General features: G+C 71.5%; 60 protein-coding genes (2 of these 60 running past the window's edge). 31 read left to right on the top strand and 29 right to left on the bottom strand.

The window, feature by feature from the left end:
• The 5 genes from OHA21_RS11550 to OHA21_RS11530 all read right to left on the bottom strand — a co-directional run.
• Positions 1-909, bottom strand: partial view of a tetratricopeptide repeat protein gene (locus OHA21_RS11550; protein WP_328473077.1) — the 5' portion only. The gene continues 2,040 nt to the left of window position 1, outside the view; the window shows 909 of its 2,949 coding nt (coding positions 1-909); the start codon lies at positions 907-909; the stop codon falls past the left edge of the window.
• Positions 906-2,078 (bottom strand): VWA domain-containing protein, encoded by a 1,173-nt coding sequence (locus OHA21_RS11545; RefSeq protein WP_328473075.1) that lies wholly within the window; start codon positions 2,076-2,078, stop codon positions 906-908. Before OHA21_RS11545 ends, OHA21_RS11550 begins: the two co-directional genes overlap by 4 nt.
• The gene (locus OHA21_RS11540) at positions 2,060-3,007 is read right to left on the bottom strand and encodes an AAA family ATPase (RefSeq protein WP_328473073.1); all 948 of its coding nucleotides are present in this window, start codon (positions 3,005-3,007) and stop codon (positions 2,060-2,062) included. Before OHA21_RS11540 ends, OHA21_RS11545 begins: the two co-directional genes overlap by 19 nt.
• Positions 3,001-4,260 (bottom strand): S1 family peptidase, encoded by a 1,260-nt coding sequence (locus OHA21_RS11535; protein ID WP_328473071.1) that lies wholly within the window; start codon positions 4,258-4,260, stop codon positions 3,001-3,003. Before OHA21_RS11535 ends, OHA21_RS11540 begins: the two co-directional genes overlap by 7 nt.
• Positions 4,261-4,359: 99 nt before the next feature.
• Complete coding sequence (locus tag OHA21_RS11530) at positions 4,360-4,953, bottom strand: TetR/AcrR family transcriptional regulator (protein ID WP_328473069.1); 594 nt, start codon at positions 4,951-4,953, stop codon at positions 4,360-4,362.
• 58 nt (positions 4,954-5,011) lie between these two features.
• Here OHA21_RS11530 and OHA21_RS11525 point away from each other — a divergent pair, with 58 nt between their 5' ends.
• From OHA21_RS11525 to OHA21_RS11510, 4 genes are read left to right on the top strand one after another with little or no spacing between them, the layout of a single operon-like run.
• On the top strand, positions 5,012-6,391 hold the full coding sequence (locus OHA21_RS11525) for an MFS transporter (protein ID WP_328473067.1): 1,380 nt from the start codon (positions 5,012-5,014) through the stop codon (positions 6,389-6,391).
• A gap of 4 nt (positions 6,392-6,395) precedes the next feature.
• Positions 6,396-7,847, top strand: a complete 1,452-nt coding sequence (locus tag OHA21_RS11520; protein WP_328473065.1) for a DUF6461 domain-containing protein — start codon at positions 6,396-6,398, stop codon at positions 7,845-7,847.
• Positions 7,835-8,989 carry an alcohol dehydrogenase catalytic domain-containing protein gene (locus OHA21_RS11515; RefSeq protein ID WP_328473063.1) on the top strand — a complete coding sequence of 385 codons (1,155 nt, stop codon included), beginning with the start codon at positions 7,835-7,837 and terminating at the stop codon, positions 8,987-8,989. Before OHA21_RS11520 ends, OHA21_RS11515 begins: the two co-directional genes overlap by 13 nt.
• A 39-nt stretch (positions 8,990-9,028) precedes the next feature.
• The gene (locus tag OHA21_RS11510) at positions 9,029-9,691 is read left to right on the top strand and encodes a uridylate kinase (protein ID WP_328473061.1); all 663 of its coding nucleotides are present in this window, start codon (positions 9,029-9,031) and stop codon (positions 9,689-9,691) included.
• A 206-nt stretch (positions 9,692-9,897) separates the two neighbouring features.
• Here the strand turns inward: OHA21_RS11510 and OHA21_RS11505 are convergent, their stop codons facing one another.
• On the bottom strand, positions 9,898-10,167 hold the full coding sequence (locus tag OHA21_RS11505) for a hypothetical protein (protein ID WP_328473060.1): 270 nt from the start codon (positions 10,165-10,167) through the stop codon (positions 9,898-9,900).
• A 45-nt stretch (positions 10,168-10,212) separates the two neighbouring features.
• Between OHA21_RS11505 and OHA21_RS11500 the strand changes: the two genes are divergently transcribed.
• Positions 10,213-10,692, top strand: coding sequence for a hypothetical protein (locus tag OHA21_RS11500; protein ID WP_328473059.1), 480 nt, complete (start codon positions 10,213-10,215; stop codon positions 10,690-10,692).
• A 3-nt stretch (positions 10,693-10,695) separates the two neighbouring features.
• Here the strand turns inward: OHA21_RS11500 and OHA21_RS11495 are convergent, their stop codons facing one another.
• Positions 10,696-11,655, bottom strand: coding sequence for a DUF1152 domain-containing protein (locus OHA21_RS11495; protein WP_328473057.1), 960 nt, complete (start codon positions 11,653-11,655; stop codon positions 10,696-10,698).
• Positions 11,656-11,672: 17 nt separating this feature from the next.
• Positions 11,673-13,016, bottom strand: a complete 1,344-nt coding sequence (locus OHA21_RS11490; RefSeq protein ID WP_328473055.1) for an AI-2E family transporter — start codon at positions 13,014-13,016, stop codon at positions 11,673-11,675.
• 147 nt (positions 13,017-13,163) lie between these two features.
• Here OHA21_RS11490 and OHA21_RS11485 point away from each other — a divergent pair, with 147 nt between their 5' ends.
• From OHA21_RS11485 to OHA21_RS11465, 5 genes are all read left to right on the top strand, one after another.
• Positions 13,164-13,571 carry a hypothetical protein gene (locus OHA21_RS11485; RefSeq protein WP_328473053.1) on the top strand — a complete coding sequence of 136 codons (408 nt, stop codon included), beginning with the start codon at positions 13,164-13,166 and terminating at the stop codon, positions 13,569-13,571.
• A 77-nt stretch (positions 13,572-13,648) separates the two neighbouring features.
• Positions 13,649-14,146 carry an SgcJ/EcaC family oxidoreductase gene (locus OHA21_RS11480; protein WP_328473051.1) on the top strand — a complete coding sequence of 166 codons (498 nt, stop codon included), beginning with the start codon at positions 13,649-13,651 and terminating at the stop codon, positions 14,144-14,146.
• A 50-nt stretch (positions 14,147-14,196) separates the two neighbouring features.
• On the top strand, positions 14,197-14,916 hold the full coding sequence (locus OHA21_RS11475) for a sulfotransferase family protein (RefSeq protein ID WP_328473049.1): 720 nt from the start codon (positions 14,197-14,199) through the stop codon (positions 14,914-14,916).
• A gap of 340 nt (positions 14,917-15,256) precedes the next feature.
• Complete coding sequence (locus OHA21_RS11470; RefSeq protein ID WP_328473047.1) at positions 15,257-15,451, top strand: hypothetical protein; 195 nt, start codon at positions 15,257-15,259, stop codon at positions 15,449-15,451.
• The gene (locus OHA21_RS11465; protein ID WP_328473045.1) at positions 15,418-18,156 is read left to right on the top strand and encodes an ATP-binding protein; all 2,739 of its coding nucleotides are present in this window, start codon (positions 15,418-15,420) and stop codon (positions 18,154-18,156) included. Before OHA21_RS11470 ends, OHA21_RS11465 begins: the two co-directional genes overlap by 34 nt.
• Positions 18,157-18,159: 3 nt before the next feature.
• Here the strand turns inward: OHA21_RS11465 and OHA21_RS11460 are convergent, their stop codons facing one another.
• The 9 genes from OHA21_RS11460 to OHA21_RS11420 all read right to left on the bottom strand — a co-directional run bounded on the left by OHA21_RS11460 (position 18,160) and on the right by OHA21_RS11420 (position 24,335).
• Positions 18,160-18,360: a hypothetical protein gene (locus tag OHA21_RS11460; RefSeq protein ID WP_328473042.1), complete on the bottom strand. Its 201-nt coding sequence runs from the start codon at positions 18,358-18,360 to the stop codon at positions 18,160-18,162.
• Between the two features lie 31 nt (positions 18,361-18,391).
• The gene (locus OHA21_RS11455) at positions 18,392-18,940 is read right to left on the bottom strand and encodes a YciI family protein (protein WP_328473040.1); all 549 of its coding nucleotides are present in this window, start codon (positions 18,938-18,940) and stop codon (positions 18,392-18,394) included.
• Positions 18,941-19,148: 208 nt separating this feature from the next.
• A complete protein-coding gene (locus OHA21_RS11450; protein ID WP_328473038.1) occupies positions 19,149-19,670 on the bottom strand; it encodes a PepSY domain-containing protein in 522 nt (173 codons plus the stop codon).
• A gap of 90 nt (positions 19,671-19,760) precedes the next feature.
• Entirely contained in the window at positions 19,761-20,375 is a 615-nt protein-coding gene (locus tag OHA21_RS11445) for a hypothetical protein (RefSeq protein WP_328473036.1), read from the bottom strand.
• Positions 20,376-20,397: 22 nt separating this feature from the next.
• A complete protein-coding gene (locus tag OHA21_RS11440; protein WP_328473034.1) occupies positions 20,398-21,663 on the bottom strand; it encodes a sensor histidine kinase in 1,266 nt (421 codons plus the stop codon).
• Positions 21,656-22,333, bottom strand: coding sequence for a response regulator transcription factor (locus OHA21_RS11435; protein WP_328473032.1), 678 nt, complete (start codon positions 22,331-22,333; stop codon positions 21,656-21,658). The genes OHA21_RS11440 and OHA21_RS11435 overlap by 8 nt, the downstream gene beginning before the upstream one ends.
• Before the next feature lie 51 nt (positions 22,334-22,384).
• Positions 22,385-22,852 carry a hypothetical protein gene (locus tag OHA21_RS11430; protein WP_328473030.1) on the bottom strand — a complete coding sequence of 156 codons (468 nt, stop codon included), beginning with the start codon at positions 22,850-22,852 and terminating at the stop codon, positions 22,385-22,387.
• 11 nt (positions 22,853-22,863) lie between these two features.
• Positions 22,864-23,184, bottom strand: coding sequence for a hypothetical protein (locus OHA21_RS11425; protein ID WP_328473028.1), 321 nt, complete (start codon positions 23,182-23,184; stop codon positions 22,864-22,866).
• Positions 23,181-24,335: an FAD-dependent oxidoreductase gene (locus OHA21_RS11420; RefSeq protein WP_328473027.1), complete on the bottom strand. Its 1,155-nt coding sequence runs from the start codon at positions 24,333-24,335 to the stop codon at positions 23,181-23,183. Before OHA21_RS11420 ends, OHA21_RS11425 begins: the two co-directional genes overlap by 4 nt.
• A 34-nt stretch (positions 24,336-24,369) precedes the next feature.
• On the opposite strand from OHA21_RS11420, the gene sigJ reads away from it, so the two are divergent.
• Positions 24,370-25,233, top strand: coding sequence for an RNA polymerase sigma factor SigJ (gene sigJ / locus OHA21_RS11415; RefSeq protein WP_328473025.1), 864 nt, complete (start codon positions 24,370-24,372; stop codon positions 25,231-25,233).
• Here sigJ and OHA21_RS11410 read toward each other — a convergent pair.
• Entirely contained in the window at positions 25,206-25,871 is a 666-nt protein-coding gene (locus OHA21_RS11410) for an alpha/beta fold hydrolase (RefSeq protein ID WP_328473023.1), read from the bottom strand. The genes sigJ and OHA21_RS11410 overlap by 28 nt on opposite strands.
• A 75-nt stretch (positions 25,872-25,946) precedes the next feature.
• Here OHA21_RS11410 and OHA21_RS11405 point away from each other — a divergent pair, with 75 nt between their 5' ends.
• From OHA21_RS11405 to OHA21_RS11395, 3 genes are all read left to right on the top strand, one after another.
• Positions 25,947-26,687: an LLM class flavin-dependent oxidoreductase gene (locus tag OHA21_RS11405; protein WP_328473021.1), complete on the top strand. Its 741-nt coding sequence runs from the start codon at positions 25,947-25,949 to the stop codon at positions 26,685-26,687.
• On the top strand, positions 26,684-27,550 hold the full coding sequence (locus OHA21_RS11400; RefSeq protein ID WP_328473019.1) for a class I SAM-dependent methyltransferase: 867 nt from the start codon (positions 26,684-26,686) through the stop codon (positions 27,548-27,550). Before OHA21_RS11405 ends, OHA21_RS11400 begins: the two co-directional genes overlap by 4 nt.
• A 771-nt stretch (positions 27,551-28,321) precedes the next feature.
• The gene (locus tag OHA21_RS11395; protein WP_328473017.1) at positions 28,322-29,029 is read left to right on the top strand and encodes a helix-turn-helix domain-containing protein; all 708 of its coding nucleotides are present in this window, start codon (positions 28,322-28,324) and stop codon (positions 29,027-29,029) included.
• Here OHA21_RS11395 and OHA21_RS11390 read toward each other — a convergent pair.
• Positions 29,014-29,589, bottom strand: coding sequence for a dihydrofolate reductase family protein (locus tag OHA21_RS11390; protein WP_328473015.1), 576 nt, complete (start codon positions 29,587-29,589; stop codon positions 29,014-29,016). The genes OHA21_RS11395 and OHA21_RS11390 overlap by 16 nt on opposite strands.
• Positions 29,590-29,727: 138 nt before the next feature.
• On the opposite strand from OHA21_RS11390, the gene OHA21_RS11385 reads away from it, so the two are divergent.
• Both OHA21_RS11385 and OHA21_RS11380 read left to right on the top strand, forming a co-directional pair.
• Positions 29,728-30,600, top strand: coding sequence for a bile acid:sodium symporter family protein (locus tag OHA21_RS11385; RefSeq protein ID WP_328473013.1), 873 nt, complete (start codon positions 29,728-29,730; stop codon positions 30,598-30,600).
• A 121-nt stretch (positions 30,601-30,721) separates the two neighbouring features.
• Complete coding sequence (locus OHA21_RS11380; RefSeq protein WP_328473011.1) at positions 30,722-31,204, top strand: GNAT family N-acetyltransferase; 483 nt, start codon at positions 30,722-30,724, stop codon at positions 31,202-31,204.
• 9 nt (positions 31,205-31,213) lie between these two features.
• Here OHA21_RS11380 and OHA21_RS11375 read toward each other — a convergent pair whose 3' ends face one another.
• Entirely contained in the window at positions 31,214-32,434 is a 1,221-nt protein-coding gene (locus OHA21_RS11375; RefSeq protein WP_328473009.1) for a serine hydrolase domain-containing protein, read from the bottom strand.
• 27 nt (positions 32,435-32,461) lie between these two features.
• Positions 32,462-33,127, bottom strand: a complete 666-nt coding sequence (locus tag OHA21_RS11370) for a DUF4097 family beta strand repeat-containing protein (protein ID WP_328473007.1) — start codon at positions 33,125-33,127, stop codon at positions 32,462-32,464.
• 476 nt (positions 33,128-33,603) lie between these two features.
• Between OHA21_RS11370 and OHA21_RS11365 the strand changes: the two genes are divergently transcribed.
• Together OHA21_RS11365 and OHA21_RS11360 are read left to right on the top strand one after the other, a co-directional pair.
• Positions 33,604-33,933: a TraR/DksA family transcriptional regulator gene (locus tag OHA21_RS11365; protein WP_328473005.1), complete on the top strand. Its 330-nt coding sequence runs from the start codon at positions 33,604-33,606 to the stop codon at positions 33,931-33,933.
• Between the two features lie 57 nt (positions 33,934-33,990).
• Positions 33,991-34,701 carry a rod shape-determining protein gene (locus OHA21_RS11360; RefSeq protein WP_328473003.1) on the top strand — a complete coding sequence of 237 codons (711 nt, stop codon included), beginning with the start codon at positions 33,991-33,993 and terminating at the stop codon, positions 34,699-34,701.
• A gap of 326 nt (positions 34,702-35,027) precedes the next feature.
• On the opposite strand, the gene OHA21_RS11355 is transcribed toward OHA21_RS11360, so the two are convergent.
• Positions 35,028-36,053 (bottom strand): DUF418 domain-containing protein, encoded by a 1,026-nt coding sequence (locus OHA21_RS11355; protein ID WP_328473001.1) that lies wholly within the window; start codon positions 36,051-36,053, stop codon positions 35,028-35,030.
• Positions 36,054-36,199: 146 nt separating this feature from the next.
• On the opposite strand from OHA21_RS11355, the gene OHA21_RS11350 reads away from it, so the two are divergent.
• The 8 genes from OHA21_RS11350 (at position 36,200) to OHA21_RS11315 (ending at position 44,566) form a co-directional block, all read left to right on the top strand.
• The gene (locus OHA21_RS11350; RefSeq protein WP_328472999.1) at positions 36,200-37,345 is read left to right on the top strand and encodes a sensor histidine kinase; all 1,146 of its coding nucleotides are present in this window, start codon (positions 36,200-36,202) and stop codon (positions 37,343-37,345) included.
• A complete protein-coding gene (locus tag OHA21_RS11345) occupies positions 37,342-37,983 on the top strand; it encodes a response regulator transcription factor (RefSeq protein ID WP_328472997.1) in 642 nt (213 codons plus the stop codon). The genes OHA21_RS11350 and OHA21_RS11345 overlap by 4 nt, the downstream gene beginning before the upstream one ends.
• Positions 37,984-38,733: 750 nt before the next feature.
• Entirely contained in the window at positions 38,734-38,985 is a 252-nt protein-coding gene (locus OHA21_RS11340) for a hypothetical protein (protein WP_328472995.1), read from the top strand.
• 32 nt (positions 38,986-39,017) lie between these two features.
• Positions 39,018-39,713 carry a hypothetical protein gene (locus OHA21_RS11335; RefSeq protein WP_328472993.1) on the top strand — a complete coding sequence of 232 codons (696 nt, stop codon included), beginning with the start codon at positions 39,018-39,020 and terminating at the stop codon, positions 39,711-39,713.
• 131 nt (positions 39,714-39,844) lie between these two features.
• Positions 39,845-41,329 carry a glycosyl hydrolase gene (locus OHA21_RS11330; RefSeq protein ID WP_328472991.1) on the top strand — a complete coding sequence of 495 codons (1,485 nt, stop codon included), beginning with the start codon at positions 39,845-39,847 and terminating at the stop codon, positions 41,327-41,329.
• 31 nt (positions 41,330-41,360) lie between these two features.
• A complete protein-coding gene (locus OHA21_RS11325) occupies positions 41,361-42,908 on the top strand; it encodes a sensor histidine kinase (protein WP_328472989.1) in 1,548 nt (515 codons plus the stop codon).
• 75 nt (positions 42,909-42,983) lie between these two features.
• The gene (locus OHA21_RS11320; protein WP_328472987.1) at positions 42,984-44,243 is read left to right on the top strand and encodes a prolyl oligopeptidase family serine peptidase; all 1,260 of its coding nucleotides are present in this window, start codon (positions 42,984-42,986) and stop codon (positions 44,241-44,243) included.
• A gap of 44 nt (positions 44,244-44,287) precedes the next feature.
• Positions 44,288-44,566 carry a hypothetical protein gene (locus OHA21_RS11315; RefSeq protein WP_328472985.1) on the top strand — a complete coding sequence of 93 codons (279 nt, stop codon included), beginning with the start codon at positions 44,288-44,290 and terminating at the stop codon, positions 44,564-44,566.
• 107 nt (positions 44,567-44,673) lie between these two features.
• On the opposite strand, the gene OHA21_RS11310 is transcribed toward OHA21_RS11315, so the two are convergent.
• Genes OHA21_RS11310 through OHA21_RS11300 form a run of 3 tightly spaced genes read right to left on the bottom strand, consistent with a single transcriptional unit; the run spans position 44,674 to position 46,954 of the window.
• Positions 44,674-45,690, bottom strand: coding sequence for a hypothetical protein (locus tag OHA21_RS11310; protein WP_328472983.1), 1,017 nt, complete (start codon positions 45,688-45,690; stop codon positions 44,674-44,676).
• Positions 45,687-46,568, bottom strand: a complete 882-nt coding sequence (locus OHA21_RS11305; RefSeq protein ID WP_328472981.1) for an ABC transporter ATP-binding protein — start codon at positions 46,566-46,568, stop codon at positions 45,687-45,689. Before OHA21_RS11305 ends, OHA21_RS11310 begins: the two co-directional genes overlap by 4 nt.
• Positions 46,565-46,954 (bottom strand): GntR family transcriptional regulator, encoded by a 390-nt coding sequence (locus tag OHA21_RS11300; protein ID WP_328472978.1) that lies wholly within the window; start codon positions 46,952-46,954, stop codon positions 46,565-46,567. The genes OHA21_RS11305 and OHA21_RS11300 overlap by 4 nt, the downstream gene beginning before the upstream one ends.
• Positions 46,955-47,163: 209 nt before the next feature.
• On the opposite strand from OHA21_RS11300, the gene OHA21_RS11295 reads away from it, so the two are divergent.
• The 4 genes from OHA21_RS11295 to OHA21_RS11280 all read left to right on the top strand — a co-directional run bounded on the left by OHA21_RS11295 (position 47,164) and on the right by OHA21_RS11280 (position 50,314).
• Positions 47,164-48,204 (top strand): hypothetical protein, encoded by a 1,041-nt coding sequence (locus OHA21_RS11295; protein WP_328472976.1) that lies wholly within the window; start codon positions 47,164-47,166, stop codon positions 48,202-48,204.
• 133 nt (positions 48,205-48,337) lie between these two features.
• Positions 48,338-48,742, top strand: a complete 405-nt coding sequence (locus OHA21_RS11290) for a DUF6313 family protein (protein ID WP_328472974.1) — start codon at positions 48,338-48,340, stop codon at positions 48,740-48,742.
• Between the two features lie 16 nt (positions 48,743-48,758).
• Positions 48,759-49,061, top strand: coding sequence for a DUF6313 family protein (locus OHA21_RS11285; protein ID WP_328472972.1), 303 nt, complete (start codon positions 48,759-48,761; stop codon positions 49,059-49,061).
• Between the two features lie 5 nt (positions 49,062-49,066).
• Positions 49,067-50,314, top strand: coding sequence for an alpha/beta fold hydrolase (locus OHA21_RS11280; protein WP_328472970.1), 1,248 nt, complete (start codon positions 49,067-49,069; stop codon positions 50,312-50,314).
• Position 50,315: 1 nt separating this feature from the next.
• On the opposite strand, the gene OHA21_RS11275 is transcribed toward OHA21_RS11280, so the two are convergent.
• Complete coding sequence (locus tag OHA21_RS11275; protein WP_328472968.1) at positions 50,316-50,837, bottom strand: hypothetical protein; 522 nt, start codon at positions 50,835-50,837, stop codon at positions 50,316-50,318.
• 33 nt (positions 50,838-50,870) lie between these two features.
• Between OHA21_RS11275 and OHA21_RS11270 the strand changes: the two genes are divergently transcribed.
• Positions 50,871-51,833: a LacI family DNA-binding transcriptional regulator gene (locus tag OHA21_RS11270; protein WP_328472966.1), complete on the top strand. Its 963-nt coding sequence runs from the start codon at positions 50,871-50,873 to the stop codon at positions 51,831-51,833.
• Positions 51,834-52,624: 791 nt separating this feature from the next.
• Here the strand turns inward: OHA21_RS11270 and OHA21_RS11265 are convergent.
• The 3 genes in view from OHA21_RS11265 to OHA21_RS11255 are tightly spaced (at most 9 nt apart) and all read right to left on the bottom strand, a layout consistent with a single transcriptional unit that may run on beyond the window.
• Positions 52,625-54,292 (bottom strand): multicopper oxidase family protein, encoded by a 1,668-nt coding sequence (locus OHA21_RS11265; protein ID WP_328472964.1) that lies wholly within the window; start codon positions 54,290-54,292, stop codon positions 52,625-52,627.
• Entirely contained in the window at positions 54,289-54,717 is a 429-nt protein-coding gene (locus OHA21_RS11260) for a DUF6220 domain-containing protein (RefSeq protein ID WP_328472962.1), read from the bottom strand. The genes OHA21_RS11265 and OHA21_RS11260 overlap by 4 nt, the downstream gene beginning before the upstream one ends.
• A 9-nt stretch (positions 54,718-54,726) precedes the next feature.
• Positions 54,727-54,945, bottom strand: partial view of a carboxymuconolactone decarboxylase family protein gene (locus OHA21_RS11255; protein ID WP_328472960.1) — the final stretch only. Its footprint extends 771 nt past the window's final position; 219 of the gene's 990 nt are visible here — the last part of the coding sequence; its start codon lies beyond the right edge, outside the window; the stop codon is at positions 54,727-54,729.

Here is a 54,945-nt window from a genome sequence, read left to right as displayed (position 1 = left end):
CAGGTCAAGCAATTGCGGCATGAATACGTCGTAGAGTTCGGACCCGGTGATGATGAGGGTCGGCCAGGTCGGCGGAGAGGGCAGTGGACCGGCCAGTAGCCGAAGGGTGTTGAGGGTCGTCCGGAACACGGAGTTGGCCGGAAACAACCGGTACACGGCCTCGGCCAGGTCCACCAGTCCTCGCCCGGGCACCCGCCCCTGTTCCAGATCGGAGACGACCTCAATCCAGAAAACCCTGGGAATGGCCCCTGCGGCCCCTGGTCTGGCCCAGGGAGCAGGCGAGTAGAGGTCGTCGAGCAGGACACCGAAAGTGGATGGTTCGCGGAATACCGCTATCAATTCATCGAGGAACCGGTCGCGGTCGTGTTCCGACCAGGCTGCGCCGGCGGATTCGAGGACGGCCTGGTGTTCGCGGACCCGCTTTTCCATCGCTACGAACCAGACCGAAGGCAGCGGCGTGCCGACGCTCGTCGCCTCGGCCATCTCGCGCTCCAACCACTCCTTGGCGCGCGGCGGATCCAGCAGGCTCAGCGCGGTCAGCCGCTGCGCGTTCTCCAGTTCCGGCAGCGCGTGCCAGGCGACAGCGTGGTCGGTGTACTGCTCCAGCAACCCCGCCACCCGGCCCAGGCGGTCGGTGCCGTACTGGGCGACCAGCTCGGTGAGCAGCGTGTTCCGCCACTCCGGGTCGATCTCGTACAAGCCCTCCCCGACCTCGCGGAACAGCGGCGACAGCAGCAGCTCGGCCTCCACCTCATACGGAAGCGCCGCCGGCGGATCGACGAAGAAATTCACGCGCAGCAGGTTGAGGAATCCGGCATCGACCACGACCGGCACGGCTGCGTGCCGGGCCAGGTCGGCCGCTCCGGGCGGCAGATCACGCAGCTCCGCAAGATACGACGAGGCGGTCACAGCGGCCGGTCCAGCAGCAGAGGGCGGCCGCGCAGCACGTTGACCGCGCGGTACATGCCCTGGCGGGTGAGCGGGAACATCGGCACGTGCCGGGCGATCTGCCCGGCGGTCGTCCGCCTCCAGCGTTCCCGGCGCAGCGGGTTGAGCCAGACCAGACCGCCGGTGGCGGCCAGCAGCGCTTTGGCCAGCGCGACCGTGTCCACCAACCGCGGCGTGTGAAGGCCGCCCCGGGCAGCACCGGCATCGCTGACGATGACCGTGCTGGTCGTCCTGGTCACCGAGGCGAGGACGTCGTCGAGATCGAGCGGGCTGCTGAGCGAAGGGTCGGAGTAGACCAGGCCGCCGACGAGGGGTTCGATCCGGCCGAGGACCGGGTCGAGGGCAGGACTGAACGGATCAGGCAGGTCGGCCAGAACGCTGTGGCTGTGGCTGTGCCCGGCGGTGTTGTGGAAGTAGCCGACCGTGAACGTGTCGAACCGCCCGGCCCGTTCCATCGCCTGCCGGATGTGCTCGACGTAATCATGGAACGGCGTCATCGAGCCTTGCCGGTCCACCAGCAGCAACAGCCGGGTCGAGTTGCGCCGCGCCGCGACCATCACCGGCGGCGTGCGTAAGCCGGTTCCGGCGCGCCGGGCCAGGGTGGCGTCGACGTCCATCTCGACCGGCGGCCCCTGCCGGACCGGACGGCGCAACGCCCGCCACACCTGGATGATCTCGCGGTCGCTGGTCGGGTACTGCGGGGCGAGAATCAGGCTGTTGTCGCGGCGCCCGGTCCGCGGCGGCGGATGCACGAGCCCGGACATCCGCCGGGTGGCCGGTGCTTCGAGATCAGGTTCCGCGGCGCTCGGCGTGACCGCCTCAACCGGGTCAGGCGAGGCACGATCGCCCGCATCCTGCGGGTCGCCGCCGGGCCTCGGAGAAGACCATTCCGGTACGTCCACCCGCGCGAAAGCCGCGTTGACGATCTCCGCCTCGGCCGTCGACTTCGCCCACAACGCCACGCAGACCTGCCGCAACGCCGTGTCAGAACCGAGGCCGAATCCCGCACCGAGGGCGCGCCGCAGATCGAGCAGGTCGTCCACGCCGATCTGCAGGCCCCGCCGCCGCAGTTGCCCGACCAGGTCGTGCAGGAACCCCGGCAGCGGTGGCGTCATCGGCGGGTCAGCCACTCGCTCACCCGTACCTGATCGGAATGTTGTTTGACCAGCGCGCCCACCGCAGGCATTGCGGCGACCTGCTCAGCCGGCGTCCCGGTGGCCTGCAGGTAGCCCACCCAGTCGAGCAGCTCGCTGAGGCCCGGCTTCTTGGCCAGGTCGAGTTCGCGGAGCCGCAGCAGTTCGGTGACGGCGTTGCGGCTCAGCTCGTCGGGCGTGATGCCGTGCATCGCCAGGACCGCGTTGAGATGCTCGGCCGAGTCGGGAAAGTGCACGTAGTGGAAGATGCAGCGCCGCAGGAAGGCGCTGGGCAGCGCTTTCTCCTCGTTGTTCGTGACGATGATGATCGGCCTCAACGCGGTTCTCCCGGCCGGTACGGCGTACCGCATCGTCGGTGCCTCGGTGACCTCGAAGCTGAGCTGATCCAGCTCGCGCAGCAGATCGTTGGGGAAATCGATGTCGGCCTTGTCGATCTCGTCGATCAGCACCACCGACCGCCGGCCGTGGCCGGCCCGGGCGATGGCCCGCCCCAGCGGGCCGAGCCGGACATACTCGGCCGGGTCGTCGCCGGCCCGGTCCAGCTGGACGTCGTAGAGCCGGCGCACCGCGTCGAAGGTGTACAGCAGGTCCTGGCCGCGGCTGGTCGATTTGATGTACGCCTGCTCCAGCGGCAGACCGAGGGCGTAGGCGACCGCGTGCGCCAGCCGGGTCTTGCCGGCGCCGGGGTCGCCCTGGAGCAGCAGCGGCCGGCCGAGCGCGATCGCGATGTTGACCGCGTCCTCCAGTTCGGGACCGGCGAGGTACGGCTCCCGCGTCACCATGACGGTCGGCGGATCCGTCGCCGGCACCGGTTCGGCCCAGACGTCCTCGATGAGCTGCTCGTCGGGCAGCTGTGCCGCACGGTCGAAGCGGACGGACAGGTCGGCGACGTGTCGGGTCAGCACGAAGTCTCCAGTTCTTCCAGGTGCCTGCGCAGGTCGTCCGGTTCGGTGCGGAGCAGATCGAAGTAGTGCTCGAGCGTTTCGTAGGTCATCCGCAGGTCGAGCCGGTCGTCCAGCGAGGACTGCTCGACGATCTGCGCCGTCCACGGGCCCGCCAGGCTCCGCGGCCAGCGGCGGGCGGTGACGACGAGCTGCGCCCACTCGGCGATGTCCTGGTGGCGGACCGACGGTGACGGCAGCTGGTCGATGCCGTCGGGAAAGCCGGCGCTAGGGCGGCCGACGAAGAAGATGATCAGGCGCTGGCGGCCGTGGGTGCACGCCGTGCGGATGCGTTTCCACAGCTCGGCGACGAGTTCGGTGTCGACGCCGTCGACCAGGACCGGGCAGATCACGTTGCGCCGGTCGAGGTCGGGCAGGTAGCGGGTCACGTACCGTTCCCAGGCGTCCATCGAGCCGATCTCGGCGCGCATCGCGAACTGGCTCTTCGGCGCCACCTGGCCGATGTAGCTGGGCAGCCACGCGGCGAGGTTGTCGACGACCTTCATGTCCACGTCGGGCAGGCCGAACGCGAGCGACCGGTCGGCACGGCCGTCGATCACGGCCAGGATCGCCGATTTCACGGTGTCCATGTCGAAATACGCGGTGTCGACCAGGCGGTGCGCCGGCAGCGCGGGCTGCCGGGACAGCGCCCGGTCACCGAGGCGGAACTTCTTGAGAACACGACTGATCGGTACGGCGTACAGCACGTTCGCTGCCCGCACCGGCACACCGGCGGCGGCCACCACCCGTTCCTCGACCTGCTCGACCAGGATGCCCACCACCACGGAGTTCATCACGACTGCGCCACCCGAGTAGCCGCCGAAGTCCTTCAACTCCTGGCGGACCTCCAGCTGCAGCACGGTCATCTCGTGGCCGCCGGTGTTGGTCATCAGATGGTCGACGGCGGTCACCGTGCCGCTGAGCTGCACCGCGGCCGGCTCGGGGCGGGCGGTCACCTGCCAGTCGGCCTGCTGGTGGGCGTGACCGACGGGTGGCTCGTACGCCAGCGAGCGGGGCAACCACAGCACGGCGGCGTCGATGGTGGGCTCGACCTGCACGCGCTCCACCTCGAAGCGGATCCCGGAGGCGGTCACGAAGCTGAGGTCAGCGGCCGTCCGCCTGCCGACGACGTGCGCCGCGGTGGCGATCACCCGGTCGGCGATGCAGAAGCCACTGCCGAGATCCCGGGCGCCGGCCACGATCCGCCCCTCGATCACCGCCACACCCTAGCCTCGGCAGTGGACAGAACGGGAGGGCCGCCCGGGCAGTTGTCACCCGGCTGGGCGGCGCCGGCGTCGACCTGACCGCCGGCGACGTCACGGCCGGCCCGGCCGGTGCGGGGCGAGAACCTTGTCGATGTGGCGGGCCAGCCACGTGCCGAGCTCGCCGGTGCCGTCGATGGCCCAGGTGAGCTGCGCCCCGGCATAGACGGCGTAGACGATGTCGACCAGCGCGGCGGGATCGGCAGCCCGCACGTCGCCGGCGGCCGCCGCCTCCTCGAGAAGCTCGGCCAGCTGGGCACGCAGCGCCCGGCTCTGCGTGGCCGAGTAGGTGTGCAGTTCGTCGTCGGTCAGGTCGAGCTGGAGAAACGCGAGGTTGTTGGCCATGCCCTCGCGGGTGGTGATCGGCGCGGTGAAGGCGACCAGGCCGTCGCGCAACGCTTCGAGCGGCGCTGCCCCGCGGTCGCGCGCGGCGTCGAAGACGGTGGTGACCGAGCCGGCCTCGCGGGTGGCGAAGGCGACGAGCAGACCCCGTTTGGAGCCGAACCGCTGGGTCAGCGCCGGCGCGGTCAGCCCGGCCCGGCGGGCCACCGCGGCGAGCGTCAGCCCGGCCGGCCCCACCTCGGTGACCGTGTCGGCCACCGCCCGGAAGACCTCGTCGTCGCTGACCGTGCGTGGGCGTCCCGTCATGGAGGTCATCTTAGAATGGGCTTTACTTTATGAACGTAAAGAAAGTAAGGTCGGGAGCATGTCCCAGGCGACGAAACTTCGCACGGTCCCCCGGATCGTGCTGCTCCTGCTCTGCGCCGCCCAGGCGATGCTGATCATCGACGTGGTCGTGGTGAATGTCGCGATTCCGGCGATCCGCGCCGACCTCGGCATCCCCGACGGCCGGCTGGTGCTGACCTCGATCTCCTACACGCTGACCTTCGGCAGCCTGCTCGTCGTCTTCGGCCGCGCCGGCGACCTGCTGGGCCGGCGGCGCCTGTTCCTGGCCGGGCTCACAGTCTTCACCCTCGCCTCGCTGGCCACCGGCTGCGCGCAGGCCGAGTGGCAGCTGCTCGCCGCCCGCGCCGCCCAGGGCGCCGGCGCCGCCATGGTCGCGCCGACCGCGCTGGCGCTGCTCACGACCACCTTCGCTGAGGGCGCCGGCCGCAACCGGGCGCTGGGCTACTGGGCCGCCGTCGGCTCGGCCGGCGCGATCGGTGGTCAGCTGCTCGGCGGGCTGATCACCAGCACGCTGGGCTGGCGCTGGATCTTCCTGATCAACGTTCCGGTCGGTGTGCTGGCGGTCCTGGCCGGGCGCCGCTACCTCACCGAGAGCCGGATGCCGCGCCACACGCCGCTCGACCTGCGCGGGGCCGTCCTGCTCGCCACCGGCCTGGCCACCGCGATCCTCGCGCTCACCCGGTTCGCCGAGGGCAGCCATCCCGTTCCGGGCGCGGTGCTCGCCGTGACCGCGGTGGTGCTGCTCAGCGCCTTCGCCCTCGGCGAGCGCCGGCACCCGGACCCGATTCTGGACGGCGCACTGCTGCGCACCGCCGCGGTCGGGCGCGCCAACCTGCTGCTCGCCGTCAACGCGGGCGCGCTCGCGGCCACCCTGTTCTTCACCACGATGTATCTGCAGGCGGTGCTCGACTATCCGGCCGTGCAGGTCGGGCTCGCGTTCGCGCCGGTCACCCTGGTCGTGCTGATCGTCTCGCCGCGCGCCGGCGCGCTGGTCAGCCGATATGGTCCACGGGCCCTGCTCACCGCAGGCTTCCTGCTGCTGGCCGCCGGCATGTTCCTGCTCGCGCGCCTCCCGGTCGACGGCAGCTACATGCGCGACGCCCTGGGCCCACTGCTGCTGCTCGCCGTCGGCAGCGGCCTGTCCTACGCGCCGACCTTCGTCGCCGGCACCACCGGCGTGCCCGACGACCGGCAGGGCGTCGCGTCCGGCCTGCTCAACTCGGCGCAGGAGCTGGGCACCGCGGCCGGCCTGGCGATGCTCGGCCCGCTGGCGGCGACCATCAGCGCCGGGCCGGGCCCACAGCAACTGACCGACGGCTACCGGGTCGGGTTGCTCGTCGCCGGCGCCGCGATGCTCGCCTGCCTGCCGCTGATCCGCAAACTCCCGTCCGTATCGTGATCGCGTGGAAGAGACCGACCGCTATGCGTGGCTCGACGAGTCCCCGCTCACCGAGGCCGCCTGTGTCACGTTCGTCGAGGGCATGGATCTCGCGGCGGTCGCGACGGCGTTCGGCGGTTCGCTCGATGAGGCTGTCGAGGTCGCGGCCGACGGGGTCTACGAGCCGGACTTCGAGCACCAGACGGCGGTGCTGCGCCAGGTCGGCGAGTGGGTCGTGGTGATCGAGGCGAACGGCTACGAGGGCAGCCGCCGCGAAGTGCTGCGCCGGCTGGCCACCGGACGCGCGGTCAGCTGCTTCTGGAATGTGAACGCGCTGACCCGGTTCAGCCTCGCCGACCTCGGCACGGTCGTGACCAGCTTCGAAGCGCTATTCCCGGACGACCGCGACGGTTCCCAGCCGGACGCGCTGGAAGAGCTGCGGGCCGGCCTGCCGTGGGACGACGACGACACCGGCACGGATCATCTGATGCTGGCCCTCGCGGCACGGATCACCGGCGTCGAGTTCACGCCCGACCTGCTGACCGGGCCGATGCCGGAGGTCCGGCTGCGGGCCTGGCCGGACGACGTCGCCGAGTGGGTGAGCCCGCGCCACGAGACGCTGACCCGCCAGGACCCGGAGCTGTCTTACGCGTTGCAGCAGGCCGACGAGGCGTCCCTGCGCAGGGTGGCGCGCACGGCCGCGGACCGGGCGCTGGCGTCCGCCGGGATCCACGAGCGGCCCACGGCGGCGGTCCTCGACGAGCTCGCCCGCCGGCCGGGCCGGCACGCGAACGCCATCGAGGCGGCCCGGGCCGCCACGGCTGCCAATGCGCTCGCGGCCGCCTTTCACGCGGTGACCAGAGCGGGGTACGCGGTCGGTGCCGCCGCACTGCGTGAGGCAATGTTCGCCGACCTCGGGTCACCGACGCCGCCGAGCGGTTCCGGCGGCCTTTCCGGCGACACCTGGCTCGACGACCACTGGCTCGGATGGGCCGGCTGTGTCACGTACGTTCGCGGACTTGACGTTGCCGCAGTGACCGCGGCCCTCGGCGCCGAAGCGTATCCGGCCGGCGCCGGCCCGGTCACCCTCAGCACGCCGCCGCTGACGTGGGTCCGGGTGGTCGGCGAGTGGGTTGTCGTTCTCGAACCCGGCAGACGGCCCCGGCCCGGCGACCCGCTGGTGGAGCGTCTCAGCGCGCACGGCGGGGCGATCCAGGCACAGTGGGAGACGGGCGGCGACGTGTGGTTCCGGCACGCCGTCGGCGGGGTGCTGCAGGTGCGGTTCAACGGGTATGCGCCTGAGCAACGATGGGGCGCGGCACCGCACTCACTGGATCCGCTGCCGGTCCCCCGGCCCGGCTTCGACGGCGGCGGGCAGGCAGTCGGCCTGCTCGCACTGGCCGCCCGGATGACCGGTGTCGAGCTGGCCCCGGCCGGCCTGGACGAGCAGTGGGAGGCTCACCGGTGCGCGCCGTAGTCATCGACGCCGTCCGAGCACAACCCGAAGTGCGGGGGGTGCCCGAACCGGCAGCGCCGCCCGGCGGCGTGGTGGTGCAGGTGGCAGCCACCGGGATGTGCCGCAGCGACTGGCACGCCTGGGCCGGGCACGACGAGATCGCGTTCCCGCACGTGCCCGGCCACGAGCTGGCCGGCGTGATCGTCGAGGTGGACGCCCAGGTCAGCCGCTGGAAGGTCGGCGACCGGGTCACCGTGCCGTTCGTCTGCGGCTGCGGCCGGTGCGAGTGGTGCCGGACCGGGCAGGCGCAGGTCTGCCCCACCCAGCAGCAGCCGGGCTTCACGCACTGGGGCTCGTTCGCCGAGTTCGTCGCCCTGCATGCCGCGGACACCAACCTGGTGGCCGTCCCACCACAGGTCGACTTCGCGGCCGCCGCGAGCCTGGGCTGCCGGTTCGCCACCGCCTACCGCGCCCTCGCCGGCCGCGCACGGGTCGTCGAGGGCGAGTGGGTGACGGTCGTCGGCGCCGGCGGGGTCGGCCTCAGCACCGTGATGATCGCCCGCGCGCTGGGCGGCCGCGTCATCGCCGTCGACCGCAACCCGCAGGCCCTCGCCGTCGCCGCCTCCCTCGGCGCCGAACACACCCTGCTCACCGACGGCACCGCCGCGGTCGACCCCGAGCGCACTGTGCTTGCCGACGGCGCCCAGTACGCCGCGCACGCCGTGCTTGCTGACGGCGCCGAGCACGCCGCGCACGCGGTGGTCACCGACGGCACCGACATCCCGGCCGCGGTCGCCGACCTGACCGGCGGCGGCAGCCATGTCGCCGTCGACGCGGTGGGCAGCGAGCAGACCTGCGCGGACGCCATCCTCAGTCTGCGCCGCCGCGGCCGCCATGTGCAGATCGGGCTGCTGCCGCCCGTCGACGGACATCCGCGGGTGCCGATGGCCCGGGTGATCGGCTGGGAGCTCGACCTGCTGGGCAGCCACGGCATGGCCGCAGTCGACTATCCGGGCATGATGGCCCTCATCGAGCAGGGCGCGCTGCGGCCGCAGCGCCTGATCGAACGCACCATCGGGCTCTCCGAAGCGGCCACTCTCCTGCCGGTCTTCGACCGGGCCACCGTCGCCGGCATGACCATGATCGACCCGGCGAGGCCCTGATGACCCCGGCGAGGCCCTGATGACCCCGGCGAGGCCCTGATGACGCCGGCACTGCACCTGGTCCGCGACCGGATCCTGGCCGTGCGCCGCGACCATCCGGTGCGGGTGGGCATCGACGGTCACTCCGCGGCCGGCAAGACCACCTTCGCCGACAACCTGGCGTCGGCCCTGCGCGACGTGTCCGCACGGCCGGTGCTGCGGGTCTCGCTCGATCATTTCAAGCGGCACATCGATTTGCGGACCCGCTACGCGCCCGGCACGCCGGAAAGCTACTACCACGAGATGTTCGACGTCGACGCCATCCGGGACCTGCTGCTGGCACCGCTCGGTCCGGGCGGCACCCGGGAGTACCGCACGCAGATCATGGACTTCAGCGGCCGCACCCCGATCGACTCCGGCATCCACCGGGCGCCCGGCGACGCGATCCTCGTCGCCGACGGTGGCTTCCTGCAGAAACCGGCCCTGGCCCCGCACTGGGACCTGCGCATCTACCTGCACATCTCGGGGGCGGACGTCCTGCGCCGCGGCACGGAACGCGACCAGGCCTGGATGGACTCACCCGAGGCGGCGGCCGAGCGCTACCGCACCTACTACATCCCCGGCGAGCAGCTCTATCTGGCCGAGGTCCGCCCCGCCGACCAGGCCGACATCGTCATCGACAACCGCGACTTCGCCGCACCCCGAATCCTGCGCGGTGGCTGACCTACTCCGCATCCCACGCGGCGGCTGAAACACCCCGCATTCTGCGCGGCGGCTGACGCACCGCGTCCCGCGCGGCGGCTGACGCACCCTGCGTTCTGCGCGGCGGCTGCTGACGCACCCTGCGTTCCGTCCGGCGGCTGCTGACGCACCCTGCGTTCCGTCCGGCGACTGCTGACGCACCCTGCGTTCTGTCCGGCGACTCACCGCTATCCCAGGTCGCGCAGTCCCCGCTCCCAGCGTTCCCGCCGCTGTTCCAGGGTCTGCTCCCACCACGGGACGCCGCGTTCGCCGAGCGCGACCTTCGCGGCCTGCACCCGGGCCCGCGCGGGTTTCGGATCCTCATCCTTGCGCAGGGCCGCACCGACATCGCGGCGCGCGGCCATCAGCGCGCGGCGCAACTGCGCGGCGGCCTCCTCCGGGATGGCCGGATCGGTGGCCCGCCAGCGGCGCCCTTTGATGACGACGTAGTGATCCACGTTTACAGGGTGCCGCAGTTCGCCTCGTCTGAAACCCTGTTGGCCATGGACGGCCCCGCACCGGTGACACGGTTCCGCGACGCCACGACGCGGTTCTACGAGTACGAACTGACCGCGGAAGGCATCGACGTGGTCTGTCCGCGCTGCAGCGGTCACGCCGCCGTGATCGCGCAGCGCGTCGAGGGCCAACCGGCCATGTTCTGGTCGCGCCGGTTCAGCTGCACCGGCTGCGGGCACAGCGCCCGCTGGCCGGCGGAGGGCCGGACCTCGTGCTGGGGCGCCGCGGTCGACCCGTTCTTCCGGCTGCCGTTGTGGCTGGCCGCACCGTGCTGCGGCGGGCACACCCTGTGGGCGTTCAACCGCACCCACCTCGACCTGCTGGACGCCTTCATCACCGCCCGACTGCGCGAACGCAACCCGGGGGCGTACGGGCAGACGCTGGTGGAACGGCTACCGGCATGGATCAAGGCAGCCAAGAACCGCGACGAGCTGCGTACCGTCCTGGCCCGCCTCCGCGACCGGTGACGATCAGTGCGGGAAGGCTCGCGGGATCCGGGTGGAGATCTCGCTGCGGAAGGCCTCGATCCGGCTGATCACCTGTCCCCTGCCGTAGGTGTTCTCCAGACGGTCCAGATACAGGCAGCGCGCCGCCAGTTTGTCCAGGTCGACGGTGAAGTAGATCGCCATCAGCGGGTTGACGAACAGCGTGCTGCCGGTGGTGCGCCGGGTGAACTGGACGTCGCCGAACGCGCCGCTGGTGGCCGCGGCGATCTGGCCGTTGACGATGCTCGGCCGATCCGGCGTGGCGGCCTGCGCGTCGGCGACAGCGTCGCGGTAGAGAACCGCCTCCGGGCTCGAACCAGGGATGGACAGCGCCCCGAGGTAGCCGCCTTCCCGGTCGAGCGCGGCGAGGTTCTCCAGCACCTGGACGTGGTTGACGCCGTGGTAGGCGTCGATGCCGAAACCGAGGCAGGTCACCAGCTTCACCGCCACGTCCAGGCCGGCTACCGCGCCGACGCTGGTGAGGTCCTCCACGGGCGTGCCGAGCGCGTTCTCGTCGCCGCGCATCAGGATGTCGGTGCCGCCGTCGACCAGCACCACGGCGTCGATTTCCAGGCGTTCGATCAGATATCGGTACGCGTCACGCAGCGTCTGCACCCCGAGCGGTGGGAAGGCGTACACCGTCGACGGCAGGTCGTGCGCGGCCAGCCACCGCGACAGCGTGCCCTCGGGGAAGTACCAGTCCGGGGTGGCCGACTTCGGCGTCACCTCGACCACGTACTCGTTCACCCACGAGTCCCGGTCGACCAACTCGAGCTCGGAGAACGACAGGTTGGCCAGGTGCACCTCGACGCCGCTGCGCCACAGGGACAGGGCCAGCGGCAGGCCGGCGTAGATGTCGAAGCCGCCGCCGGCGCCGGCGATCAGCACCCGGCGGGCCGGTGCCAAGGCGGCGAACAGCGGCGGCGTGGCCAACGATTCCGTCACCGCACCATGATCGCCTGTCAGGTCTTGGCCTCCGTCATGGACACCGACGTGCTGGCGGGCGGCGGTTCCGCCGGGTCGGCCTGCCGCTGGACGTCCTGGTGCCGGTCCTCCGCCTCGGCCTGGTCGTCGTCGGTCGGTTCGGTGCCGGGTGGCTGCCGGTCCGGGGTCGGCTCGCCCTCGGGATGCCTGGTCAGGTAGCGGATCGCGGTGTTGAGCACGGCCAGCAGCGGCACCGCGATCAGACCACCGACGATGCCGGCGAGCACGATGCCGGCGGCGATCGCGAGGATCACGGCGAGCGGGTGCAGCGCCACCGCCCGGCCCATGATCAGCGGCTGCAGGACGTGTCCCTCCAGCTGCTGCACGCCGATCACGATGGCCAGCACGATCAGCGCGCTGACCGGCCCCTCGGCGACCAGCGCGACCAGCACCGCGGCGGCGCCGGCGACGGTGGCGCCGACGACCGGGATGAACGCGCCGAGGAAGACCAGCGCGGCCAGCGGCAGGGCCAGCGGAATGCCGAGGACGACCAGGCCGATCCCGATGCCGACCGCGTCGACGAAGGCGACCAGCACGGTGGCGTGCACGTAGGAGACGAGTGTGTGCCAGCTGTAATGCCCAGCCCGCGCCGTCGGCACCTGCGCGTCCCGCGGCAGCAGCCGGCACAGGAAGGACCAGATCTGGCCGCCGTCGCGCAGGAAGAAGAAGAGCGTGAACAGTACGAGGAAGAAGCCGGTGACCACTTCGCCGAGGGTGGTCGCGGTGCTCAGTGCCCCGGAAGTCACCGCGCCCTGGTTCTCGGTGAGGGCGGCACGGGCCTGGTCGACGTACTGGTCGAGCTGCCGGTCGGTGACGTGCAGTGGGCTCTGCGCCAGCCAGGTCTGTATCTCCCGGATGCCGTCGCTGACCTGCGCCGACAGGTCGTCGAGCTGGGCGATGAAGGTCCGGACGATCAGGCCGAGCCCGCCGAAGACCAGCACCAGCGCGGCGACCAGGACGAGTCCGGCGGCCAGCGAGCGGTTCATCCCGCGCCGGGACAGGGCCGCGCTGGCCGGCTGGAACAGGGCGGCGAGCAGCACAGCCACCAGCACCGGGATGATGACCACCCGGAGCAGGCCGACGACCCGCAGGAACAGGTAGGCCGCGACCACGAAAAGGATGAAACGCCAGGCCCAGGCGCCGGCCGTACGCACCGCCGCGGGCAGCACCTCACTGTCCCGGGGGCGGTCCACGACCACGACCGGCGGCGGCGTGCCGTCGCCCAGCTCCGGCTCAGCCGTGAACGGTGGTGGCGCGTTGCGGCGGGCCGCCTCGGTGAACCTGGCCCGGGCGCGCTCCCGAACCGTCCGTGTCCATGCCATGTGTTCTCCCAGAAACGCCGTGGTCACCGCCTCACTGCCCGGCCGGTCCCCGGTTCATGCACGCTGGTCGAATCGATCGCGGATCGTGCCACACCCGGCGCGTGGTGGATGCGACGATGTGCGCAACCCGTCACGGAGGGAACCGCCATGGCCGTCCCGCAGCAGACCCCGGCCGCCGAGTCGCGCCGGCTGCACCGCAGCGCCGCCCTGCACGGCCTGGCCGTCGTGGTCTTCGGACTGCTGGCGTTCACCGGCGTCGGCACACTCGGCTCGGGGGCGCGGGCGCTGGGCGTACCGGTGCTGATCGTGGGTGCGGCAGGCTCGATGGGTGCGCTGATCATCATGGTGTCGGTGCTGCGGCGCAGCCGCGGGACCGCGAGGACGCAGCGGGCAGCCCGGATCGGCATGGTGGTGGCCGCGGTGGTGGCGGTGGCCGTGGGTGTCGCGCTCGCGCCGGCCGGGTGGGAGCGCGGCTTCGTGATCACGGTGAACGCGCTCACCGGGGTGCTGCTGGCCCTCTTCGCCGCCCTTGCCGGCGAGCGCACCGCCCCCTGACGTACCCCTTCGGGAGGACATCGGGTTACCCCTGCGGGAGGTTTCGGCTGAGCGGTGCCGCTTCCTACGGTTCTGACATGAGTCGATACTTCATCGCCTTGGTGGCCACCGTCGTCGCGCCTCTCGCCGTCATCGGTCCCGCGTCGGCCGGCCCGCCGTCGTCATCCGGGCGCGACAAAGACCTTGCCGCGCTGCGGGAGCTGCGCGAGCGCCAGGACCAGGCCTGGGAGCGTGGCGACGCCCGGGCGTATGCCGCGGTCTACACCTCCGACGCCGATCTGGTCACGTTCAACGGCGACCATATGAGTACGCGGGCCGGCATCGAGGAGGGCATGGGCTATTACTTCGCGACGTACCTGCAGGGGACCCGCCTCCTGCAGCGCGACGAACGGATTCGCTTCCCCGAGCTCGACCTGGCGATCATCGTCCGGACCGGTTGCGTCCTCTGGCCAGGTGAGACGGCCTGCACCGACGAGGCCCTGTCCGTCAACACGAACGTCGCAGTGAAACGCCAGGGCCGCTGGCTGTACACCTCGTTCCAGAACACCCGGATCAGGCCGCTGCGCCCCGCATAGTTGATACTGATATCTATCGATTAATTGACCCCGGCGGATGGAGGGTGCGGATGCTGCAGGTGATCGGCGCCGGCTTCGCGCGCACCGGCACCACCTCACTCAGTTCGGCACTCGGCATCCTCGGGCTGGGACCGTGCTATCACATGCTGGACGTGATGAGCGACCCGCGGCGGGTGCAACAGTGGCTGGCCATCGCCCGCGGCGGCGCGCCGGACTGGGCCGGCATCTTCGACGGCTACCGCAGCGCGGTCGACTGGCCGGTGGCGGCGTACTGGCGGGAACTCGCCGACACCTACCCCGAAGCGAAGGTGCTGCTCACCGTGCGAGACCCGGACGCCTGGTACGACAGCGTCCGCCAGACCATCTTCAAACCGCGCATCTCGCCTCCCCGCGGACTCGCCCGGGCGGGTGCCCGGGTGGCCGAGGCGCTGAGCCCGGACCTGCGCGCGTTCCTGGCCATGACACAGGAGACCGTCGAGCAGCCGCTGTTCGAGGACCGGCTCGGCGACCGCGCACACATGACGTCGGTGTTCAACCGGCACATCGAGCAGGTGCAGGCCACCGTGCCGGCCGACCGGCTGCTGACCTACGAGGTGGCGGACGGGTGGGCGCCGTTGTGCGCCTTCCTCGACAGGCCGGTCCCGGACCGACCCTTTCCGCACGACAACAGCTCCCCAGAGTTCCGCAGAACCACGGCGCCGTATTTCGCCCGGCTGGTCTACGGCCCACTCCTGCGGCGGGCCCACATCCAACCCGGCCGCCACCGCTAGCGACGACGTCACCCCGCTCCAGCGCTGATTCTGCGTTTTCCCTGGCCACGCGTCGAGCCGCACCAGGGAAACGTCGAGGTCCGACCCGTAGAACCGGTCCGCCTCGAAGGAGGCTGCGTGGAGTTTCGAGGATCCACGTGGGATCCATGCCGGCGGCCTCCAACGGACTGTTGAGCCGCATCGGACGTACGCATCAGGGTGTTGATCTAGGTATACCTAGGCGGCCTCCGCGTGCCCGGCTAAGCACCGCTGACCAGCCAAGATAGGTAGGCGCTTCCGATGTGGCAGCTGCCTCGACGGCCGAGGATTTACCTATCAGCGGTTGACGAGGAGGAACACCATGTTGATGCACCCGGACCTGATGCTGGATCTGGTCAACGACCGCCACCGTGAGCTGATCGCCGAGTCCGACCGGGAGCGCCTGCTCTCCATGGCGCGGCTGGCCCGGCGAGCGCGGAAAGCCCGTACGGCCCGGGGCCGGCCCGCCGGTACCCTGAGCTCGTGCGAACCATCCGCGGTGGTGCCAGCCCGGTGATGATCGGGCGGGAGAGCGAGCTGCGCCGGTTGGCGCAGCTCGCTTCGGCGCGTGAGCCGGCCGTGGCGATCATCGCGGGCGAGCCGGGCATCGGGAAGACCCGCCTGGTGCGGGAGCTGCTGGCGACCGTGCCGGCGGGGACGGTGGTGCTGGTCGGTCAGGCGGAGCCGGGCTCGTTGTCGCGGCCCTACGAGGTGCTGCTGGACGCCATCGACGGGCACCCGGGCGTCGACGAGCAGGACCTGGCGGCGCTGGCGGACGCCGGGCGCAGCCCCGTGGAGCGGCTGCACACCGGGCTGGCGATCCTGTCCGATCTGATCGGCGACTCCCCCGCGGTGATCGTCTTCGAGGATCTGCACTGGGCCGACTCGGAGAGCGCGGCGCTGTTCGAGCGGATCGCCGACCAGCGCGGGCCACGGCTGCTGATCGGGACCTACCGGCCGGACGAGGTGACCCGGCGGCAACCGGTGGCCGGTCTGCTGGCCCAGTTGGAGCGGCGGCACGCGGTGACGTACGTCCGCTTGGATCGCCTCTCCCCCGCCCAGACCGCGGCCCTGCTGGCCGCAGCGACGGGCGCGCCGGCGCCGCTGCGGGCCGCGGCCGCGCTGCATCACCGCACCGGCGGCAATCCGTTCTTCCTGGAAGAGCTTCTCAAAGCACTGCCGGGGTACGACTTGGAAGCGCTCGTCGAGCAACCGCTGCCGTGGAGTCTCGCCGACGTGCTGCGCCGCCAGGTCGACGACCTCGATCCGGTCAGTCACCGGATCGTCGAGGCGGCCACCGTGCTCGGCCACCGGATCCCGTTCGATCTGCTCGCCGAGGTGGCCGGCGCCGGCGAGGACGAGCTCATCGCCGTGCTGCGTGACCTGGTCACCCGGGGTGTGCTGGTCGAGTCCGGTGAGGACGAGTTCGCGTTCCGGCACGCCCTGGTGCGCGAGGCGATCGCCGATCAGATGCTGGGCCGGCAGCGGCGCCGGCTGCACGAGGCCGCGCTGGACGTGCTGCTCAGCAGCGGCGCCTCCGATCCGGCGATGGTCGCGCATCACGCGCGCGGCGCCGGTCGGTACGACGACATGGTCGACGCGGCGCGCAGCGGCACCGCGATGTACCTGTCGATCGGCTCGGCCTACCAGGCGCTGCAGCTGGCCGAGATGGGCCTGGACGAGGTGCCCGACGACACCGAGCTGCTGGCCAGCGCCGCCCGGTCCGCCTGGCTGGCCGGCCTGCTCGACGACGCTCTGCGCTACGGCCGCAGCTGGCGCGACCTCGCTCAGGCCGCGACCGACCGGGCCGAATCGCTGTACCTGCTGGTCCGCATCGCCTGGGAGTCACGCGAGACCGACGAGATGCGCGCCCTGACCCACGACATCGAGACGCTGATCGCGCAGCTCCCGCCCGGCGCCGGGCAGGCCCGGGCGATGACCGCGATCGCCCAGTCGGCGTACCTTCGGGACGAGCTCGACGCCGCGCTGCTGTGGTGCGACCGGGCGCTGACCCTGGCCGACGAGTTCGATCTGCCGGACGTACGGCTGGCCGCGCTGCTGGAGAAGGGTTCGACACTCAGCGAGCGCCCGCAGTCGGCCGCCGACGGCCGCAAGATGCTGTCCGCGCTGGTCGACGAGGCGGAGCAGGCGGGCGAGTGGGTGCTGGCGGCCCGCGCCCTGCACGTCCTGGTCAGCGGGGACACGCCCACGTCGCCGACCGAGCACGCCGAGATCCTGGAACGGATGCGCGTCGACGCGGAACGGGCCGGTTTCGAGTCGCTGGCGGTGGCCACCTACTTCCAGGGCCGGGCCCGGCTGGTGTTGCGCGCCGGCGATCTGGGCGCCGCGATCGCGCTGCTGGAGGAGGGTCGCGAGCAGGACCGCAGCTACCGGCGGCGGGGCCGGTGGGCCGACTACCACGGTGTGTTCCTGGCCGGGCTGTACCTGGAGGCCGGCGAACTGGAGCGGGTCGAGCAGCTGATCGCCGACCTGGCCGCGCTGCCGAACAATCCGCCGACCACGATTCCCGGGCTGGCGTTCCACCTGGCCTGCCGCCGCGGTGACCTGCCGCGCGCGGAGACCACCCTGGACGATCTGCTCGACGCGCTGGCCGGGCAGATGTGGCGCAGCGGTGAACAGGCCCACGACCTGGTCTCGGCCGCTCTGGAGATCGGCCTGCCGGCGCACCGGCTGGAGCAGATGGCAACCGCTCTGCTCGACGCCGAGGTCTGGGACGGCTATCGGACGCTGGTGGACGCTCAGCTCGCGGAGGCCCGCGGCCGGCACGCGGACGCGCTGGCCGGCTATCTGTCGATCGCCGACACCGACAATCTAGGACCGGCAATTCGAGGCACCGTACGCGTGAGCGCAGCCCGATGCCTTCTCGCCGGTGATCAGCGGGCGGCCGCCGCCGCGCAGGTCAAGGCCGCCGCGCCGCTGCTGGCGCAGTGGCGGGGCTGGCGGGTCGCCCAGCTCGCCCAGATCCGCGCCCAGCTGGGCCTGGCCCCGGTCGACGCGCCGCCCGCGGTCACCGGCCCGGCCGCGCTGACCCCCCGCGAACGGGAGGTGGCGGTGCTGATCAGCGACGGGCTGACCAACACCGAGCTGGCCCGGCGGCTCTACATCTCCCCGAAGACCGCCGCCGTCCACGTCTCGAACATCCTGCGCAAGCTGGGCGTGTCGTCGCGTACCGAGGTCGGTGACCTGGTCGGCCGCTGCTGACCGTCACCGCCGCTGCACCACCAGCATGACCAGCGCGGCGATGCCGACGGCGGCGGATCCGAACAGAACGGTGTAGTGCAGGCCGGGCCCACCGAAGTTGTCGTTCGGATCGTCGAGCAGCCGGGACAGGCATGCGAAGGCCGCGCTGACGGCCATCGCCCACAGCCCCGCGCGGGGCTGCTGCCGGCGCGGCTTGTCGTTCATGCCGTGGCCCTTACCCCGCCGGCCCGCTTTCCTACCTGCGGCCGCCGAACGTCCAGCTGTGCACCTCGATCTCGGCGTAGCGCTCCTGCGTCAGCACAGCGCGGGCCTTGTCCGGGTCCGGCGACCGAACGAGCATCGCCGTGCCCAGCCAGGCCGCGCCGTCGTCGGACAGCAGCGGCCCGTAGGCGATCAGCTCATCGCGGCCGGGCGGCACCGCCAGGTCGGCAGGCCGCCCGCCGCCGAAGCCGAGCACCAGGTACCGGTTGCCACCGGTGCGGCCGCCCGGGAAGTCCCACATGGTGCGCCCCAGCAGATTGCGCCACCGGCGCAGCAGCACGTCCCGGTACACGCCGGCCTGATAGTTGGGCTCGTCAAACGCGAACGCCCGCGCGGCGGCCGGATCGGCCAGGTCAACGATGTGCAGACTGCCGGTAGGAGTGTCACCGTCCGCGGCGAGCGTCGGACCGCGGGCGATCAGCTCCGCCTCGAACCGATCCATGTACGCCCAATGGCGTTCGCCGAGCTCGAGCCGCAACGCCAGGGAGCCGGCCCGATCCCGGTGATAGCAGAGAAACTCCATGCCCGCAGTCTGCCCTCAGCAACCGTCGAAACGGTACGTGACGCCCGGGCGCGACGGCCATGCTGCGCAGCGGCAGGCCCGCAGTGTCGGCGCGGCGCTACAGCTCAGCGGCGAAGTACAGGTTGGCGCGTTTGGACTGACTTCCCATGGGCGGTAACGGTGCCGCCGGCTCGCCCGGCAAACAGCCCGGGCGAGCCGGCGGCGGTGCTCAGTCCTCGTCGGCGGTCTTGGTGAGGACCTTGAAGTTGGCGTCCAGGTCGACGTCCCACTCCTTGCCCGCGCTGTCGCGGACCTCGGCCTCGTAGCCGCCGTTGCCGCCGTCAGCGGCCTCGACGTCCAGGACGGTGCCGCCGCCGACGGCGTCGCGGGCCGCGGTCTCGGCCTTCGTGCGCTGGTCGGCGGGGAGAGCCGGCTCGGGCGCCTCGTTGGCGTCGTCGTCGGCCTCCTGCGAGACGACCTTGAGGTCCTTGTCGAGGGCGACCGACACCTCGCTGCCGTCGGCCTTGCGGACCTCCACCTCGTACGCCTCGCCCTGGTCGTCGCTCTCCTCGACCTCGACGACCGTGCCCGGCACGGCCTGGGTGGCGGCCGCGCCGATCCGCTCGCGGTCGCTGTCGGGCACGTCGGCGTTGGCCGCGGTCGCCCACACGGCGCCACCGGCGCCGAGGGCGGCCGCGACGGCCACGGTGGCGACGATGACGCGCTTGCTGCGCAGCTTGGCGGTGTTCATCAGCTGGTGCCTTCCTCGCGGTGATGTCAGGTACGGCGACAGCTTGCGCCCACCACCCTGAAGCCAGCCTGAACGCCGCTGAACAGCGTTTCAGGGAGCCGGCCACCACCAGTCCTCCAGACCGGACAGGGCCGCCGCGATCCATGCCAGCGTCTGACCCTCGTCGAGACCGGCCAGCAGGTCAGCGCCGTGCACCAGGCGCCGTGTCAGCACGTCCAGGTCGAGCCCGGGGTCGGTGCGCAGCGCCGAACGCCAGCCGGCGGGGTCACCGGAGCGCGCCGCGACGGCGGCAAGGATCTCCACGCGCACGTCGGGCGGGTACGGCTTCCGTTCGAGCGATTCGATGCCGGCGGCCTGCACCAGACGTTCCGGGTGCGGGTCGCCGTCGGCCAGCCTGCTCAACACGGTGGGCACCGCCGAGGAGACGGATTCATCAAGCAGCAAAAGGACGTCGTCGCCCTGCTCGTCGCCGAGCCGTCGCCACGGCCGCACTGCCTCCGACAGAGGGAACGCCGGGCCGTCGGTGAGGTCCAGGTCGGCGAGCAGCCGGCCGGCCTGGTCCGGGTCGCCACGCTCGGCGGCCTGGGCGGCCAGCGCCAGCGCGGCCTCGGTCCACGCGTCCCCGGCCGGGACCGACTCCCAGATCCGGTCGGCGTCGAACAGGTGTGGTCGCCGCGCGGCGAGCTGGTGGCCGACGGTCAGCAACAGCGAGTGCGGGTCGCCGGGCCTATGACATGTCCGCCCCGGTGCCCATCAGCGGAAATCGCACGCGCAGGCAGGCGCCGCCCAGCGGGGAGCCGGTGACCGTCACCGTGCCGGCGTGGGCGCTGACGATCTCCTTCACGATGGCCAGGCCCAGGCCGCTGCCGCCGTCGTCGCGGGCCCGGGCCTCGTCGAGCCGCACGAACCGTTCGAACACCCGCTCCCGCTGCTCGGCCGGGATGCCACCGCCGTCGTCCTCGACCACCAGCTCCGCGAACTCGTCAGTCGACCGGACCGTGATCGCCACCGCGCCGGCGGCGTGCCGGGCGGCGTTGTCGGCCAGGTTGCGGACCACCTGCGCCATCGCTGCGCGGTCACCGCGTACCCGGCCCGCTCCGACCCCGGAGGTGTCCACCGTGAGCCCGGCCCGGCGCATGCGCCGGGCCTCGGCCAGCGCCAGGTCGTCGAGGTCGACGTCCTGGCGCCGGCGTGCCGCCGTGCCGGTACGCGTGAGCAGCAGCATCTGTTCGACCAGCCGCTGCATCCGCCCGGACTCCTCCAGCACCGCCTCGGCCAGCTCCCCCTCCGGCAGCGCGCCGGGATGCGACTGCGCCACCTCGGCCGCCTGCCGGATGCTCGACAGCGGCGAGCGCAGCTCGTGCGAGGCGTCGGCGACGAACTGCTGCTGGCGTTCCCGCGAGTCCTCCAGACGGGCGAGCATCCGGTTCATGGTCTGCGCCAGCCGGTGGATCTCATCGCGCGACGGCGGTTCGGGCACCCGCCGGTCCAGCCGCTCGCCGGTGATCGACTCGACCTCACGGCGGATGCGTTCGACCGGGGCGAGCGCGCGGGTCACCACCAGCCAGGTGACGCCGCCGACCAGGAGCAGCATCACCGGTACGCCGAGCAGCAGCGGCGTGACCAGCGCTTCGGTCGAGTCGTCGACCTCGTCCAAGGAGGCGAAGACCACGACGGTGTACGGCCCGGCGTCCTCGGTGACCGTGATGTGCGAGTCCGTGAGCGGCTCCGACGACCGGACCACCGTGCCGGCGGCGTCCAGGATCTGCCACGCGAGTTCGTCCTCGTCCGCCTCAGAAGGCGCCGGTAGGCCGTACGTCTCGATTTGAGTGGCAAGCGCGGAGGCGCGCTGCTCGGCCGTGGTCTCGATGCCGGCGCGCAGCGACGATCGCATCAGGAACAGCAGCGCGAACGATCCGATGATCAGAGCGACCGCCATGACCAGCACGGCGAAGCCGGTGGTCCGCAGCCGCACCGACGCGCGCTCACCCACCGTCACTGCCCAGCCGGTAGCCGGCGCCGCGCAGGGTCTGGATCGCCTCCCGGCCGAACGGGCGGTCGATCTTGTTGCGCAGGTGCCGGATGTAGACCTCGACGATGTTCGGGTCGCCGTCGAAGTCGACGTCCCACACCGCCTCCAGGATCTGCCGCTTCGACACCACGTCGCCGGCGTTGCGCGCCAGGAACGCGAGCAGCGAGAACTCGCGGGCGGTCAGTTCGATCTCGGTGTCACCGCGCCACACCCGCCGGGCCGCCGGATCCAGGCGCAGGTCGCCCGCGGACAGCTGGGTGGGCCGCTCCCGGGCGCCGCGCCGGGCCACCGCCCGCAGCCGGGCCACCAGCACCGGGAACGAGAACGGCTTGGTCAGGTAGTCGTCGGCGCCGGTGTCGAGGCCTTCCACCTGGTCCCACTCGCCGTCCTTGGCGGTGAGCATGACGATCGGCGTCCAGTTGCTCTCGGCACGCAGGGTCGCGCACACCTGGTAGCCGTTGATGCCGGGCAGCATCAGGTCGAGCACGATGGCGTCGTACTCGTTCTCCCTGGCCAGCCACAGCCCGTCGGTGCCGTCACCGGCGACGTCGACGGCGAATCCTTCTGCTTCGAGGCCCGCCCGCAACGACCACGCGAGCCGTTTCTCGTCCTCGACGACGAGTACACGCATGGGATCATCCTGGCCCATCGCACCTGAAGGCCCGCTGAAGACGCTCCGCGCTCAGAAGTTGACGGTGACCCCGGCCGCCTCGCAGGCCGTGGTGAGATCCCCGCTGAGCTTCTCGAAGTCCGAGTCGGCCGCCGTCGCGATCGGGTCGTCGGTCCTGGCCGCCGCCGCGATCTCCTCGGCCAGGGCGCGCGCCGCGGTCACCACATCGCTCTCCCCGGTGCCGGCGAGCGCCTCGGTCACGGTGGCGTGGAACGCGGAGAAACTCTTCTTCGCGTCGGCCGGCTTGACGCTGCCGTCGGCCTGCTGGGCCTGCGAGATGCCGCCCTTCATGTCCGAACCCGCGCTGCTCATGGTCTTGCACAGCGCCTGGTCACGGGCACCGGACGCGACAGCCGGCGCCGACGAGGCGGCCGCGGCGGGCGGGGCCGCCTTCTCAGCGGGGTCCGCGCTGTCGCAGGCAGCGAGACTCAGCAGGCAGGCGCCGGCCAGCGCGGCGGGAAGGATCCGGAAACGCGTCACGGAGACGCACGCTAGCCGACGCCGCCTGGTAGATCGCTGGCAGACCGGCTGCGATGGGCGCCGACCGCGAGCAGGATCACGCTCGCCACGTAGAACATGCCGATCGACGCCAGGCTGATCAGCACGCCGGCGGCCAGGACCACCACGCTCCCCCACGCCGCGAACCGCCGGAGCCGGGACGGCGTCAGCACCGGCACAGCGCACACCAGCACCGGCACGGCCAGCACCAGGGCGACCTCCGGACCCTCGCCGGCCCGCAGCGCCAGCAGCAGAACCAGACTGGTCACGGCGGTGAGCACCAACGCCGCGACGAGCCACCGGCGGCTGGTCACCGGGCGGCCTCGGTGGCGGGCAGGCCGGTTGCGAGCCGGGCCGCGGTGACCGCGCTGTGGAACGAGACCTCGCTGAGCAGGCCCGGCGCGGCGACCTGATCGCCGGCCAGGTAGACGTCGTCGCCGCGGTCGATGGCGGGCCGGTCCCGCCAGGTCTGCCCGGGCAGGTCCAGGGCACCCGTGCGGTTGTGGGCGACGGCGTCGCGCCGCCAGGTGAGCCGGTCGCGCCAGCCCGGCAGCGCCAGGTCGGCCAGGGTTTCCAGCCGGGCCAGCCCGTCGGCCTTCGACTCGCCGGGCCGCAGCGGCATCTGCGCCTGGATCAACGATTCCCCCTGCGGTGCCAGGCCCGGGTCGGGCAGCGTGTACCGCTCCAGCCAACCAGCCTCGTCAAGGTCGGAGACGACGAAGGCGTCGCCGGGCACGGTCCGCACGGCCAGATCGAGCAGCACGGCACGCCCGCTCGCCACCGGCGGCAGCTCGCCGCCGAGCAGCCGGCCGGCCGCTTCCAACGAGGTCGCGACGATGACCGGAGACGTGGGCAGGCTGGTCACGCGGGCATCGGTGCTTATCCGTACGCCCAAACTGCTCGCCCTCGTCGCCAGCCGGTCGACGAGCCCGGACCACCCGCCGATGGCGTACCGGGCGGCCGGCGGGATCGCGGTCACCCGCAGCAGCCGCGGCCAGACGAACGCCGCGGACAACCGGCCGGGGTCGGCGTCGAAAGTGGCCACGCCCACCAGGTTCGACGCGGCGGTGGCCGCGGCCGGACCGTGCTGGTCGCGGATCCAGGTGTGGAAGTCGACGTCGACCGGCGCCTGCCGCCGTCGCCGCCGCAGCACCGGCAGCAGGGCCGCGGGCGGCGTGCGGCGCAGCCGGCCGTGCTGCCGGAACCGGAAGCCGGCCAGCCCGCCCAGCGGCACCGCGGCGCAGGCGCCGAGCAGGCCATGTTCGGCGAGCCAGCGCCACCACGGCCCGTCGCTGTAGAGCACGTGGGGACCTTCATTGGTGATGTACGGGGATGCGCTGCTGCGCGCTCGCCCGCCGAGACTGTGGTGTGCTTCGTGCAGGTGGACCGGAGCGCCGGCCTCGGCGCAGGTGATCGCGGCGACCAGTCCGGCGAGGCCGCCGCCGACGACGGTGATGTTCTCCATGACCGGGTGACGACGTACGGCACAATCCTGTGACATGGACGGCTGGGAGGGGCACCGCCGCTATCTGTTCGCCGTCGCCTACCGGCTGCTCGGCAGTGCCGCCGACGCCGAGGACGCCGTCCAGGAGACGTACCTGCGGTGGCACCGCGCCGAACCCGCCGGCCTGGCCAATCCGCGCGCCTGGCTGACGACCGTCGTCTCCCGGATCTGCCTGGACATGCTCGGTTCCGCGCGGGCCCGCCGGGAGGCGTACGTCGGCACCTGGCTCCCGGATCCGCTGGTCGGCTACGACGACACCGATCTGGATGACACCGTCGGGATGCGCGAGTCACTGCGTACCGCCGTGCTTCTGGTGCTGGAAACCCTGCCCCCTGCCGAGCGGGTGGCGTTCGTGCTGCACGACGCGTTCGGAATGGATTTCGATCGCCTCGCCGCGGTGCTGGAGCGCAGCCCGGCGGCCTGCCGGCAGCTGGCGTCGCGGGCCCGCCGCCGGGTGCGTTCGCAGGCGCCGGCGCGTCAACCGGTCTCCGCCGACGAGCATCGGCGGGTGCTGGCCGCGTTCCTCGCGGCCAGCGCCGACGGCGACCTGACCCGGCTGGTGCCGCTGCTGGATCCGCAGGTGGTGCTGCGCTCCGACGGTGGCGGCGCGGTGCCGGCCGCACGCAAGCCGGTGTACGGGCCGCAGCGCGTGCTCACCCTGCTGACCGGCCTGGCCCGCCGCTACACCGGGGTACGCCTGACACCGGTGACGCTCGCCGGTGGTGGCGGGTTCGTGCTGGAGCAGGCCGGCGCGGTTCTCGGCGTCGTCGGCGTGGAGACCGGCGGCGGCCGGATCACCGAGCTGAACCTGGTGGTCAACCCGGCGAAGTTTCAGGCGATGCCGAGTTCCGCGGCGTAGGCGTGCAGGCGGGCGGCCAGTTCGGCGGGACGGCTCAGTGCCGGCGTGTGGCCGCCGTCGATCACGTCGGGGGTGACGCCGAGCCGCTGCTGGGCGACGCGCCGCAGGTACGGCACCGGGATCAGCCGGTCGTCGCGGCCGATCAGCACCCGGGTCGGCACGTCCGGCCAGGCCTTCAGCGGTGACGGCTCGCTGAGCCGGACGCTGGACTGGTCGGGTGCGCGCCGCAGCGCTTCAGCGGCCAGGTCGGGTGGCACGTCCTGGTAGAACAGGGCGATCGGGTCGTCGAACTGCTCGCGGTCCTCGTCGCCGTAGCGGGTGTTGGTCCAGTACTCGGCGGGCGGCTCACCGGGCGCCGGGATCATGGGCGCGACCAGCACGATCAGCCGTACCGGCAGGCGGTCGCAGACCAGTGGAGCGGTGAAAGCGCCGAGGGACTGGCCGACGACGACCACGTCCCGCCGGTCGCCGACGGCTGCGACGACCGTGTCGGCGTACTCGGCGAGCCCCGCCGCGTCGTCGTCGCACGGCAGATCCGGCGCGACCGTGTCATGGCCGTGTCTCCCCAGCTCGGCCTGGACCAGATGCCAGTACCAGCCGACGTCGCCGGCGCCGTGAATCAATGCAAACGTAGCCACCGTGACTCCTTCGCTGCCCGGATCATCGGTGTCTATTGTGTCGTTGGACGGTGTATTCGTGGGGGTGTGGCAGCGATGAGACGCGGACTGTACCTGGCGCCGTTCGACCAACTGGCCGATCCGAGGCTGCTGGCCGACCTCGCCGCCCGTGCTGAGGCGCACGGCTGGGACGGCCTGTTCCTGTGGGACCGCATCGCGTATCCGCCGGAGGGACGCCCGGTGGCGGACCCGTGGGTGGCGCTGAGCGCCGTCGCCCTGGCCACCGAGACGCTGCGGCTCGGGCCGATGGTCACCCCGCTGTCACGGCGGCGGGTACACAAGGTCGCGCGGGAGACGGTCACCCTCGATCTGCTCAGCATCGGGCGGCTGACCATGGGTGTCGGGCTGGGCAACCCAGCCGACTTCGAAGCGTTCGGCGAGGTCGTCGAGGCGCGGGAACGGGCCCGCCTGCTGGACGAGAGCCTCGAGCAGCTGGACGGGTTGTGGCGCGGCGGCTTCCAGCCGGTGCCGGTGCAGCAGCCGCGGATTCCGGTGTGGGTGGCGGCGAACTGGCCGCATCGCCGCCCGGTGCGGCGGGCGCTGCGCTGGGACGGGCTGTTCCCGATCGAGCTGCCCGGCCCGGCGGAGCTGGCCGAACTCGCCGACGAGGTCCGCCGCGAACGCGGCAGCAGCGAGGGCTTCGACCTGGTGGTGGAGGTGCCGCCGGGCGCGGATGTCGAGCCGTGGCGGGCCGCCGGGGCAACCTGGGTGCTGACGAGTTTCGACCCGCAGCCGCCGGCCGAGGTGGTCCGCAAGGTCATCGAGGCGGGTCCGTGAATGCGGTGGACTACGACGCCGAGCTGATCCGGTACCGCCCGGTGCTGCACCGGTTCGTCGAGCCGCACGACCGGGTCCTCGACGTAGGCTGCGGCGCCGGTCAGACCACCCGGGACGCGGCCCGCGCCGCGGTGTCCGGCAGCGCCCTCGGCGTGGACGTGTCAGCGCCGGCGATCGAACGGGCCCGCACGCTCGCCGACGGCCTGCGCAACGTCGCTTTCGAACGTGCCGACGTGCAGACGCACCGGTTCGAGCCCGGCTCCTTCGACCTGACCGTCAGCCGCTTCGGAACCATGTTCTTCGCCGATCCGGTAGCGGCGTTCAGCAACATCGCGGCCGCCCTGCGGCCGGGCGGCCGCCTGGCGATGCTGGTCTGGCAGGCCGGCTCCCGCAACGATTGGCACGCAACCATCCGCTCGTCACTGACCGACCCGACGATCACCAGCCCGCAGGCCGCCGCCCCACAGGCCGCCGCCCCACAGGCCGCCACCCCGCAGGTCACCGGCCCGGTGATCGCCGGCCCTCTGATCGCCGCCCCGGAGGTTGCCGGCCCGGAGGTTGCCGGCCCGGACCCGTTCTCCTTCGCCGACCCGGCGACCGTGACGCCGATCCTCGACCGGGCTGGTTTCGCCGACATCGACTTCGCAGAGGTGCGGGAGCCGGTCTACTACGGCCCGGATGCCGATGCCGCGCTCGACTGGGTGCGCGGGTTCGCGTACACCAGAGGTTTCCTGAAGGCGGCCGCGCCTGCCACCGCGGCTGCCGGCCTCGCCCGGCTACAAGGCGCACTCTCCGCCCGCGCAACCGACGCCGGCGTCTGGTTCGACGCCCGCGCCTGGCTCGTCACCGCGCGCCGCCGCTGATCCTCTCGTAGTGTCTGAGGCACGCGCCGGCCGACCTCACCCGGCCCACACGAGCCGCCACCCACACACGCTTCAAACACCGCCGTTCCGTGCGCAAGCGGCGGCCGGTCCACGCGAGCCGCCAGCGAGACGGGTTTCCGGGCCCGGAAGCATGCCCGAGCGGCGGCCGGTCCGCACGAGCCGCCGTCCAGACAGGCCCCAGCGTCCGCGAAGCATGCCCGAGCGACGGCCGGTCCACACGAGCCGCCACCCAGACACGCCTCACCGCCCTCCATACACGCCTGAGCGGCGGCCCGGCCGCACGAGCCGCCGACAAGGGCGGGTTACCCGGGCCGGGAAGCATGCCTGAGCGGCGGCCCGGCCGCACGAGCCGCCAGCAAGGCGGGTTCCCGGGCCGGGAAGCATGCCTGAGCGGCGGCCCGGCCGCACGAGCCGCCAGCAAGGCGGGTTCCCGGGCCGGGAAGCATGCCCGAGCGGCGGCCGGTCCGCACGAGCCGCCGCCCAGACACGCCTCACCGCCCTCCAAACACGCCTGAGCGGCGGCCCGGCCGCACGAGCCGCCGACAAGGGCGGGTTCCCCGGGCTGGGAAGCATGCCTGGGCGGCGGCTGGGCGGCGCGAGCCGCCGGCAGGGCGGGTTCCCCGGGATGGGGAGCATGCCTGAGCGGCGGCTGGGCGGCGGGAGCAGCGCTGCGGCACCGGGCCGTGCGGGCCGGCGGCCAGGCCACGGCAAAGAAGCGCTCGGGATGAGCTGGTCTGACATCCTGCTTGCGTGGGGCTGCGATTCACGACTCGGGCATCGGATTCGCCGTGGGTGGGCTCGGTGTGGACCTGCACCAGCGACCGGGTCACTGAGATGACCTCGGTGGCGGCGGTGAGCTGGGGTCTGGTCTTCTTCGAGCAGGAGGGCCGGGCCTACGCCAGCGTCTCCGGCCCGGAGACCGGGACCGGTGTGGCGCCGGTGCCGGAGGGCGCGGCGTTCGTCGGGATCGAGTTCGCGGTGGGCACCTCGCTGCGGGCCGTGCCCACGCCGGCTCTGGTGGACGCCGGCGTCGACCTCCCGGACGCCACCCGCCGCACGTTTCTGCTGGCCGGCGAGCGGTGGGAGACACCGGGCCCGGACGACGCGGAGGCGCTGGTGGAGCGGCTGGTCCGGGCCGGCGCGATCGTTCGTGACCCGCTGGTCGCCGAGATTCTGCGTGGTGGGCGGCCGGACGTGACGGAGCGGACTGTCGAGCGCCGGTTCCGGGCGGCGACCGGGCTGACGCGGGGTGCGGTCCGGCAGATCGGGCGGGCCCGGACCGCGGCGGGGCTGCTGGCGGCCGGGGTGCCGGTGGCCGATGCGGTCGGGAAGCTGGACTACTTCGACGAGCCGCATCTGGCGCGGGCGTTGCGGCGCTATGTGGGGCGTACGGCGCGGCAGCTGCGCGAGGGCACCGGCGGCGCCCTCGCCCTCGATCTGGGTCAGCCGACTTCGTAGACCATTTTGACGATCCCGTTCGGGTACGCCTCGGACTCGCGCAGTTTGAGCACCTGCTTCTCCTTGTCGGCGGTGCTGAACACGCTCTTGCCGCCGCCGAGCAGAACCGGGAAGACCAGCAGGTGGTAGCGGTCGATCAGGCCGGCGTCGGACAGCCGGCGGGCGAGTTCGGCGCTGCCGTGGATGAAGATGGCGCCGCCGTCGGTCTTCTTCAGCTGGGCGACGTCGTCGGTGGTGCGCAGGATCGTGGTCGGGCCCCAGCCGCCGACCAACGCGTCGTCGGACAGGCTCGAGGAGACGACGTACTTGGGCAGCTCCTTGTAGGCGGCGTGGTCCTCGGACTCCCGCCAGGTCGGGGCGAACGCCTCGTAGCTGCGGCGGCCGAACATCAGCGCGGTGGTGTCGGCGAGCTCCTCACCCTTGAGGGCGAAGGCCTCGGGCAGGAACTCGATGTCCTTGAACACCCAGCCGCCGCTGCGGTGTTCCTCGCCCGGCCCGCCACCCGGCGAGTCCACGACGCCGTCAAGCGACATGAAACCGGTGTAGACCAGCTCACGCATGGAATGTCCCCTTCGTCGACAGGTGGAGCGAAGCGCCCGAACTCCATGCTAGGAACCAGTGGCGGCGCAGTCTTGTACAGAAACGACGGCTGAATTGAGGATTCCTCACGTCTGTGACCTGAGGCACAATCCTGCGCCATGGACTCGCCATTGACCGCTGTCGGGCTGCCAATCGCGCTCGGCATCATCATGCTCGGCCTGGGACTCGGCCTGACGGTGGCCGACTTCCGCCGCGTCGTCAGCTATCCCAAACCGGCCTTGATCGCGCTCGTCTGCCAGGCACTGGTGTTGCCGGTGCTCTGCTTCGGGCTGGTCGTCGCCCTCGACCTGCGGCCCGAGCTGGCGGTCGGCATGATGCTGCTCGCGGCGTCGCCCGGCGGCACGACGGCCAACCTGTACAGCCATCTCTTCGGCGGGCACGTGGCGCTCAACGTGACACTGACCGCGGTCAACTCGGTGCTCGCGGTCGTCACGCTGCCGATCATCGTGAACCTGTCGGCCGGGTACTTCCTCGACGACGCCGGCTCGCTGGGCCTGCAGTTCGACAAGGTGCTGCAGGTCTTCGCCATCGTGCTGGTGCCGGTCGCCATCGGCATGGCGGTGCGGGCACGCTTCCCGGATCTCGCCGACCGCCTGGCCAAGCCGGTCAAGATCCTGTCGGTGATCGTGCTGGTCGCGGTGATCGCCGGAACGATCATCAAGGAACGCGACAACGTCGCGGACTACGTGGTCGCGGTGGGCATCGCGGTGCTCATCTTCAACGTGGCCAGCCTGGCGATCGGGTACGGCGCACCGAGGCTGGCCGGTGTGCCCCGGCGCGAGTCGATCGCGGCGGGCATGGAGATCGGCATCCACAACAGCACCCTGGCGATCACCATCGCCGTCAGTCCGTCCCTGCTGAACAGCACCGAGATGGCGATTCCCGCCGCGGTGTACGGCATCCTCATGTTCTTCACCGCGGCCGCCTTCGGGTTCCTGGTCACCCGCCGGAAGGAGCAGGTCCCGGTGTAAATGCGGTTGCGATGTTGCCGGCGGCGGCGTTTTGATGCCTCCCATGGAATGTTTCGCCGCCGGCCGTAGCCGCCGCTGAGGGGCCCTCTGTCCATCCCCTCAGCGAAAGGCGTCCTCTTCCATGTTGATTCGTCCGTTTACTCCGCATGACCTGGCCCGGCTCGTCGAGCTGACCATCGACACGTTCCGGCCCTATTTCGAGGAGTCGTTCCGGCCCGCGGTCGGCGACGTCATCTTCACCAACCAGCACGGCGACTGGCGCGGCGACTACCGTACGCAGGTCGCTGAACTTCATGTTCCCGGCGAGCACAAGCATGTCGCCGTGGCCGAGGTCGACGGCGACATCGCGGGCTATGTCGCCTGGAGCGTCGATCCGGCGCGCCGGAACGGCGGGATCTCGCACCTGGCCGTGGCTGCCGGGCAGCGCCGCACCGGTGCCGGCCGGGAGCTGTGCGAGCACGCGTTCGCCGCGATGCGCACCGCCGGCGCCGAGGTGGTCGAGATCGGCACCGGCGGGGACGCGTTCCACGCCCCCGCCCGCAGCCTGTACGAGAGTCTCGGCTGCACACCGTTCCCGGTCACCTACTACTACCGGGAGTTGTGAGCGCGGCGCTCAGTCCTCGATGGCCTGGTAGACCGTGGTCCAGAAGTCGTGGATGAGGTGCGCCGAGTTCGGTACGGACATCCCGACCTGGGTGAGCAGCAGCCCGGTGACCCGGTGGACCGGGTCGGCGTACGTGGAGGTGCCGCTGCCGCCGTCCCAGCCGAACTGGCCGACCGGCGCGTAGTCACCGCGGTACGTGCGCACCGCCATCCCGTACCCCCAGCCGCCGTGCTGGCCCTGGCCGAACGACAGGTGCACGTTGTTGCGGGCCAGTTCCTCGCGGGCCGCCTGCTGCCCGGGCAGCAGGCGGTTGGTGGTCATCAGCTCGACGGCGGCCCGGGACAGGATCCGCTCACCGCCGTGCTTGCCGCCGTTGAGCAGCATCCGGAAGTACGCGTGGTAGTCGTCGACGGTCGAGTTGAGTCCACCGCCGCCGCCCGGGAACGCCGGCGGACGGCTGTGCCGGCCATCTTCGGCCGGGTCCCAGACGTGGAACTCGCCGGTGGCCGCGTCCGGGGCGTACAGCGGCGGCAGCCGGTGGAGGTCGGCTTCCGGTACGTGGAAGCCGGTGTCCGTCATGCCCAGCGGCTCGAAGATCCGCTCGCGCAGGAACGTCTCGAACGGCTGCCCGGTGACCCGGGCGACGAGCACGCCGAGCAGGTCGCTGGCGATGTGGTACTGCCAGCGTTCACCGGGCTGGTGCATCAGCGGCAGGGCGCCGAGGCGGCGCATCCACTCGTCCGGTTCCGGCATCGGCTGCGGCAGGTCGGGGGTGAGCCCCTGCTCGAAGATCGCGTTCATGATCGGCTTGCCGGTCGCGGTCAGGTCCAAGCCGAGCCCGAACGTCGAGGTCAGCACGTCGCGCACGATGATCGGGCGGCGGGCCGGCACGGTGTCGTCGAGCGGGCTGTCGAGGCTCGTGAGCACCTGCCGGTCGGCGAGTTCGGGCAGCCACTGCTGCACCGGGTCGTCGAGCCGCAGCCGGCATTCGTCGAGCAGGATCATCGCGGCCGCGATCGACACCGGTTTCGAGGTCGACGCCATCCGGAAGATCGTGTCCCGTCGCATCGGCGGACCGCCGTCGTGGCGCATCGAGCCGATCGTCTCGACGTGGGTCTGGTCGCCGCGGCTGACCAGGGCGACCAGCCCCGGGATCCGGCCGGACTCGACATGGCCTTCGAGCACGTCGCGCAGGCGGTGCAGGCCGGACTTGGTGAAGCCGTGTTCCATGGTGTGTCTCCCTGAGGTCGGTGGCGGTCAGAGGCTGCGGGCGGTGATGTCGCCGTAGCCGGTGGTGGCGCGGATGGCGAGGTCGGCGGCGCCGTTGTTCTTGAGGGCGTTGCTGACGCGGCCGTGTCCGGTGCCGGCGTCCAGGGCGGCGGAGACGCCGAGTGCGGCGCCGACCGAGATGTCGCCGGACCCGGTGTTGAGCACGACCGCGCCGGTCACCGCCTCGTCGATCCGGATGTCGCCGCGCTCGGTGCTGATCTCCGCGGCCCCGGTGAGCCGGCCGACCTCGACGTCGCCGTCGATCGCGGTGAGCCGTACGGTCGCCGCCTCATCGATCTTGATGGTGCGGTACGCGCCCTCGAACGCCAGGTCCCCGAGGCGGCCGGCGACGCTCAGCTCGGTGCTGGCGGTCTTGGCCTGGACATCGGAGCCGGCGGGCACCTGGACGGTGACCTCGATGGACCCGGTGTGGCCGAGCAGCCGGTTCGCGTGCTCCTCGGTGTGGATCCGCAGGACGCCGTCGGCGTACGCCACTGTGGTCTGCTCGGCGGTCTTCACGTCGCGGCTCTTGCCGACATCCGCGGGCCGGACCTCCACGGTCGTGTCGCCGCGGTCGGAGGCGATGACCTGGACGCGGCCGGCGGGGATGGTCAGGACGACGGTGATCGGGGCGGGGGTGGTGAAGGTCTGCATTGCGCTCTCCGTTGCTCGCTCGTGCTTTCTGATATTCGAAACGCTACGTTGCGTTCGCAATCCTGGCAAGATATTTGTTGCACATCAATCGTGTAACAGCAGCTCACGATCAGCAGATCGTTGCAACGAGACAATTTCTAACGCAACGTCCTCGTTGCAATGGCAGGAAGGTGAACGCTTATCAAGATTCCGTCTGCGCGCCGCGGGATCAACGACGCGTTGGGGAACGGATCGTTGAGCGACAGGTTCACGATCGGCAATCGCCTGGCTTTGTCGTGGCGGCCAACCTATGGTGGTCGGATGCCGGAGGTGAGGACGTCCTCGCTTGCCGTCACCACGGTGACGGCATCCGGTGCTGCCCACCGGCCGACCCCGACCGGCCGCGGCCCACCGGCGGACGTGCACCACGTCACCGACCGCCAGGGCGAAGCTCATCAGCTTCGGCCCTTTTTCTTTTCTCCCGGAAGGATCAGACGTTGAGCGTCGACATCGGCTTCACCGATCAGGAACGGCAATCCCAGCTACGCGCCTCGCTGAGCGAGGAGTTCGCGGTGCAGACCGCGCGGCTCAAGGAACTCACCGAAATCACCGCGGACACCGGCGATCCCTCTCAGGCCCACGACCGGGCAGCGCTGCTGGCCGCCACCCGCCAGAGCCTCGAGCAGATCACCGGCGCGCTGCGCCGCATCGCCGAGGGCACCTACGGCCGCTGCGAGCGGTGCGAAACCGCGATCCCGGTCGAGCGCCTCGAAATTCTGCCGCACGCCAAGTTCTGCGTGCCCTGCCAGCAGAAACACCACCGCTGAGCGACGGGGGCCGCCGGTTCGGCGGCCCCCGCACCCCCTTACGAAAGGACTTTCCCCATGCCGGCACTTGCCGTCGATCTGGGTAGCGCCACCGCCGGAATCTGGGCAGCCGACCACGGCGCGGTCAGCGCCGCCCACCCGAACGGCCCGGTACGCCGCGGCCGTGTCGTCGACGTCGACAGCTGTGTGACGCTGTTGACCCGCCTGGCCGACGAATACGCGCAGCCCGTCACCGCGGACGTCGTCGTCGCCTGTCAACCGGTCGGCGCGTCCGCATCGGAGCAGGCACAGCTGCGTACCGTCATCGAGACCGCCTTCGCCCCGAGCCGGACCATCCTCATCGACTCCGTGCGGGCCGCCGCGATCGGCGCCGGCGCCGCCGCCGGCACCCTGCTGATCGCCGACATCGGCGCGGAGCTCACCGAGACCGCGCTGCTGCGGCAGGGCCGCGTCGTCGCAGCCCGCCGCGCCGAGTTCGGCACCCGCGACCTCGGTCGTGACGCCGACGTGGACCTGCTCAGCGACATCGTCGTACGCCACCTCGACCACCTGCGCGCCGGCGCCGACCCCGGCCACCTGGCCGAGGCCACCGAGCGTGGCCTGCTGCTGGTCGGCGACGGAGCGCTGCACCCCGCCCTGCCCGGGATCCTGTCCCGCGCCTGCGGCCTGCGCGTGCACCGGGCCGCGGCACCCCGCACCGCCGCGCTCGACGGCGCCGGCCGCGCCGCGATGTCCGCGCTGCGCCACCCCGCGTTCCGTAAGTCTTGAGCAACCAGCTCTGGATGTCGTTGACCGGCCCGGCCGGGCACCTCAAAGTTCAGGAGTCCGTCCGCGGGTTCCTCGACGGCACGGTGCCACCGCGACTGCTCGACGACACCGTCACGGTCGCCGGTGAACTCGTCCGCGCCGCCCTGCGGCACACCGGCGGCGCCGAGCTGATCCTCAGCTGCCGCGACGACGCGATCCTGATCGAGGTCGTCGACCGCGACCCGCGCCCGCCCCGGCCGCTGTCGCCGGTGACGAGCCGGGCCCGGATCTGGGGCACCAACCGGCTGGGCACCGGCAAGGTGACGTGGGCGGAGATGCCGCGCTCCTCACCGGCGGATCGGGGCGCGCTGCCACCAGGTCAGACACCGCCAGACCCACTCGGCGGGCCCGTAGCGGAACCGGCGCAGCCACAGCACACTCCACACCGCCTGCAGCACGATGATCGCCACGGTGAGGCCGACGATCGCGGGCAGGTCGCGGACGCTGCCGATGCCGAGCAGGGGGCCGGCGAGCAGGAACAACACGGTCGCGGAGAGATAGTTGGTCAGCGCCATCCGGCCCATCGGTGACAGCACCGCGGACAGCGCCGGGCCCAGCGGCGTGTTCAGCAGCAGGAGCAGGCCGCAGCAGTAGGCCAGGCCGGTGACGATCCCGGCGAGCGGGTCGAGCAGGCTGACCCCGCCGCCGGGACCACCGATCACGTTGACGAACGGCCGGTCGACGTCGCGGACCGCCAGGACGATCCAGAGGGTGGTCAGGACGGCGAACAGGACGAACGCGATCGCCACCCGACCGGTGCGGCGTTCCAGCGCGACCGGGACACCGAGCATGGCCAGGGCGTATCCGAGGGCGAGCAGGCCGGGGATCGGCCCGTACCCGACCACCAGCTGGGCACCGGCGAACAGCAGGACCAGCGCGACGACGAGGGCGGCGCGGCCGCCCAGAAAACTCAGGGGCAGGAGCACGATCAAACCCGCGATGGCGTACGCCGTAAGCGCCTCCCCCGGGTGCAGGAGGAAGTGGACGGCCCCGATGAGCAGCAGGATCACCAGCCGGCGGGCCAGGATCACGCGTGGCCGGCGGGTGCGCAGCGCGGCGCGTCGCAGGAAGATCCCGAAGCCGATGCCGAACAGGATCGAGAAGATCGGGTAGAAGCGCTCGTAGAACAGCAGCTGCACCGGGACCGGCATCCGCGTGGCCGTGCCGGACGCCGCACCGCGGAACACCACCTGCTGGTAGATGTTGATGATCAGGATGCCGCAGAGCGCGAAGCCGCGCAGCGTGTCGAGCGCGTGGATGCGGGGTCCGGCAGTGGACACATCGCGGGCGGACGGCGCGCTGTCGACAGTCATGACTTGATTCCAGCGCGGGTGGCGCGTACCGGGTCAGCGGTGATGGTCGCGACCGCGACCTACTTTCGTCGCATGCCGGCGGTCGCTTCGTCGCGGCCACCTCCGCACAGCGAGCCGACCGTCGATACCTCGGTTACCCTGCAGCCATGGTGCGCAGCCGGGTGGTTCCGGTCGCGGTCGACGTGCTGCTGGCCGGTGTCGCCGCGGCGGTCGGCAGCGGGCTGGAGCTCGCCGACCCGGATCTGGCCACCAAACACCTCGCCGCCCCGACCTGGGTGTACGTGACAGCGCAGGTCGCCGCCGCGGCGATGCTGCTGGTGCGCCGCCGCCACCCGTACACGGCAGCGCTGGTGATCGCCGCGATCAGCCTGTTCGCGCCGGCCTGGGCGGCGGTGCTGGTGCCGTACGCGGTCACCGCCTACGGCGCCGGCGGCCGCTGGCGGCAGTGGGCCTCGATCGCGGCCCTGACCGTGGCGTTCCTGGTGGGAGCGCAGGCCTGGGCGATCGAGGACCCGTTCACCGCACCGGCCGTGATCGTCTTCTCGGCGCTGCTCGGCATGTACTTCCGGGCCCGGCGCAGCCTGGTGGCCCAGCTCACCGACCGGGCCGAACGCGCCGAACGCGAACGGCTGCTGCTGGCCGAACAGGCCCGCGCCGACGAGCGGATCCGGCTGGCCGGCGAGATGCACGACGTGGTCACCCACCGCATCAACCTGATGGTGCTGCAGGCCGGCGCGCTGCGGGTCAGCACCACCGACCCGGCCGCCCGGGTGGCCGCCGAGGAGCTGCGGGTGGCCGGCTGCCAGGCCCTCGCGGAGCTGCGGGACCTGGTCGGCGTGCTCCGCCGCGGCGAGCGGACGGCGACCGGAGTCGACGACACCGCGGGAGCGCCGATGCTGGCCACTCTGGTGGAGGACTCCCGCGCGGCCGGGCTCACGGTGCGGCTCGACGAGCACGGCGATCCGGCGACGGCTGCGCCGGCAGTGCGGCGCACGCTGTTCCGGGTGGTTCAGGAGTCGCTGACCAACGTGCACAAACACGCGCCCGGCGCGCAGGCGACCGTGGCCGTCGACTACGGCGAGCAGCGAGTTCGCGCGACCGTGTCCAACTCCCCCGCACGCCGGCGGCCCGACACCGCGCTCACCGCGGCCGGCAGCGGCAGCGGGCTGGACGGGCTGCGGCATCGGGTGGAGGTGGTCGGCGGGACGCTCACCGCCCAGCCCGCACCGGACGGCGGTTTCACGGTCCGGGCCACCCTGCCCGCCTATGTGCCGACCGGGGCGCCCCGATGATCCGCGTCCTGGTCGTCGACGACGAGCGGATGGTCTGCGCCCACCTGCGCATCATCCTGTCGGCCACCCCGGAGCTGGAGGTCGTCGGCGAGGCGTACGACGGCGCCGACGCCGTCGAGTCCACGGTCCGGCTGCGGCCCGACGTGGTGCTGATGGACCTGCGCATGCCCGGCGTCGACGGCCTCACCGCGATCGAACGCATCGTCACCCTGCCCCAGCCGCCCCGGATCGTCGCGCTGACCACGTTCGACCTCGACGAGTACGTGCTGCGGGCCCTGCGCGCCGGCGCCGTCGGCTTCCTGCTCAAATGCACGTCGCCCGACGACCTGGTCGACCTGGTCCGGGTGGCCGCGGCCGGGCACACCGTCCTGTCCCCGGCCGCGGCGCAACGGCTGCTCAACGGCACCGCCGACCATCTGCGCGCCCGCAACCTGATCGACGCGCTCACCGACCGCGAGGAGCAGGTGCTGACCAGCCTGATCGCCGGCCGCTCCAACCAGCAGATCGCCCACCGCCTGCACCTGTCCGAGGCGACGGTGAAGGGCTATGTCTCGAGGCTGCTGGTCAAATTGGGCTGTGACAACCGTACCGAGGCTGCTCTTCTGGGCCATCGAGCCGGCCTGCGCCCAGCAGACTGAGGCCCTACGACGGCTTCCGGCGCCGGCTGGTCTCCTCGACATAGGCCGCGACCAGCGGGCCGAAGACCCGCTCGGCGAAACCGGGACTGCGCCCACCCGGCATCTTGTTGATCTCGCCGAGGACCGGCCGCCGGGTCCGCAGAGCAGTAACCCGGGCGCCGCAAACCCGCCGAAGATGTCGGCACTGCCGTAACGCCCGGCGGTCGCCGTCACCGCATCCATGGCGATCCGGCGGACATCCTCGGGCAACAGCGAAGGGTCGAGCGCGGTCGACTGCCCGCCGTGGGCACTGTTGGTCGGGACACCTGAAGCCCTCTGGGTACGCACGACAGCGTGCACCACCCGCCCGTCGAGCACGGTGACGGCGAGATCGGCCCGATGCGGCCGGCCGTGCGCGTCGGCCACCAGTCCGCACACGTCCTCCTCGATCAGGCAGAGTTCACCGTCCGAGGTGGGCCGCTGCGCCTTGCGGACCGCCGCCGTGACGGGCCGGCCCCGCGGCACCCGGAGCACGCGGCGCGTCCGGTGTTTGTAGGTCGCGTTCAGCACCGACTCCCAGCTACCGGCCAGCGTCGCGACCCGATGCGCGGCGAGCTGGCGGTACAGCCCTTCGAAGTCGCGGCGCCGGCCGATGTCCAGCGCGTCCGGCCACACCGCGTCGACCGGGACCGGCCCAGCAGGCCGGCCGGTCGCGCTGAGGACGGTGACACCGTCGACAGTGACCTCACGGATCGAACCGTCCAAAGCCCGATGCCGGCCGTGCAGGCCGTCCAGAATGACAGCGCCCGCGCCGACCACGGCCGGCTGACCGTCGATCCGGCACTGGCCGGCGGCGAACAGTTCGGCGTCGACCAGGAGCGGCAGATGGCCGGCAGCCCGGATCCCGGCCACGATGAGCGGCAATTTGTCACGCTCGCCGGAATCGAGGAGACCCACCACGGCGATCCGCCGCGTCTGCTGTGCCACCGGTACATGTTGCACGTCACGCTCCGCGGCCCATGAAGGATCACCGATCGATGGGTACGGTGGACCGCGTGGCCCTGGACTCATCGCGCGCTCTGCCGACGGTGGCCCTGCGGGCTTTCCTGACCGTTCTGTCCCTGCCGGCGGCGCTGCTGCTGGCCGGCCCCCGGTTGCGGCGCGAGACCGCGGCCGAGGCGCAGCGGTACGCCGACGAGGTGCGGGTGGCGGCCACTCGCGCCGACGACGCCGCCCAGCGGTGGCAGCATGTCTGGCGGCAGAGCGAGCAGCACGCCGACGAGGCATGGCAGGCCTGGCAGGACGCCGAGCAGCAGTGGGAGCGGACCCGGGCGGGCGCCGCGTTCCGCGTACCCCTCAGTTTTCACACCCCGTCGGAATATGCCGACCGTGAGCGATTCCTGCACCGTGCGGTGGCTGCGGCCGTCGGCCGTGGTGATCTGCCGGCCACGGTGATGGCCGACCTGGCCGCCGGGCACGGCGGCTGGAACCCACGGCTGCACCCGGTGGAGCAGGAGCTGGTGCTGCACCGGGCGATCGCCGCCGTGCGCTACCACCTGTACCGGCAGGCCGTCGCCGCCGAGCAGACCGCGTGGCACGACGCCGAGCTCGCGATCGCGGCCCGCGACAGCCTGCGCCGCGAGGCGGACGCCGCGGCCGCCCGGGCCGCCGGCCAGAGCGCCATCGCACCCGGCCGGGAACGTCGTGCCGTCGCCGCCGCCCGCCGCAGCTGGGTCCAGCAGACCGCCTGACCGGCCGCCGGCAGGGTTGCGCACCACACCTGCACCCTCGTTGCCATCAGCCGAGCCCTGCTACCGCTGCCCGGCACGCCGATGGGTGAGGTCGCTTCCCCGGAACGCGACCGATCGGACGACGACCCCGCATGAAGACCTCTCGCTTCGGCGCCGCCCTGGCCTGCCCGCTGCTGCTCGGCCTGGCGCTGCCGCCGGCGCCCGCCTCCGCGGCGACCGGCCCCACCGGCACGATCGCGGCCTCGGCGGCGCCGACCCTGGCGAGCCGGATGACCGCGGTACGCGCCGCGAAGACGATCAACTACTACCCGTCGCATGCCGGCTGGTCGGCGATGTGGACGAACTTCGACGCGGCGAAGATCGAGGCCGATCTGGCGAAGGCCGCGGCGCTGGGCGCCGACAACGTACGGGTCATCCTCTTCCCGCAGACGTTCGGCTATCCGAAGCCGACAGCCACCTACCTCGAGCGGCTGCGCAAGCTGATCAGCATCGCGGACGGGCACGGGCTGACCGTCAAACTCACCCTGTTCGACTGGTGGGACGGCTACACCGACACCGCCAACAGCATCACCTGGGCGAAGGCGGTCGTCGGCCCGTACGCCACCGACCCGCGGGTGATCAGCGTGGAACTGAAGAACGAGTTCCAGCCCGCCGACACCGCCGCGGTGACCTGGGTCCGCAAGCTGATCCCGGCGGTCCGCGCGCTGGCCCCGAGCATGCCGCTGACCCTGTCGGTCGACGGGCAGACCGGGGCCGCCGGCATGGCGAAGATCAAGACAGCGCTGGCGAAGACGCCGCTGGACTACTACGACTTCCACTTCTACGGCGCCTCGGAACGGGCGCTCGCCGAGATCCGCAAGGCGCAGGCCGCGGTCGCACCAAGCCCGATCGTGATCGGCGAGACCGGTCTGAGCAGTGCGGCCGCGGGTGACGGCGAGCAGGCCGCGTTCCTGGCCCGGGTGTTCCGGGCGGCGAGCGAGGCCGGGGTCGGTTCGGTGGCGCCGTGGACGCTCAACGACTTCGCCGCCGGGGCGATCCCGAAGCAGTCGGCGGTCTCGACGGTTGCCGCCCAGTACCGCTTCGGCCTCTACCGGGCCGACGGCACGGCGAAGGTGTCCGCGTCCGTGGTGCGGGGCGCCTGGACCACCGGCGACACCCCCAACAGCGTGCTGAACCTGGGCTTCGAGTCGGCTGCGGGCAACTCGCCGTGGCGGCAGAACCTGCCGGAGGCGGGCGCGGCCACGGTCGTCACCGGCACGGCGCGGACCGGGAAGTACGCCGCACGGTTCACGAAGACCACCCGTACCGCTGCGGGGCTGCCGTCGCTGCGGACCGCGCCGATCACTCCGGTCCAGCCCGGGTACCGGTGGCGGGCGCAGGCGTACGCCCGGGGCACCGCCGCCACCGGGACCACCGAGCTGTGCCTGAGCTGGTTCGACGCGGACGGCAAGTGGATCAGCCAGACGCTGTCCAACCGGCTTCCGGCGGGCGACACCGGCTGGACCAAGCTGGCCGTGGACACCCTGGCGCCAGACCGGGCGGCCGGCGTCCAGCTGCATCTGAAGTCCGGCGACAACACCGGGACGGTCTGGTTCGACGACGTCACGATGAACTGAACTTTATCCGAAAAATGAGTATCATACGTATATGCGGGCCGGGTGGCGATTCCTCGTCCTGCCGCTGGTGATCTGGCTGGTGCTGTCCGCCGCGGGGGCGGCCGGCATGCTCGCCATGGAACGCGCCAACCATCACGGCCTGGCCGCCCGGTTCGGCCAGCGCATCGGCCTGGTGGCCAACTTCGTCGCCGCCTACGTCGACGACCGGGTGCAACGGCAGCGGACCCAGGCGGTGGCCTACCTCAGCGGGCCGGCGATCAGCGCGCCCGACTTCACCCGCCTCGCCACCGGCCTGGGCTTCCCCGCGGCGGTGCTGCTGGACAGCCGGGGCCGCACGCTGCAGGTCGCTCCGGCCGGGGCATACCCGGCCGGCACCGATCTGACCAGTCGCTATCCGCACCTGGCCGACGCGGTACGTCAGGGCGTCCCCACCGTCTCGCCGGTCCTCGATTCGATCGCGCAGGCCGTGCCGGTGGTGAACTTCGCGGTCCCGTTCGACACCGGGACCGGGCGGCGGGTGCTCGCCGGCTCGGTGGAGATCGCGAACAGCCCGCTGTCGGCGTACCTGTCCGCGCTGCCGTTGACCGAGGTCACCCTGCACATGGTCGACCCGGCCGGCCGCCCGGTGGCCGCGAACCGGGCGGTCAACGGCGTGCCGCTCGACGCCGCGAGCGGCAGTAGGCCCGGCCGGTTCTGGCGCGACGGACGCTGGTGGCGGCAGGTGACCCATCCCGTGCCGGGCACGCCGTGGCGGCTGACCGGCGCGATCAGCGAGGACTATCTGTACGGGCCGGTCGCGGTGGCCGAGGCCGGCACGAAGGTCGCGGTGATCACCGCGACCGGGGCCGGTCTGCTGGTCGTCGCCGCGGTCGCACGGACTCGGCGCAGCCGCCGGGACCTGCAGCACGCCAACAGCCAGATGACCGACTTCATCACCATGCTCAGCCACGACGTACGCCAGCCGCTGAGCTCGATCGTCACGTACGGTCACACGCTGCTCGACGAGTGGTCGGACCTGGACGAGGACCTGAAGCACCGGTACGTGCAGCGCATCACCGCGGGCGGGCACCGGGCCGACGGCATCGTCGAGGAGATCCTCACCCTCGCCCAGCTCGACTCCGGGGTGCTGACCGTGCAGCCCGTGCCGCTCGACGTGCACCGCGCCGTGCGGGAGGCGGTCGCCGAGCTCGGCGCCGACCCGGAGCAGCGGATCACGATGACCGCCCCGGAGGTGGTGACCGCGAGGGCGGACCCGGCCTGCCTGAAACTGATCCTCGGCAACCTGATCGGCAACGCCGTCAAGTACGGCCAGCCGCCGATCGAGATCGCCGTGATCCGCGACGGGGCGCAGGTGCACGTCCACGTCAGCGATCACGGCGAAGGGGTGCCGCCGGAGTTCGTCGGCGACCTGTTCGACCGGTTCACCCGGGCCGGCAGCGGGGTGGCCACCACCAAACCCGGCACCGGGCTCGGCCTCTACCTGGTCCACCAGCTGGCCACCGCCGGCGGCCTGCACGTCGGCTACCAGCCGCACGAGCCGCGCGGCGCCACCTTTGTCGTGACCCTGCCCGCTGGTTGACCGGGCCGTTGCGGGGGTGTGGCGGGCGCGATACGTTGCAGCCATCGACAGGCTTCACTAGAGGGAGGCCCCGCGATGACCATGCCGATCAGTCGCCGCGCTGCTCTGGCCGCGGGCGCCGGTGTCGCCGCCGGCCTGACGATCCCCGGCGCCGCCGCCCGGGCCGGCGGGCCACCGCGTACCGGAGTGGGTTTCACGCTCAATGCCCAGACCCTCGACGGCGGCGAGCAGATCACCTCGCTCACCCTGCACACCGCCCGGCTCGGGCGGATCGATCCGGGCGGCCTGACGGCCGGCACGTTCAGCGTGCACGCCACGGCCACCAGCCCGATCCCGCTGGCGCCGGGCGAGCTGATCTTCAGCGAATACGACCTTGATCGTACGGTGACCGCGGCCCGCCTCGACCGGCGCGGCGACATCGTCCTGGAGCTGAGTCACGCCGAGGGCCAGGTCGGCGGCGGCACACTCGGCTACATCGTGAGCCGCGGCCGCAACGTCCGGCTGGACCTCGTCTACACGATCACTCAGAACAGCCCGATCACCGTACGCGGCGGCCGTCCCGTCACCATCTCCCGGTTCGAGCAGGGCCGGTTGTCCAATCCCGAGGTGGACGCCTTCAGCTACCACCGGTCCCGCTCCGGGATGAAATACCGGCTCTACTCCCCCAAGCACCACCGCGGCCGGCGACCGCTGGTCGTCTGGCTGCACGGCGGCGGTGAGGGCGCGTCACTGCCGGACGGCTACTACGACAACGAGACGACCCTGCGCGCCAACCGCGGCGCCCTCGGGTTCGCCACTCCCGAGGGACAGCGGATCTTCGGCGGTGCCTACGTGGTCGCTCCGCAGAGCACGTCGTACTGGATGGAGGACGGCGACCGGTTCGCCCCGCTGATCCGCGAGATCATCGGCGACCTGGTCCGTAAGCGCCGCGTCGACCCGGCACGGATCTCCGTGGTGGGCTGCAGCAACGGCGGCTACATGAGCATGAAGATGACCACCGTGTACCCGCGGCTGTTCGCGTCGTCCGTACCCATCTGCGGTGTTGTGGCCTCCCTGCAAGCCGGCGCCCCGCCGCTGATCCCGGACCCCGAGCTGGCCCGGATCAGCACCCCTACCTGGCTCGTCACGTCCCTCGACGACGACACCGTGCCGCCGCAACCGAACACGGTGCACGCCCACGAGCTGATTCCGAACTCGCTGCTGACCCTGTACGACCAGGTCGTCTGGAACGGCCACCGGTTCCCCGGCCACTGGTCGTGGATCTACGTGGCCCGCAACGATCCCAGCATCGACGGCACCCACATCTGGCAGTGGATGGCCGCCCGGCGACGCTGACCGGCAGTCAGCTGTCGCGCGGCGGCCAGCTACGGTTGGCAACTATGACGACGTACTCCGGTCCGGCACGGCTGACCCTCGCCGACGGGACACCCGTGACCGGCATGGCTTCGCTCAGCACCCACCAGCGCGGCGGTGTCGAAGGCTGGGGCGGCACGTTCCGCCCGGACCAGATCAGCGACGACATCCGCAACGCGACCGACGGGCTGGAGCTGGAGCTGCCCTACGACCGGACCGGGCCGGTGGCGGTCACCGGCGTGCGCAAGCTGCTCGCCACGCAGATCCTGGTGTCGCTCGCCGGCAGCGGCCCGGCGCCGTTCTGATCACCCTGGTCCGGTCAGCCGGCGCCATTCTGATCACCCGCGGTCAGGTCGGCCGGCGCCGTCTGAGAATCGCAGTCAGGTCGGCCGGCGCCGTCCGAGAATCGCGGTCAGGTCAGCCGGCGCCGGATCCACCACAGGGAGAAGGCTGACAGGGCCGCGGTGAGCGCGATGAGCAGGCCGAACTCGCGCCACTGCAGGGGCCAGAACTGCTCGCCCGGCACATAGGTGAGCTTCTGGCTCAGGTTCTGCGCCGTCAGCCACGGCGGGCAGGTCTCGTGGTCGCGCGGCGCCTCCGGACCGCACTGGGTCATGTCCGCCGGACCGGTGAACTTCGCTCCGGTCGAGGTGACCACGGTGTTCTCCAGGATCCAGACGCCGCGCAGGTCGGGTTCGACGTGCAGCTGCATCTCGCCGGTGTCCGGGCTCAACGAGATCCCGTAGTGCCCGTCCACCTCCAGCGGCGCGGTCGAGGTGACCGGCTGGGCCAGCCACGGGCGTACCACCAGCGGCCCGGCGAGCTGGGCCCCGGCGACCAGCAGCAGGGTCACCGCCATCGCGGCGAGGGTGCGCCGCAGCAGCAGCCCGACGGTCACGCCGAGCACGAACGCCAGCGCCGCGTAGCCGACCGGCACGAGACCGCGGGCGCTGAACACCAGCGGGTTCAGCCGGTCCGCGGAGGCGGCGTCGATCGGCTGCGCCCACCGGCTCAGCATCAGGCTGAGCAGGCCGGCGCCGAGCGCGGCGGCGCCGCCGCCGACCGCCAGCTTGACCAGCAGCCAGCGGCCGCGGCTCACCGACTGGGTGAAGACCATCCGGTACGTACCGGTCTCCAGTTCGCGTGCCACCAGCGGCGCGCCCCAGAAGATGCCCAGCAGAACCGGCAGCACCAGGAGCGCCACGATCGCCGCCAGGTGCAGCTCGCCGGCCACCTTCTGGCGCACCGCCTGCAGGAAGGTCTCGCCGGCCGCGAGGCACTCGTCCGCCTGACAGCCGGTGAACCCGCTCCGCGTGGCCGCATCGGTCACCTGCGTCCAGGTCAGCGCCAGGCCGGCCAGCAGGATCAGCAGCAGGGCGCCGGTCACCAGGGCCGGAGCCCGGAACTGCCGCCAGGTCATCCAGATCATCGGTGAGCCTCCGCGAGTCGCTGCGATCCGGTGGTGGCGGCGCCACTCATGTACGCGAGGACGATGTCCTCCAGGTCGAGCCGGTCGACCTGCCACGACGGGTCGTTGATCGGCGCGGTGCTACGCACGACGAACGTCGACTGCACGTCGGTGTGGCTCTGCTCGATCACGGCTCGTCCCGCGCCCAGCTCGGCCGCGTCGCGGCGCGGCCCGACCAGCCGGTGGTGGCCGGCCAGCAGGTCGTCGACGTCGCCGGCCACCCGGACCCGGGACTCGACCAGCACGATCAGGTGATCGCAGACCCGCTCCAGGTCGGCGACCAGGTGCGAGGACATCACGATGCTCATGCCCTGCTCAGCGGTCAGCTCCATCAGGCCCTGCAGAAAATGGCGCCGGGCGAGCGGGTCGAGAGCGGCCACCGGCTCGTCGAGCAGCAGCAGCTCGGGCCGTTTCGCGGCGGCGACGGTCAGGGCCAACTGGGCACGCTGGCCGCCGGAGAGTCTGCCGGCCTTCTGCGCCGGATCCAGGCCGACCTGGGCGATGCGGCGCCCGGCCAGCTCGGCATCCCAGGCCGGGTTGAGGTGCGCGCCCATCCGCAGGTGCTCGGCAACGGTCAGACTCGCGTAGACCGGGGTGTCCTGAGCGACGAACCCGATCCGCGCCGACCCGCTGACCGGCCGCTCGCCGAGCACCTCGATCCGCCCCGCGGTCGGATCGAGGAGCCCGCAGGCCAGCTGCAGCAGGGTCGACTTGCCGGCGCCGTTCGGCCCGACCAGGCCGACGACATGCCCGGCCGGGATGTCGAGGGTGCAGTCGGACAGGGCGGTGCGTCGCCCGTACCGTTTGGTCAGCCCTTCCGCCGTGAGCGCGCTAGTCATGCCCGGGCCTCCGAAAACGCACGAAACGTGCTCAGGAACAGCGCCTCGATGCTCTCGTCGTCCAGCCCGGCCTCGCGGGCCTCGGACAGCCAGCCCGCCAGACTCTGCCGCAGCGGCTCATGCCGGGCCAGCGAGTCACCGCCGAGCGTACGGGTGACGAAGGTGCCCAGCCCGGGCCGCGCGACGACTAGGCCTTCGTACTCGAGCTCGCGGTAGGCCTTCGACACCGTGTTCGGATTGATCGCGACCTGGCCCACCACCTCTTTGACGGTGGGCAGCTTGTCGCCCTCGTGCAGGACGCCGAGCCGCAGAGCGTGCCGCACCTGCTGGATGAGCTGCATGTAGGGCGCTACCCCGGACCGCGAGTCCAGATGAAACTCGATCACCACACCACCCCGTTCCACTAGTTACCTAGTACATTAGACACAGGGCTGGGCCGGCCGCTACCCCGCGCCGCTGCCGAATGCCTCGCGCGTTTAGGGATTCCCTGGGCGTGAATTTGTCAGCCGGTGCGATGCTAAAGACCCCGCGGGCGGCACAGCGTGCTAGCCTCCCGCCACCGCACTCGTTTGACCCGAAGGCAGGCACGACGTCAATGGCCACGACCGCTGAGGTCCGCAGCACGTTGAGAGACTTGCAGCGGCACCCGCACGACCACGGCTGGCATCCGTTCTACGCGGTTCTGGACAGCCTGTTCGCGGCGGAGGAAAAGGCGGGTCACGGGCCACTGACACGCATCACCGAAACGTGCTACGAGAACCGGCCCAGCCTCACGGTCTCGCATTTCGTCACGCTTTTGTGCATCGCCTTGAAGGAGATGTCAGGCGATTGGCGAAACGCCCCCGTCTTCGACAGGACACTCCCGGTCGAGCAGCGCGCAGAAGTTCTCCGGGACGAGATCGACGACAACCGGAAGACCATTCTTGAGCGCGTGCTGACCCGGCAGAACTCATTCTCCAGCGCTCGCCGATTTCTCATTCCACAGGTGCTGATCTCGCACTTCGCGGCTCGGACGAGAATGTCGGTGCGGCTCGCGGATCTGGGCACCGGAGCCGGCCTGCTGCCGCGCCAACTGAACAGCCGGTCGAACTATGAACGCTTCGCCCCGGGCCTCACCTGGCAGGGCTGGGAGCCGTCGTTCGTCGAGGTCGACTACGCGGAGCGGTGGGGCGTCGACCGCACGCCGGTCGAGGACAAGGCCTGGATCCGGCACTGTTACGGCCCCTCGGCGTACTACGACGAGCGGTACGAGGAACTGGCCTGGGCGTTCGACCAACCCGAGGTTCTCGACGCGAAACTGCACATGGCCGATGTCGACCTGCTCGGGCCGGACAAGCTGGCCCGCTTCCTGCGGGAGAACAGGTTCAACGTCGTGACCTGCAGCTTCGTCCTCTACCAGTACGAGCAGGCGGCCCGAGAGACGATCATCGCGGCTGTCGTCGGCGCGCTGCCTCCGCAGGGACTCTTCGTCAGCCTGGAACCGACCGGCGATCTCCTGACACCGGGTGCGGCCATCCGCGCCTACCACCCCGGAGACGCCACCCCGCTAGACATCGGGGAGGTCTCCGACGGCCACTGCATCGGCAAGGTGACCGCGGGCAGCGACTTCGACGCCTTCCGGCGTGACTTCCTCTGATCCGTCGGCCACGCTCGAGCGGCGCGACGACCGTAGCCGGTGACCGAAAACAATCATCGCGGACGCACCGGAGATCATTACACCTAATATGATCTCCATCAATGTGGTGGCATCGCTGCGGTAACGTCATGCCATGTCCAGCCGAACCGACGACGGCGACAACAAAACAGATCTTTCATCGGCTCCGCCGGAGACGCCATGGGGCTATCTCCGGCGGAGGTGGCGGTCGGCCGGACAGCACCGCGGGCTCGAATTCTGGCTACTTTTCCGCGGCTTCCCCTTCGTTGTTCTGTACGCCTTGCTGTTTCTGCTGAACGGCGTCCTCATCGGCTGGCGGAAATCGTATGACGTGAGCATCGCCATCACCTCGCCGGCCGACACCGCACATCCTGTCGCGGCGTGGCTCCTGTCGATGGCCGGTTGGCTGGTGGCACCCGGAATTGCGGGCGCCATCGCCGGCTACGTTCTCAGCGCCTCGATCAACTCCCGCCGCAAGACAAGCGCCGCCGCATTGTACGCCGAGGACCGCGATGAATAGCGCGATGATCCCGAGATTGGCGCATCTGAGCCGCCGGACCGCCAATTTCAACGTACCGAACGACTTCGTCGAACGCTTCGTGAAGCTGCACGACGAAGAATGGAAAACAGCAGAGGAGCACTGGGAGATCCTGGTGTCCAAAGTGCTCAACACCGACGCCGTGGACGCCAATGCGACGCGGCGCCGGGCGATTTATCAAGCGGTCGCCGCGACGGTGACCCTGCTCGAACGCACCGATCTGCGCGAACGGTGCCCGGAATGCGTCTTCGCACCGACGCGCAGACGGTGGATTCGGCCCTGGAGTTGGTGGCGGAGGTGAAACGCATGACGTCGGAACGACACTCCGGCTCCCCGGGCAGCTTCCGGAGGCTGAGCCGGGACCTGTTGAGACGGGCATATCCCGACGGTGACCGCGAGCACCTGGACAGTCAGGCGCGGGTCGTCGCCGGGGAGGTGAAGCACGCGCTGCGCTCGGACGGGCTCGCCGGGCGTACCGATGCTCACGCCGCTGACCGGCGGCTGCCCGGCCGATTCGCTTTCATCGCCGGCGCCCTGGGCGTGCTGCTCGGGGCGGCCGCCGGCTGGCTGATGGCGGCGCCGGCATCCGGGGTGGCCCCGGTCGCCGCCGCGGCCGTCACCGGGCTGTCCAGCCTCGGTATCTACTGGGCGCTGCTGCGGCGCAAGCAGCTGACCGGGGTGACCGAGGGCGTCATCCAGCTGTCGCCGGACACACTGCGCATGCTCGGAACCGGGGAGCACACACCCGGCCACGGCGTGCTGCACTACCTCGAGGCCAAACGCGAATCCGACGAACTGGTCGTGCTCGTGCACGGGCTCGGGCTGGACGCGACGGACTTCCGGGCCTATCTCGCCGAGACCCAGTACAACGCCGTGGCCCTGACTCTGTACGGCTTCAACCCCGACGACAAGGACGACGAGGAATACTCGCCGATCTCCCTCGAGTCGCACGCCCAGTTGTTCGCCCGGGCCATTCGCCACCTTCAGGCGCAACATCCGGGAAAGCGCATCTCGCTGGTCGGCTTCTCGGTCGGCGCCGACATCATCCTCATGCTCTCCAAGCTGGCCGGTGACGTTCTCCGGGACCTGCAGATCCACCGGGTGCTGCTGCTCGATCCCAACATCAATCGGGACACCATGGTGATCTCGAAGAGAATCGCCGATGTCGACGTGGACCAGCCTTTGCAGCAATTCAAGGACCTGCTGACATCGGCGACCAGCATCGAGGAGCTGCGCTACCTGTGCTCCTACGTCTTCAAGGCAGCCAACAAGGACATGGACCAGGTACGCCGGCACGCGCAGGACATCCGTAAGGTGTGGGAGGACCAGGACGGTGTCGAGCAATTCGTCGAGTACCTCACGCAACTGACCAAGATATGCAGCGGAATCTTCGTGCTGCTGTCGCTGGGCGAGAAGGACCTGCTGATGGAGTTGCGGGACAAGGCCTTCGACTTCGGACTGAGCCCGAACAACTTCGGCTGGTCCCGGTCCGGCCACTTCGAACTGCTCGACCCGAGCTTCCTGCGCCAGCAGATCGACTATCTGCTGCAGTAGGTCAGGTGGAGCGGGTGAAGCCCTCGTCGTGCCAGTAGGCGGCGGCGCGGCTGGTGCGGCGGACGACGCGGTCCGCTTCGGGCGGGGCCGGCCAGAACGCCAGCAAGTAGTGATCGATGGGTTCCACACCCTCACGCGGGCCGTGGTAGCCAGTCGCCTCGTCCATGCCGCGGGCGCAGTAGCGGACCCGGTACGCCACTCCCGCCTGCAGGCCGGGCAGCGGGTACTCGTCCACGTGCCAGGTCATCAGGGTTACCTCGTCGCTGACCGGGGTGAACGACACCTCGACGATCTCCTCCCACCCGTCCTCCGGCGGCGGGCCGTCACGCAGCTCCACCCGCAGCTGCACCTTTCCGTCGTGGCGGCCGGTGACCAGGAACAGCCCGCCGGGCACCTGGGCGCCGCACAAACCGTTGGCCTGGCCGGGGAACGCCTCAGTCGGGTCGGGCTCGTCGTCGAAATCGCTGGTGACGTAGAACTGGCCGTAGGCGGTGCTGATCAGATCGTCGTACAGCGCCGGCATCACGTGCTCCCCATCAGCGATATCGTCAAGGTCATGGATCAACGGCGTCCCACCCTCGCCGACGTCGCCCGGGTGGCCGGCGTGTCGCGGGCCACCGCGTCCCGCGCGATCAACGGCGCGTACGGCACTTCGGAGACCGTACGGGAGCATGTGCGCGCGGTGGCGGCCCGGCTCGGGTTCGAACCGCACGCGGTGGCCCGGGCGCTGGCGACCGGCCGGGGCGGCGCGGGCCGGCGTGAGCGCATCGAGGTGCTGATCGTCGACGCGGATCCGGCGGCGATGAGCGCGAAGCCGTTCTACGGGCGGGTGCTGACCGGCGCGATGCGGACGCTGGGTGGGCAGGAGATCTCGCTGGACGTACGCCGGGTTCCGGAACCGCCGGCCGGCGACACGGACCCGCCGTTCGGGCGACTACTGATCAACATGCCGGGTGCGGCGAGCGCTGCCTACGCGCGGCGTACGCGGACGGTGTCGCTGGGCCGCTCGGCGCCCGGGGTGGCTTTCGTCGCCCCGGACAACGACGGCGGCGGCTACCAGGCCGCCCTGCACCTGGTCACGACCGGCCGGCGCCGCATCGGCGCGGTGTTCGGCCCGCCGACGCCGTGCGCGCAGGAACGCCGGGCCGGCTTCCTGCGGGTGATGGCCGGTGTCGCGCAGGCCGTGACCGCGGTGGACGGTGACTTCACCCGGGCCACGGCCTATGCGGCCACCAAGCAGCTGCTGGCCCGGGAGCCGGGTCTGGACGCGGTGTTCGCGGCCTGCGACGTGACCGCGATGGGCGTGCTGCAGGCGTTGCGCGAGGCAGGCCGACGGGTCCCGGACGACGTCGCGGTGGTCGGCTTCGACGGCAGCGCCTTGGCCGAGGCCGCGGACCTGTCCTCGGTCTACATGCCGGTCGAGGACGAGGCAGCGTCCGCGGTGCACCACCTGCTGGACCCCGGCCTGCCGGCCCCGGCCCGGCTGCCAACCTCCCTGACAGTGCGCGGCTCCAGCTGACAGCGGCCGCTCCCCCGCCAGCTCAGCCGTCCCCACACCAGCAACCGAGCCGTCGTAGCACCCATGAACGGCGGCTCGCCTCCCCGGCCATGGCGCACGCCGGTAACTCAGCTTGCCCCCCGCCTCGCGCCGGACCCGTCCGGCCGACAACGCCTTTGGCGACCGCGCAAGCAACGCGGAACGCCAGCCGGGCAACCCCGGCTGACCACCAGCGCTGCTTCCGCGGGCTGGAAACGCCACTCCGCGACAGCCGAGACCACCCAGCTGACCACCAGCACTGCCACAACCGGCACGAGACAGCACTGAGCGACAGCTAGACCACCCAGCTGACCACCAGGGCTGCTTCAACCGGCAGGAAGCAGCGCTGGGCGTCAGCCAGGCCAAAGGGCATTCCGGCCGGCAGCGCCTTGCCGCGCCGCAGCCGGGCGGCACGGCCGGCGGGCCGGCGCGATCGGCGGGCCGGGCGGGCCGGCGGCGATCGGCACGGCCGGGCAGGTGGGTGGCGATCGGCGCGGCCGGGCGGGTGGGTCGTTACCGTGGGGTCGAGGTCCGCCGTGCTCGACGGGTCAGCGACCGGTCTCGGTTCTGAGAAAGGTGTTCTTGTTGGTCTAGCTGTTGCCCCAGAGCGTCACCTTGCCGTAGGCAGCTTCTCCGCCGAGTCGGGCTCGGCCGCCGCGGCGATGCCGCCCGGTGTCAGGCAGGGGTCGCGGCGGCGATCACGCTCGGGGATGTCGCTCCCCTGTGGACACGCCAAGGATCAAGAGTGGAGGAGAGGTGGCAGGGGCGTGGCCTCAGGCGTACATCAGGTGGAGGGTCATGCCCTGGTCGGCGTGGGGCAGGTTGTGGCAGTGGTTGGCCCACATGCCGGGGTTGTCGGCGTGGAAGGCGACCTCCCACACCTCCCCCGGGCGTACGTCGAAGGAGTCCAGCCACAGCGGACTGCCGGTTGACCGCTGCCCGTCGCGGGAGAGCACGAGCACATGATGGCCGTGCAGGTGCCACGGGTGGACCTCCAGGGAGCGGTTGACGATGGTGAACTTGACGATGTCGCCGCGGCGGACCACCTGGGTGGGGATGTCCGGGTCGGCGGCGCCGTTGACCGTGTGGGCCCAGCGCGGGAGCAGGCCTTTCAGGTCGAGGCCGCGGTCCAGCACCAGGGTGAACTGCTGGTCATAGCGGGTGAATGCGGCCGGACCGGCAGCGCCGTAGGTGAGCGGGTCCAGCACCGGCCGGCCGGGAGGAGCGGGCGGCGCCGGGCCGGTCGACCAGGCCACCCGGTTGTCCACGGTCAGGGCCACCGGACGAGACGGCGCCCTGAACGTCAGGTCGTAGCGGCCGCCGGCGGGGATCAGCACCGCGGTGTCCTGCAGTGGGGCCGGGGCGCGCAGGTCGTACCCGTCGATCGCGGCGACGCGGAACGGGGTGCCGGCCAGGGCGTACCGATGGGTGCTGTTGTCGGTGTTGATCAGCCGCAACCGGACCGGCGTGCCCTCCGCGACTGACGCGCTCACCGGCTCGCCGCCGAAGGTGAGGGCCACGTCGAGGCCGGCCGGTGCGGACGGATGCACGACGAGCACGCCGTACAGGCCTTTGCGGACGCCGAGGTCGGAGGCCGAGTGGGTGTGGTACCAGTAGCTGCCGGCCTGGTCCGCGCGGAACCGGTAGACGAACTCCTGCCCCGGCCGCACCACGTCCTGGGTGATGCCGGGCACCCCGTCCTGGCTGTTCGGCACGTCGTAGCCGTGCCAGTGCAGGGTGACGCCCCGATCGATGTCGCGGTTGCGCAACGTGATCTCCAGGACGTCACCCACGGTCGCCGTGAGCTGCGGCCCGGGCACCTGCCCGTTGAACGCCCAGGCACCGTCATCGCGCGCACCAGCCGTCAGGGTGAAGCGCTTGGTCGGTTCGCCCAAGGTGGGCTCGGCGCCGGCTTGATGAGTGTGGGGTACGGGTGAAGCGCCCCCCGTTGCTGCGGCCAGACCGGTGCCGGTCACCAGTGCACCGAGAGTCACCGCGGTGATCGCCCGGGACAGCCTGCGCGGACGGCGTGGACTGAGGAAACGCCAGGTGACCGCGGTGGCCGCGGCTACCCCGGCGACGGTGAGCACGATGACGCCGGCGGACAGCGGGTAGCCGTGCAGCAGCGTCACTAGGAGAGCGGCCGTCTGCGCGTACCCCGCGAAGAAAAGCGCAACCGGCTGCGGCCGGACCATCGCGAGCAGCGCGGCCAGCGCCAGCGGCGCCGCGATGACCACCTTCTCGGCCGCGAACCACCAGCCGGCGCGCGCCAGCACCACCGTGGTTACTGCCCGCGCCAGCGTGAAGGCCAGCGCGCCCAGACTGATGCCCAGCGCGATGCGGCGGCGCCCGGCTGCCGCCGCGGCGCCGGCGCCCAGCCAGCCGGCGGCCGCGAGAACCGCGATGACCAGGTCGAGGGCGAGCACCGAGCCGGTGGTCATGCCACACCCTGGGGTACCGGAACGTCGTCCGCCAGCATCTTAGCGGCCCGCATGACGCCGACCACGACGTGCACGGCGATGATGCCGTTGACAGCATGCAGCCCGCCGATGGTGAGGCTGACCGGGGTGCTGGCGCCGGAGGCGTCGGTGAACGCGCCGGCCAGCATGGCGATCAGCGCCTGCAGGATGACCAGGCCGAGCGGCAGGACGGTGAGGCCGACGACCCGGCCGGGCGCCCGGGCGAGGACTGCGCACAGGATGGTGAGCAGGCACAGGGCCGGAATGATGGCCATCCCGGTGATGCTGTGCAGCGCGTAGGAGTCGTCGCCGCCGGGCTCGGTGAACGCGCCGACGGCGGCGAACACGAACTGCAGTGCGAACGCGGCCAGCAGCACGCCGCTGACGATCACGAAGAGTCTGCGCATGGTGGTCTCCTATCGATGGGCCGGGTCGAGGACGCGGGCGATGTGTGCGGTGGCGGTGATGGCGCCGAAGGCGACGAGCCGGACGAGGTCGGCGTCGCCGGGATGGGTCAGCCGCCACAGGCCCACGTCGCCGGGGCTGATCGCGGCGGGCGCGAACGCGGCTTTCAGCGCGATGCGGGTGGCGACGCGGTCGGCGCCGGGCAGGTCGCGGACCAGGTCGGTGGCCCA

This window comes from Actinoplanes sp. NBC_00393 (assembly GCF_036053395.1).
Classification (GTDB): Bacteria; Actinomycetota; Actinomycetes; order Mycobacteriales; family Micromonosporaceae; genus Actinoplanes.
This window is presented reverse-complemented; position numbering and strand designations above follow the sequence as displayed.

What these genes read in the sequence shown, in the direction of transcription:
- OHA21_RS11500 (WP_328473059.1), top strand. Translation starts at nt 10,213, where the DNA reads ATGGACGGCCCCGCACCGGTGACACGGTTCCGCGACGCCACGACGCGG.
- OHA21_RS11525 (WP_328473067.1), top strand. Translation starts at nt 5,012, where the DNA reads ATGTCCCAGGCGACGAAACTTCGCACGGTCCCCCGGATCGTGCTGCTC.
- OHA21_RS11370 (WP_328473007.1), bottom strand. Translation starts at nt 33,127, where the DNA reads ATGCAGACCTTCACCACCCCCGCCCCGATCACCGTCGTCCTGACCATC.
- OHA21_RS11280 (WP_328472970.1), top strand. Translation starts at nt 49,067, where the DNA reads ATGACGTCGGAACGACACTCCGGCTCCCCGGGCAGCTTCCGGAGGCTG.
- OHA21_RS11320 (WP_328472987.1), top strand. Translation starts at nt 42,984, where the DNA reads ATGACCATGCCGATCAGTCGCCGCGCTGCTCTGGCCGCGGGCGCCGGT.
- OHA21_RS11475 (WP_328473049.1), top strand. Translation starts at nt 14,197, where the DNA reads ATGCTGCAGGTGATCGGCGCCGGCTTCGCGCGCACCGGCACCACCTCA.
- OHA21_RS11435 (WP_328473032.1), bottom strand. Translation starts at nt 22,333, where the DNA reads ATGCGTGTACTCGTCGTCGAGGACGAGAAACGGCTCGCGTGGTCGTTG.
- OHA21_RS11305 (WP_328472981.1), bottom strand. Translation starts at nt 46,568, where the DNA reads ATGACTAGCGCGCTCACGGCGGAAGGGCTGACCAAACGGTACGGGCGA.
- OHA21_RS11340 (WP_328472995.1), top strand. Translation starts at nt 38,734, where the DNA reads ATGCCGGCCGTGCAGGCCGTCCAGAATGACAGCGCCCGCGCCGACCAC.
- OHA21_RS11345 (WP_328472997.1), top strand. Translation starts at nt 37,342, where the DNA reads ATGATCCGCGTCCTGGTCGTCGACGACGAGCGGATGGTCTGCGCCCAC.
- OHA21_RS11385 (WP_328473013.1), top strand. Translation starts at nt 29,728, where the DNA reads ATGGACTCGCCATTGACCGCTGTCGGGCTGCCAATCGCGCTCGGCATC.
- OHA21_RS11460 (WP_328473042.1), bottom strand. Translation starts at nt 18,360, where the DNA reads ATGAACGACAAGCCGCGCCGGCAGCAGCCCCGCGCGGGGCTGTGGGCG.
- OHA21_RS11380 (WP_328473011.1), top strand. Translation starts at nt 30,722, where the DNA reads ATGTTGATTCGTCCGTTTACTCCGCATGACCTGGCCCGGCTCGTCGAG.
- OHA21_RS11360 (WP_328473003.1), top strand. Translation starts at nt 33,991, where the DNA reads ATGCCGGCACTTGCCGTCGATCTGGGTAGCGCCACCGCCGGAATCTGG.
- OHA21_RS11350 (WP_328472999.1), top strand. Translation starts at nt 36,200, where the DNA reads ATGGTGCGCAGCCGGGTGGTTCCGGTCGCGGTCGACGTGCTGCTGGCC.
- OHA21_RS11275 (WP_328472968.1), bottom strand. Translation starts at nt 50,837, where the DNA reads ATGCCGGCGCTGTACGACGATCTGATCAGCACCGCCTACGGCCAGTTC.
- OHA21_RS11485 (WP_328473053.1), top strand. Translation starts at nt 13,164, where the DNA reads ATGGCCGTCCCGCAGCAGACCCCGGCCGCCGAGTCGCGCCGGCTGCAC.
- OHA21_RS11480 (WP_328473051.1), top strand. Translation starts at nt 13,649, where the DNA reads ATGAGTCGATACTTCATCGCCTTGGTGGCCACCGTCGTCGCGCCTCTC.
- OHA21_RS11295 (WP_328472976.1), top strand. Translation starts at nt 47,164, where the DNA reads ATGGCCACGACCGCTGAGGTCCGCAGCACGTTGAGAGACTTGCAGCGG.
- OHA21_RS11310 (WP_328472983.1), bottom strand. Translation starts at nt 45,690, where the DNA reads ATGATCTGGATGACCTGGCGGCAGTTCCGGGCTCCGGCCCTGGTGACC.
- OHA21_RS11455 (WP_328473040.1), bottom strand. Translation starts at nt 18,940, where the DNA reads ATGGAGTTTCTCTGCTATCACCGGGATCGGGCCGGCTCCCTGGCGTTG.
- OHA21_RS11375 (WP_328473009.1), bottom strand. Translation starts at nt 32,434, where the DNA reads ATGGAACACGGCTTCACCAAGTCCGGCCTGCACCGCCTGCGCGACGTG.
- OHA21_RS11510 (WP_328473061.1), top strand. Translation starts at nt 9,029, where the DNA reads ATGACGCCGGCACTGCACCTGGTCCGCGACCGGATCCTGGCCGTGCGC.
- OHA21_RS11270 (WP_328472966.1), top strand. Translation starts at nt 50,871, where the DNA reads ATGGATCAACGGCGTCCCACCCTCGCCGACGTCGCCCGGGTGGCCGGC.
- OHA21_RS11290 (WP_328472974.1), top strand. Translation starts at nt 48,338, where the DNA reads ATGTCCAGCCGAACCGACGACGGCGACAACAAAACAGATCTTTCATCG.
- sigJ (WP_328473025.1), top strand. Translation starts at nt 24,370, where the DNA reads ATGGACGGCTGGGAGGGGCACCGCCGCTATCTGTTCGCCGTCGCCTAC.
- OHA21_RS11330 (WP_328472991.1), top strand. Translation starts at nt 39,845, where the DNA reads ATGAAGACCTCTCGCTTCGGCGCCGCCCTGGCCTGCCCGCTGCTGCTC.
- OHA21_RS11260 (WP_328472962.1), bottom strand. Translation starts at nt 54,717, where the DNA reads ATGCGCAGACTCTTCGTGATCGTCAGCGGCGTGCTGCTGGCCGCGTTC.
- OHA21_RS11265 (WP_328472964.1), bottom strand. Translation starts at nt 54,292, where the DNA reads ATGACCACCGGCTCGGTGCTCGCCCTCGACCTGGTCATCGCGGTTCTC.
- OHA21_RS11470 (WP_328473047.1), top strand. Translation starts at nt 15,257, where the DNA reads ATGTTGATGCACCCGGACCTGATGCTGGATCTGGTCAACGACCGCCAC.
- OHA21_RS11405 (WP_328473021.1), top strand. Translation starts at nt 25,947, where the DNA reads ATGAGACGCGGACTGTACCTGGCGCCGTTCGACCAACTGGCCGATCCG.
- OHA21_RS11315 (WP_328472985.1), top strand. Translation starts at nt 44,288, where the DNA reads ATGACGACGTACTCCGGTCCGGCACGGCTGACCCTCGCCGACGGGACA.
- OHA21_RS11390 (WP_328473015.1), bottom strand. Translation starts at nt 29,589, where the DNA reads ATGCGTGAGCTGGTCTACACCGGTTTCATGTCGCTTGACGGCGTCGTG.
- OHA21_RS11530 (WP_328473069.1), bottom strand. Translation starts at nt 4,953, where the DNA reads ATGACGGGACGCCCACGCACGGTCAGCGACGACGAGGTCTTCCGGGCG.
- OHA21_RS11450 (WP_328473038.1), bottom strand. Translation starts at nt 19,670, where the DNA reads ATGAACACCGCCAAGCTGCGCAGCAAGCGCGTCATCGTCGCCACCGTG.
- OHA21_RS11325 (WP_328472989.1), top strand. Translation starts at nt 41,361, where the DNA reads ATGCGGGCCGGGTGGCGATTCCTCGTCCTGCCGCTGGTGATCTGGCTG.
- OHA21_RS11420 (WP_328473027.1), bottom strand. Translation starts at nt 24,335, where the DNA reads ATGGAGAACATCACCGTCGTCGGCGGCGGCCTCGCCGGACTGGTCGCC.
- OHA21_RS11490 (WP_328473055.1), bottom strand. Translation starts at nt 13,016, where the DNA reads ATGGCATGGACACGGACGGTTCGGGAGCGCGCCCGGGCCAGGTTCACC.
- OHA21_RS11355 (WP_328473001.1), bottom strand. Translation starts at nt 36,053, where the DNA reads ATGACTGTCGACAGCGCGCCGTCCGCCCGCGATGTGTCCACTGCCGGA.